General features: G+C 62.4%; 50 protein-coding genes (2 of these 50 cut by a window edge). 25 read left to right on the forward strand and 25 right to left on the reverse strand.

The window, feature by feature from the left end:
* Together CCE89_RS10840 and CCE89_RS10845 are read right to left on the reverse strand one after the other, a co-directional pair.
* On the reverse strand, positions 1-2573 hold the 5' portion of the coding sequence (locus CCE89_RS10840) for an MSCRAMM family protein (RefSeq protein ID WP_159456647.1). Its footprint begins 1141 nt before the window's first position; only the first 2573 of its 3714 coding nucleotides appear in the window; its start codon is at positions 2571-2573; the stop codon falls past the left edge of the window.
* Positions 2574-3298: 725 nt separating this feature from the next.
* Complete coding sequence (locus tag CCE89_RS10845; RefSeq protein WP_086438119.1) at positions 3299-4747, reverse strand: NAD-dependent succinate-semialdehyde dehydrogenase; 1449 nt, start codon at positions 4745-4747, stop codon at positions 3299-3301.
* Positions 4748-4901: 154 nt separating this feature from the next.
* Between CCE89_RS10845 and ald the strand changes: the two genes are divergently transcribed.
* The 4 genes from ald to fghA all read left to right on the forward strand — a co-directional run bounded on the left by ald (position 4902) and on the right by fghA (position 8373).
* Positions 4902-5984 (forward strand): alanine dehydrogenase, encoded by a 1083-nt coding sequence (ald, locus tag CCE89_RS10850; protein ID WP_086438120.1) that lies wholly within the window; start codon positions 4902-4904, stop codon positions 5982-5984.
* 70 nt (positions 5985-6054) lie between these two features.
* The gene (locus CCE89_RS10855; RefSeq protein ID WP_086438121.1) at positions 6055-7161 is read left to right on the forward strand and encodes an S-(hydroxymethyl)glutathione dehydrogenase/class III alcohol dehydrogenase; all 1107 of its coding nucleotides are present in this window, start codon (positions 6055-6057) and stop codon (positions 7159-7161) included.
* Positions 7161-7529 (forward strand): cupin domain-containing protein, encoded by a 369-nt coding sequence (locus CCE89_RS10860; protein WP_086438122.1) that lies wholly within the window; start codon positions 7161-7163, stop codon positions 7527-7529. The genes CCE89_RS10855 and CCE89_RS10860 overlap by 1 nt, the downstream gene beginning before the upstream one ends.
* A 7-nt stretch (positions 7530-7536) precedes the next feature.
* Complete coding sequence (fghA, locus tag CCE89_RS10865; protein WP_086438123.1) at positions 7537-8373, forward strand: S-formylglutathione hydrolase; 837 nt, start codon at positions 7537-7539, stop codon at positions 8371-8373.
* Here the strand turns inward: fghA and CCE89_RS10870 are convergent.
* The 11 genes from CCE89_RS10870 to tsaD all read right to left on the reverse strand — a co-directional run bounded on the left by CCE89_RS10870 (position 8370) and on the right by tsaD (position 19264).
* A complete protein-coding gene (locus tag CCE89_RS10870) occupies positions 8370-9380 on the reverse strand; it encodes a fumarylacetoacetate hydrolase family protein (RefSeq protein WP_086438124.1) in 1011 nt (336 codons plus the stop codon). The genes fghA and CCE89_RS10870 overlap by 4 nt on opposite strands.
* Positions 9377-10021, reverse strand: coding sequence for a maleylacetoacetate isomerase (gene maiA, locus CCE89_RS10875; RefSeq protein WP_086438772.1), 645 nt, complete (start codon positions 10019-10021; stop codon positions 9377-9379). The genes CCE89_RS10870 and maiA overlap by 4 nt, the downstream gene beginning before the upstream one ends.
* A gap of 115 nt (positions 10022-10136) precedes the next feature.
* On the reverse strand, positions 10137-11312 hold the full coding sequence (locus tag CCE89_RS10880; RefSeq protein WP_086438125.1) for an acyl-CoA dehydrogenase: 1176 nt from the start codon (positions 11310-11312) through the stop codon (positions 10137-10139).
* 74 nt (positions 11313-11386) lie between these two features.
* A complete protein-coding gene (locus tag CCE89_RS10885) occupies positions 11387-11728 on the reverse strand; it encodes a phage tail protein (RefSeq protein WP_234990049.1) in 342 nt (113 codons plus the stop codon).
* Positions 11729-11739: 11 nt separating this feature from the next.
* Complete coding sequence (gene acs, locus CCE89_RS10890; protein ID WP_086438126.1) at positions 11740-13680, reverse strand: acetate--CoA ligase; 1941 nt, start codon at positions 13678-13680, stop codon at positions 11740-11742.
* Between the two features lie 119 nt (positions 13681-13799).
* Positions 13800-14159: a response regulator gene (locus CCE89_RS10895; protein ID WP_086438127.1), complete on the reverse strand. Its 360-nt coding sequence runs from the start codon at positions 14157-14159 to the stop codon at positions 13800-13802.
* 69 nt (positions 14160-14228) lie between these two features.
* On the reverse strand, positions 14229-14798 hold the full coding sequence (locus CCE89_RS10900; protein WP_086438128.1) for a hypothetical protein: 570 nt from the start codon (positions 14796-14798) through the stop codon (positions 14229-14231).
* Positions 14799-14913: 115 nt separating this feature from the next.
* On the reverse strand, positions 14914-15654 hold the full coding sequence (locus CCE89_RS10905) for an OmpA family protein (RefSeq protein ID WP_086438774.1): 741 nt from the start codon (positions 15652-15654) through the stop codon (positions 14914-14916).
* Between the two features lie 48 nt (positions 15655-15702).
* Complete coding sequence (locus CCE89_RS10910; protein ID WP_086438129.1) at positions 15703-17232, reverse strand: lipopolysaccharide biosynthesis protein; 1530 nt, start codon at positions 17230-17232, stop codon at positions 15703-15705.
* The gene (locus CCE89_RS10915; protein ID WP_086438130.1) at positions 17229-18233 is read right to left on the reverse strand and encodes an NAD(P)H-dependent glycerol-3-phosphate dehydrogenase; all 1005 of its coding nucleotides are present in this window, start codon (positions 18231-18233) and stop codon (positions 17229-17231) included. Before CCE89_RS10915 ends, CCE89_RS10910 begins: the two co-directional genes overlap by 4 nt.
* Positions 18230-19264, reverse strand: coding sequence for a tRNA (adenosine(37)-N6)-threonylcarbamoyltransferase complex transferase subunit TsaD (gene tsaD / locus CCE89_RS10920; RefSeq protein WP_086438131.1), 1035 nt, complete (start codon positions 19262-19264; stop codon positions 18230-18232). The genes CCE89_RS10915 and tsaD overlap by 4 nt, the downstream gene beginning before the upstream one ends.
* A 44-nt stretch (positions 19265-19308) precedes the next feature.
* Between tsaD and hemC the strand changes: the two genes are divergently transcribed.
* From hemC to CCE89_RS10935, 3 genes are all read left to right on the forward strand, one after another.
* Positions 19309-20253: a hydroxymethylbilane synthase gene (gene hemC, locus CCE89_RS10925; RefSeq protein WP_086438132.1), complete on the forward strand. Its 945-nt coding sequence runs from the start codon at positions 19309-19311 to the stop codon at positions 20251-20253.
* Positions 20250-20939, forward strand: coding sequence for a uroporphyrinogen-III synthase (locus CCE89_RS10930; RefSeq protein WP_234990050.1), 690 nt, complete (start codon positions 20250-20252; stop codon positions 20937-20939). Before hemC ends, CCE89_RS10930 begins: the two co-directional genes overlap by 4 nt.
* Before the next feature lie 94 nt (positions 20940-21033).
* Positions 21034-21915, forward strand: a complete 882-nt coding sequence (locus CCE89_RS10935; RefSeq protein ID WP_234990051.1) for an MICOS complex subunit MIC60 — start codon at positions 21034-21036, stop codon at positions 21913-21915.
* Between the two features lie 12 nt (positions 21916-21927).
* On the opposite strand, the gene CCE89_RS10940 is transcribed toward CCE89_RS10935, so the two are convergent.
* Positions 21928-23142 (reverse strand): UbiH/UbiF/VisC/COQ6 family ubiquinone biosynthesis hydroxylase, encoded by a 1215-nt coding sequence (locus CCE89_RS10940; protein ID WP_086438776.1) that lies wholly within the window; start codon positions 23140-23142, stop codon positions 21928-21930.
* 28 nt (positions 23143-23170) lie between these two features.
* Here CCE89_RS10940 and CCE89_RS10945 point away from each other — a divergent pair, with 28 nt between their 5' ends.
* Positions 23171-25231 carry a protein-disulfide reductase DsbD family protein gene (locus tag CCE89_RS10945; RefSeq protein ID WP_086438134.1) on the forward strand — a complete coding sequence of 687 codons (2061 nt, stop codon included), beginning with the start codon at positions 23171-23173 and terminating at the stop codon, positions 25229-25231.
* On the opposite strand, the gene CCE89_RS10950 is transcribed toward CCE89_RS10945, so the two are convergent.
* The 3 genes from CCE89_RS10950 to uvrB are packed head-to-tail and all read right to left on the reverse strand — an operon-like array spanning position 25194 to position 29525.
* Entirely contained in the window at positions 25194-25784 is a 591-nt protein-coding gene (locus CCE89_RS10950) for a hypothetical protein (RefSeq protein WP_143256027.1), read from the reverse strand. The genes CCE89_RS10945 and CCE89_RS10950 overlap by 38 nt on opposite strands.
* A gap of 20 nt (positions 25785-25804) precedes the next feature.
* Positions 25805-27304 (reverse strand): S10 family peptidase, encoded by a 1500-nt coding sequence (locus CCE89_RS10955; protein ID WP_086438136.1) that lies wholly within the window; start codon positions 27302-27304, stop codon positions 25805-25807.
* Between the two features lie 37 nt (positions 27305-27341).
* A complete protein-coding gene (gene uvrB / locus CCE89_RS10960; RefSeq protein ID WP_086438137.1) occupies positions 27342-29525 on the reverse strand; it encodes an excinuclease ABC subunit UvrB in 2184 nt (727 codons plus the stop codon).
* A 93-nt stretch (positions 29526-29618) separates the two neighbouring features.
* Between uvrB and CCE89_RS10965 the strand changes: the two genes are divergently transcribed.
* The 8 genes from CCE89_RS10965 (at position 29619) to CCE89_RS11000 (ending at position 36390) form a co-directional block, all read left to right on the forward strand.
* Positions 29619-30122 (forward strand): DUF3617 domain-containing protein, encoded by a 504-nt coding sequence (locus tag CCE89_RS10965; protein ID WP_159456648.1) that lies wholly within the window; start codon positions 29619-29621, stop codon positions 30120-30122.
* Positions 30123-30193: 71 nt separating this feature from the next.
* Positions 30194-30736, forward strand: a complete 543-nt coding sequence (locus CCE89_RS10970; protein ID WP_086438139.1) for a DUF3617 domain-containing protein — start codon at positions 30194-30196, stop codon at positions 30734-30736.
* 90 nt (positions 30737-30826) lie between these two features.
* On the forward strand, positions 30827-31600 hold the full coding sequence (locus CCE89_RS10975) for an esterase/lipase family protein (protein ID WP_086438140.1): 774 nt from the start codon (positions 30827-30829) through the stop codon (positions 31598-31600).
* A 64-nt stretch (positions 31601-31664) separates the two neighbouring features.
* Positions 31665-33092, forward strand: coding sequence for a circularly permuted type 2 ATP-grasp protein (locus CCE89_RS10980; protein ID WP_086438141.1), 1428 nt, complete (start codon positions 31665-31667; stop codon positions 33090-33092).
* Positions 33092-34036 (forward strand): alpha-E domain-containing protein, encoded by a 945-nt coding sequence (locus CCE89_RS10985; RefSeq protein ID WP_086438142.1) that lies wholly within the window; start codon positions 33092-33094, stop codon positions 34034-34036. The genes CCE89_RS10980 and CCE89_RS10985 overlap by 1 nt, the downstream gene beginning before the upstream one ends.
* Complete coding sequence (locus tag CCE89_RS10990; protein ID WP_086438143.1) at positions 34033-34848, forward strand: transglutaminase family protein; 816 nt, start codon at positions 34033-34035, stop codon at positions 34846-34848. The genes CCE89_RS10985 and CCE89_RS10990 overlap by 4 nt, the downstream gene beginning before the upstream one ends.
* A 2-nt stretch (positions 34849-34850) precedes the next feature.
* Positions 34851-35594, forward strand: coding sequence for a proteasome-type protease (locus tag CCE89_RS10995; RefSeq protein ID WP_086438144.1), 744 nt, complete (start codon positions 34851-34853; stop codon positions 35592-35594).
* A gap of 178 nt (positions 35595-35772) precedes the next feature.
* Positions 35773-36390, forward strand: coding sequence for a response regulator transcription factor (locus CCE89_RS11000; protein ID WP_086438145.1), 618 nt, complete (start codon positions 35773-35775; stop codon positions 36388-36390).
* 26 nt (positions 36391-36416) lie between these two features.
* On the opposite strand, the gene CCE89_RS11005 is transcribed toward CCE89_RS11000, so the two are convergent.
* The 3 genes from CCE89_RS11005 to putP all read right to left on the reverse strand — a co-directional run bounded on the left by CCE89_RS11005 (position 36417) and on the right by putP (position 39103).
* Positions 36417-36947 (reverse strand): extensin family protein, encoded by a 531-nt coding sequence (locus CCE89_RS11005; RefSeq protein WP_327078645.1) that lies wholly within the window; start codon positions 36945-36947, stop codon positions 36417-36419.
* A 291-nt stretch (positions 36948-37238) separates the two neighbouring features.
* Positions 37239-37616 (reverse strand): VOC family protein, encoded by a 378-nt coding sequence (locus CCE89_RS11010; protein WP_086438146.1) that lies wholly within the window; start codon positions 37614-37616, stop codon positions 37239-37241.
* 11 nt (positions 37617-37627) lie between these two features.
* On the reverse strand, positions 37628-39103 hold the full coding sequence (putP, locus tag CCE89_RS11015; RefSeq protein ID WP_086438147.1) for a sodium/proline symporter PutP: 1476 nt from the start codon (positions 39101-39103) through the stop codon (positions 37628-37630).
* Between the two features lie 103 nt (positions 39104-39206).
* Between putP and otsB the strand changes: the two genes are divergently transcribed.
* The 3 genes from otsB to CCE89_RS11030 are packed head-to-tail and all read left to right on the forward strand — an operon-like array spanning position 39207 to position 43162.
* A complete protein-coding gene (otsB, locus tag CCE89_RS11020) occupies positions 39207-39965 on the forward strand; it encodes a trehalose-phosphatase (protein ID WP_234990052.1) in 759 nt (252 codons plus the stop codon).
* Positions 39950-41767 carry a glycoside hydrolase family 15 protein gene (locus CCE89_RS11025; RefSeq protein ID WP_234990053.1) on the forward strand — a complete coding sequence of 606 codons (1818 nt, stop codon included), beginning with the start codon at positions 39950-39952 and terminating at the stop codon, positions 41765-41767. Before otsB ends, CCE89_RS11025 begins: the two co-directional genes overlap by 16 nt.
* A 12-nt stretch (positions 41768-41779) precedes the next feature.
* Positions 41780-43162 carry an alpha,alpha-trehalose-phosphate synthase (UDP-forming) gene (locus CCE89_RS11030; RefSeq protein WP_086438150.1) on the forward strand — a complete coding sequence of 461 codons (1383 nt, stop codon included), beginning with the start codon at positions 41780-41782 and terminating at the stop codon, positions 43160-43162.
* 25 nt (positions 43163-43187) lie between these two features.
* Here the strand turns inward: CCE89_RS11030 and typA are convergent, their stop codons facing one another.
* On the reverse strand, positions 43188-45011 hold the full coding sequence (gene typA / locus CCE89_RS11035) for a translational GTPase TypA (RefSeq protein WP_086438151.1): 1824 nt from the start codon (positions 45009-45011) through the stop codon (positions 43188-43190).
* Positions 45012-45299: 288 nt separating this feature from the next.
* Between typA and CCE89_RS11040 the strand changes: the two genes are divergently transcribed.
* A complete protein-coding gene (locus tag CCE89_RS11040; protein WP_086438152.1) occupies positions 45300-47960 on the forward strand; it encodes a TonB-dependent receptor in 2661 nt (886 codons plus the stop codon).
* Positions 47961-48073: 113 nt separating this feature from the next.
* Here the strand turns inward: CCE89_RS11040 and astD are convergent, their stop codons facing one another.
* Positions 48074-49483, reverse strand: a complete 1410-nt coding sequence (gene astD / locus CCE89_RS11045) for a succinylglutamate-semialdehyde dehydrogenase (RefSeq protein ID WP_407640409.1) — start codon at positions 49481-49483, stop codon at positions 48074-48076.
* 82 nt (positions 49484-49565) lie between these two features.
* Positions 49566-50966 (reverse strand): protein adenylyltransferase SelO family protein, encoded by a 1401-nt coding sequence (locus tag CCE89_RS11050; RefSeq protein ID WP_086438154.1) that lies wholly within the window; start codon positions 50964-50966, stop codon positions 49566-49568.
* An 89-nt stretch (positions 50967-51055) separates the two neighbouring features.
* Here CCE89_RS11050 and CCE89_RS11055 point away from each other — a divergent pair, with 89 nt between their 5' ends.
* From CCE89_RS11055 to CCE89_RS11075, 5 genes are all read left to right on the forward strand, one after another.
* Complete coding sequence (locus tag CCE89_RS11055) at positions 51056-51934, forward strand: alpha/beta fold hydrolase (RefSeq protein ID WP_086438155.1); 879 nt, start codon at positions 51056-51058, stop codon at positions 51932-51934.
* Entirely contained in the window at positions 51931-53076 is a 1146-nt protein-coding gene (locus CCE89_RS11060) for a glycosyltransferase family 4 protein (protein WP_086438156.1), read from the forward strand. Before CCE89_RS11055 ends, CCE89_RS11060 begins: the two co-directional genes overlap by 4 nt.
* Before the next feature lie 134 nt (positions 53077-53210).
* Entirely contained in the window at positions 53211-54011 is an 801-nt protein-coding gene (locus CCE89_RS11065; protein ID WP_234990054.1) for a tetratricopeptide repeat protein, read from the forward strand.
* A 19-nt stretch (positions 54012-54030) separates the two neighbouring features.
* Positions 54031-55374, forward strand: coding sequence for an outer membrane protein assembly factor BamB family protein (locus CCE89_RS11070; RefSeq protein ID WP_234990055.1), 1344 nt, complete (start codon positions 54031-54033; stop codon positions 55372-55374).
* A 58-nt stretch (positions 55375-55432) separates the two neighbouring features.
* Positions 55433-56794 (forward strand): methyltransferase family protein, encoded by a 1362-nt coding sequence (locus CCE89_RS11075; RefSeq protein WP_086438157.1) that lies wholly within the window; start codon positions 55433-55435, stop codon positions 56792-56794.
* A 9-nt stretch (positions 56795-56803) separates the two neighbouring features.
* Here CCE89_RS11075 and CCE89_RS11080 read toward each other — a convergent pair whose 3' ends face one another.
* Positions 56804-57103 carry a putative quinol monooxygenase gene (locus tag CCE89_RS11080; protein ID WP_086438158.1) on the reverse strand — a complete coding sequence of 100 codons (300 nt, stop codon included), beginning with the start codon at positions 57101-57103 and terminating at the stop codon, positions 56804-56806.
* Between the two features lie 16 nt (positions 57104-57119).
* A protein-coding gene (locus CCE89_RS11085) for a glutamate--cysteine ligase (protein WP_086438159.1) crosses the window boundary here: on the reverse strand, positions 57120-57671 show its end. Its footprint extends 819 nt past the window's final position; only the last 552 of its 1371 coding nucleotides appear in the window; its start codon lies beyond the right edge, outside the window — the gene reads right to left on this strand; it ends in the stop codon at positions 57120-57122.

Here is a 57671-nt window from a genome sequence, read left to right on the forward strand (position 1 = left end):
TCCTGTCCGGTGATATCGAAGCCGGAGGTGCCGGTACCGGTGACTGCGATCTGGACAGGGGTGGTGTTGACCCATCCCTCGCGGGTCTCCTCGACCAGCCAGTAGGTGCCGAGCGCAAGCCCGTCGAAGCTGTAGTCGCCGTTCTCGTCCGTGGTGGTCTGGTCGATCAGCGTGCCGCCATTGTCGGGATCGCCGTCGTAGAGGGAGATGGTCCACTCCGGGATACCGCTGTCGCCATCGGCAGGATCGCCGTCGCCGTCGGCATCCTCGAACTTGGTGCCTGCGATCGAGCCGTACTCGACATTGCCGAAGTCGAGCCCCGTGACATCCTCGCCCGAGGTGGTGGAGATCACCAGCCCGCCATTGCCGACGGTCTGGTAGTAGGTCGCATCGAGGCCGCCCTGGGTAAGATCCTCGTAGACCGACTTGCCGATGTCGTCGGGACCAAGCCCGGTGAACGACCAGTTGCCGTTCTCGTCGGTGACGGTGGTCCGGTCGCCTTCGGACAGATCGCCGCTGTCATCGTCGTCGATGAAGATGGTGACGCCTGCGAGCGTCGTGGTCTCGGTGCCCGAGATCGTCCCGTCGCCATTGCTGTCGATGTACTTGGTGCCCGATATGTCGAACAGCTCGAAGTTGTAGAAGTCCTGTCCGGTGATATCGAAGCCGGAGGTGCCGGTACCGGTGACTGCGATCTGGACAGGGGTGGTGTTGACCCATCCTTCGCGGGTCTCCTCGACCAGCCAGTAGGTGCCGAGCGCAAGCCCGTCGAAGCTGTAGTCGCCGTTCTCGTCCGTGGTGGTCTGGTCGATCAGCGTGCCGCCATTGTCGGGATCGCCGTCGTAGAGGGAGATGGTCCACTCCGGGATACCGCTGTCGCCATCGGCAGGATCGCCGTCGCCGTCGGCATCCTCGAACTTGGTGCCTGCGATCGAGCCGTACTCGACATTGCCGAAGTCGAGCCCCGTGACATCCTCGCCCGAGGTGGTGGAGATCACCAGCCCGCCATTGCCGACGGTCTGGTAGTAGGTCGCATCGAGGCCGCCCTGGGTAAGATCCTCGTAGACCGACTTGCCGATGTCGTCGGGACCAAGCCCGGTGAACGACCAGTTGCCGTTCTCGTCGGTGACGGTGGTCCGGTCGCCTTCGGACAGATTGCCGCTGTCATCGTCGTCGATGAAGATGGTGACGCCTGCCAGCGTCGTGGTCTCGGTGCCCGAGATCGTCCCGTCGCCATTGCTGTCGATGTACTTGGTGCCCGATATGTCGAACAGCTCGAAGTTGCCAAAATTGAACTGAACCGCCTCGCCGAAAACTCCGGAGATTGCTTCCGGATTATCTTCGAGAGTGTTCTCGCTGAACTGGAAAGTGGTGGTGCGATCGGCTGTCGCGTCACCATCATAGGTGTTCACCCAGTCTTCGCGCGCACGTTCGGTCAGGGTGATGGTGTAGGTAGTGTTGTTGGCTGCGCCGAGCGGCACCGGGATGATGTAATAACCTGCGGGGTCGACCTCGCCATCGCCGTCGACGTCAATAGTGCCATCGGAAGTCGTGGTCGATCCTGCGACGGTTACGATCGGAGCCTTGGCCCCGTTGCCGTCCTTGTAGGTGATCTCGTAGTCGATGACGAAACCGCCTTCGCCAGCTTCACCTACATCCCAGACGCCATCCCCGTCGAGGTCGTTCCACTTGTAACCCCACAGGAAATTGTCATCGAGGACCTTGGAAACCGACCATTCCTCGAACCCGTCATTGGTCGTGTAAACACCGTAGATCGACGTGGCGTCTTCCGTAACACCGTCGTCTGCTGCGGTTGGATCGTCGATTGCGACCAAATTGTCGCTTGCATCGAGCGTATTGGTCGCACCGAACTCGGAATAGAGCGTTACAAGCGTCGTCTCGGGATTGGCTCCTCCGAAATTTGAAACCGGTACGTAGAAAAACATATCCGACTTGCCGCTGCCGGCCTGGAGCGAATAATTAAGCAGAATGCTGGCATCGCCGGCACCATCCAGATCGTAGACCAGCGTTGTGTTGTCATCGAATGAAGTACCGGTCTCGTCGACCGGTGCCCCTCCATTCCAGGAAACGCCCGGAACAGGCCCCAGAACGTCCCCATCCGCAACATCACTGGTGTAAAGCTGCAACGCGTCGAGCGAAAGCAGAGGGCTGGAATTGAGCTGGTTAATGTCGAGGCGAAATTCGTAATATTGTACACCGTCGATCTCGACGATCGGCACCGCACTCAAAAACAGATTGGTGGTGAAACTGGGGCTTGTGTTCTCTTCGTGGTACACCGGCCGGGCATCGGTATTGTAGCCATTTTCGAATCCGGGAGTGTCGTCGTTGCCGCCGTCCTGCAACCGGACGAAGGCCTGAATTACACCCGTGCCAGAAGAGGAATCGGGTTGGTCTGTAAAAAACAGCGCGCCGTTGATCTGGGCCTCGCTGCCCGTCGTGGGATCATCGTCCTTGTTGTTTGTGAGATCGTAATAGACGGTTTCGTCGGCGTCCTGTGCACCGTCTTCATCATCGTCCGCGAAAAACGACGACTGGTCCGTAAGGTCTACCATTGCAGTCTCCAACACACTTGGCAGCAGCGATAGCTGCCTTCCCAGATCGTATTGCTGACCCATCCGGAGCTTTGGTCGCTCCGTTATTGTGTGAGTTCGACCGAATGGGCCATGCGATCGCATTGAGATCTGCATGGCTCTGCCTGGACTGCGGTAATCCGCTTAGGTCCGGTTATTCGATCGTGCGGCCCGACCGAGCAGCACCGCTGATTGACGCAGTCGCCACGCGACACGGCAGATAAGCGGTTTTGATGTGCGGGGGATTGGTACGACCAAGCCGAGGCGAGTCAATAGTGGGGCAATGGACTGAAAAGTTTGATCAATTTGTAACACATGCAAAAGGCGAAAGAACGAAAATCGCTTTACCAAGTGGCTCAAAAACAGAGAAAAACCGTCAGATCTGTCGACTAAACGGCAAGCATGGACGCAGTCCCGTTTATCTCATGGATTCATTTCGTTAAGGCGGGACAGCGACAGTGCGCATGTACGCGGGCCTACGGCGATCTCGTCTTCCGCTACCCCTAAATAAACTGCTCTGCGAGCCTGACAATGAGGCATCCGCCGGACAATTCGGGCTTTTCCCAATCCATCGGCAGCCCGAGTCGCGATGCAAGGTTTCAGGTTTTCAATCGCTTGACGACTCGTCTGAAGACGCTTTCCACAACGGCGAAACTACAAACCGCAGGTTTGCCGTGTTACCGATACTCTCGCGAGCCCGATCACCGTCAACCCGATGCCGCCACGGTGACGAATTTGGTGTCCGTATAGCCGAGATAGCCCTCGACGCCGCCCTCGGAGCCGAAGCCGCTATCGCCAATCCCGCCGAAGGGGGTTTCCGGCGAAGCGACGAGCAGGTGGTTGATCGCCACCATCCCGGCGCGCAGCGCTGACCCGAGGTAGTAGCTTTCATCCTGGCTGCCGGTGAAAGCATAGGCGGCCAGGCCGTAGCGCAGCGAATTGGCCGTAGCGACAGCTTCCTCCAGCTCGTCGAAGGGCACGATCCCTGCGATGGGACCGAACGGCTCCTCGTTCATCAGGCGAGAGTCCGCTGCGGGCGCAGCCACCACGGTCGGTTCAAAGAAGAAACCTCTACCGCCAATCGCCTTGCCGCCGGTCAGAACCTCGCCGCGATTGCCGCCGAGGTCCTCGACCATGTATTCCATTGCCGGGATGCGGCGACCGTGGGCGAGGGGGCCCATCTCGACGGTCTCGTCCGCACCCGCATCGCCGACCTTCACCTTGCTGGCGCGGTCGGCAAACTCGGCGACGAACTTGTCGTAGATGCTGCGCGCCACGAGAAAGCGCGTCGGAGACACGCAAACCTGCCCGGCATTGCGGAACTTGACGGTTGCACAGGCCGCGACCGCGCTCTCAAAGTTGGCATTCTCAGACACGATGACCGGCGCATGACCGCCGAGCTCAGGAGTGAAGCGCTTCATGCCCTGCGCAGCCAAGGCGCCGAGATGTTTGCCGACCGCGGTAGAGCCGGTGAAGGATACCTTGCGGGTTACGTCTGAAGCGATCAGGTGCTCGGACACGGGGCCGGGGTCACCATAGACGAGGTTGATCACCCCATCGGGGACGCCTGCATCGACGAAGGCTTCGACCAGCAACTGCGCGGATGCTGGCGTATCCTCGGCAGGCTTGAGGATGACAGAGCAACCGGCTGCCAGCGCGCCGCCCAGCTTGCGGCACGGTAGGTTCACCGGGAAGTTCCAGGGGGTCAACAGGATCGAGGGCCCCACGGGCACATGGCGTACCTGCTGCGAGAGAATATTGGCGCTGCGCGAGGGCACGAGCCGTCCCCCGGCGCGCTTGGCTTCCTCGGCCTGGAAGTCGATCACGTCGGCCGCGCCCATAACCTCGGGCTTCGACTGGCTCATCGGCTTGCCCATTTCGGCCGTCACGACGCGAGCGATGGTTTCAGCGCGTTCGCGGATGAGATCGGTCGCACGGCGCAATACCTTGTAGCGCTCAATGGCGGGTGTGGCGCTCCACTTGGCAAAACCTGCGTCGGCTGCGGCGAGGGCCGCATCGAGCTGCTCGGTCGAAGCCTTGGGCATCTGGCCCAGAATCTCTTCATTGGCGGGGTTGATCACCGGCATGGAGCCCTCCGCGCCATCGGCGATCCATTCGCCATTGATGAGCATCTTGAGCTGGGGGTAGCTTGCCATGTGGTTCTCCGTGGCACTTTCCGGTGCGATTGGGGTTAGAACTATAGAGACGTCGCAGTGCCGAACCGGCTGATACGATGCAAGTGAATAGTTACCGTTGTAACTTGTTGCCCGATGACTTAGGGGCGCGGCGATATCCCCCAGGAGAATACACATGCTTGTCGGCGTTCCGAAAGAGATCAAGAACCACGAATACCGGGTCGGCCTGACGCCTGAGGCGGTTCGCGAATATTGTGCTGCCGGACACCAGGTCATTGTCGAGACAAATGCTGGCCAGGGGATCAGCAAGACTGACGATGACTACCGCGCTGGCGGCGCCACGATCGTTGACAGCGCCGAGGAAGTTTTCGCTCGCGCCGACATGATCGTGAAGGTCAAGGAACCGCAGCCGAACGAGTGGGTGCAACTGCGCGAAGGCCAGATTCTTTTTACCTATCTCCACCTTGCGCCCGATCCCGACCAGGCGAAGGGTCTGATGGACGCAGGCGTTTCTGCGGTTGCTTATGAAACGGTCACGGGGCCGGGCGGCGGATTGCCCTTGCTCGCTCCGATGAGCGAAGTCGCAGGACGTCTTTCGATCGAGGCAGGCGCGATGGCCCTGCGCGCCCACAACGGCGGGCGCGGCACCTTGATGGGCGGCGTTCCCGGCGTGCTCCCCGCGAAGGTCGTGGTGCTCGGCGGCGGCGTGGTCGGAACGCAGGCCGCGCGCATGGCCGTGGGGCTGGGCGCCAGCGTCGAGATCTTCGACAAGTCGCTGCCGCGCCTGCGTCAGCTCGACGAGATGTTCCAGGGCCGCGCTGTCACACGCTACTCGACCGCTGGCACGATCGAGCAGGCACTGTCCGGAGCCGATGTCGTAATTGGCGCCGTGCTGATCCCGGGCGCGAGTGCGCCGCACCTCGTCCCGCGCGAAGATCTCAAGTTGATGAAGAACCGCGCGGTGCTCGTCGATGTCGCGATCGACCAGGGGGGCTGTTTCGAAACGTCCAAGCCGACCACGCATGAGGACCCGACTTACGAGGTCGATGGCATCATCCACTATTGCGTCGCCAATATGCCCGGAGCGGTCCCGCTCACCTCCAGCTATGCGCTCAACAATGCGACACTGCCCTATGGCCTCGCACTGGCCGAGCGGGGGATTGCGGCCTGCGAGGAAGACCCGCATCTGCTGCCGGGTCTCAATGTCCATCAAGGCAAGATCGTCAATGCGGCGGTCGCGGAGAGCCTGGGTTTCTGATTCTGACCGGATTCGCCCCTCGACTAGGGCAGGGGCGATAGCTATCGGGTTGGGCAAGGAGAATTGCCCAATGAAAACACGTGCCGCCGTAGCATTCGAAGCCAAACAGCCGCTCGAGATTGTCGAACTCGATCTGGAGGGGCCGAAAGCGGGCGAGGTGCTGGTCGAGATCATGGCGACCGGCATCTGTCACACCGATGCCTATACGCTCGACGGTCTCGACAGCGAGGGTATCTTCCCCTCGGTCCTGGGGCATGAAGGCTGCGGCGTGGTCCGCGAAGTGGGTGCAGGCGTGACCTCTGTCGTGCCGGGCGATCATGTCATTCCGCTCTACACGCCGGAATGTCGCCAGTGCAAAATGTGCCTGTCGGGCAAGACCAATCTGTGCAGCGCGATCCGCGCGACGCAGGGCCAGGGCCTGATGCCCGATGGCACGAGCCGCTTCAGCTACAAGGGCGAAACGATCTACCACTACATGGGCTGTTCGACATTCTCGAACTTCACCGTGCTGCCCGAAATCGCCCTCGCCAAGATCCGCGAAGACGCGCCGTTCGACACCACCTGCTACATCGGTTGCGGCGTGACGACGGGCGTCGGCGCGGTGACCAATACGGCCAAGGTTCAGCCGGGCGACAATGTCGTCGTCTTCGGTCTCGGCGGGATCGGTCTCAACGTGATCCAGGGCGCGAAGCTCGCAGGGGCAGACCGCATCGTGGGCGTCGACATCAACAATTCCAAGAAGGAATGGGGCGAGAAGTTCGGCATGACCGATTTCGTCAACCCGAAGGAAGTCGGCAATGTCGTCGAGACGCTTGTCGAGATGCTCGATGGCGGGGCGGACTACAGCTTCGATTGCACCGGCAATACCGATGTGATGCGCGACGCACTCGAATGCTGCCACAAGGGGTGGGGTACCTCGATCATCATCGGCGTGGCCGAAGCGGGCAAGGAAATCAGCACGCGTCCGTTCCAGCTGGTCACAGGGCGCAACTGGCGCGGCACCGCATTTGGCGGCGCCAAGGGCCGGACCGACGTTCCGAAGATCGTCGACTGGTATATGAACGGCAAGATCGCGATCGACCCGATGATCACGCACCGCCTCAGCCTCGAGGAAATCAACAAGGGCTTCGACCTGATGCACGCCGGAGAAAGCATCCGCGCAGTGGTGGTCTATTGATGGCTGGCGAGGCGCCAAAGAAGATCAGTCTCGCGGAGAAATTTGCCCTTTTTTCAGACTATTGGGCGCCGCGGCTCGCAGCCCGTTATAATGGCAATGAGGTCCGTCTCGCGAAGGTCGCGGGCGAATATCATTGGCACCATCATGGCGAGACCGATGAGCTGTTCCTCGTCATCGAGGGCGAACTCGATATGGAGTTCCGCGATCGAACAGAGCATCTTGCGACGGGCGATCTCATCGTCGTGCCGCGCGGAGTCGAGCATCGCCCATGTGCCCGATCGGGAGAAGTAAAGCTGCTCGTGATGGACGCCGATGGGACTCCAAACACGGGCGACGAAGCCACCGCATTCAAACCGGTGGAGATATAGGATCGAGATGGAGACCGTTTCCGAAAACCGTAGCCATGGCGGCACACAGGGCGTCTATAGCCACTCATCGGGTCAGACGGGCACCGAGATGACCTTCTCCGTGTTCGTGCCCGACCATGCCGAAGGCGCGAAGCTGCCGGTGCTGTGGTATCTCTCCGGCCTCACGTGCACCCATGCGAACGTGACCGAGAAGGGCGAGTATCGCGCGGCCTGCGCAGAGCATGGCGTGATCTTCGTCGCGCCCGATACGTCTCCGCGTGGTGACGATGTGCCCGATGCCGCCGACGAGTATGATTTCGGCAAGGGCGCGGGATTTTATGTCGATGCGACGCAGCAGCCGTGGTCGAAGCATTACAGGATGCGCAGCTATATCGAGAGCGAGCTGTCCGATCTCATCGCTTCCAATTTCCCGGTCGATATGGAGCGGCAGGGTATCACCGGCCATTCGATGGGCGGGCACGGCGCGCTGACCATCGGGCTACGCAATGCAGACCGCTTCACATCGATCAGCGCGTTCTCGCCCATCGTCGCGCCGAGCCAGGTGCCCTGGGGCGAGAAAGCGCTCGGCCGCTATCTTGGAGACGATCGTTCAGCCTGGCGCGAATATGACGCCTGCGCCCTGATCGAGGACAGCGCGCGCCATCCGAACATCCTTGTCGATCAGGGAACCGCCGACAACTTCCTCGAGGAACAGCTCCAGACGCATCGCTTGGCCGAGGCCTGCAACGCAGCCGGCATCGATGCGACGATCCGCATGCAGGAGGGATATGACCACTCCTACTACTTCATCTCGACCTTCATGGCCGAGCATGTCGGCTGGCATGCCGAGCGGCTGAAAGCCTAAGCCTGCACCACCGTCTGCTCGATCGCGCCGAAGATCGAGTGGTTGTCCTTGTCCCGCATTTCGACCCGCACGGTGTCGCCCGGTGCCATGAAGCGCGTCTTGGCTTCACCGTCGTAGATCGTCTCGATCATGCGGATTTCCGCAATGCAGGAATAGCCGCGGCCACCTTCCGACACCGGCTTGCCCGGGCCGCCGTCCTCGCCCTTGTTCGAGATCGTGCCCGAGCCGATGATCGTGCCGGCACCCAGCGGGCGCGTCTTGGCGGCGTGGGCGACGAGCTGCGCCATGTTGAAGGTCGCATCGACGCCGACCTCTGCACGGCCGAAAGGCTCGCCATTGTAGTCGACCATCAGCGGCAGGTGGATGAGGCTGTCATTCCACGCATCGCCCAGCTCGTCGGGCGTGACGCAGACGGGAGAAAACGCGCTCGAAGGCTTGGACTGGAAGAAGCCGAAACCCTTGGCCAGTTCGCCCGGAATCAGGCCGCGCAGCGAGACGTCGTTGACCAGCATGATCAGCTTGATGTGACCGGCGGCGTCCTCGACCGACGCACCCATCGGCACGTCGTCGGTGATGACCGCGACTTCGCCTTCCATGTCGCAGCCCCAGGCCGTGTCGCCCAGCGGGATGTCGTCACGCGGGGCGAGGAAGTTGTCGCTGCCGCCCTGATACATCAGCGGATCGTGATAGAAACTGTCGGGCACTTCGGCATCGCGCGCCTTCCGCACCAGTTCGACGTGGTTGATGTAGGCGCTGCCGTCAGCCCACTGATAGGCGCGGGGGAGGGGCGAGTGCGCTTCCCGCTCGTGGAATCGCTCGCATGGCACCGCCTCGTGTTCGACATCGGTGGCGAGCACTTCGAGTTTCGGCGCGACCTCCGCCCAGTTGTCGAGCGCGGCCTGCAACGTCGGTGCGATATTGTCGGCGGCGCAATAGCGGGTCAGGTCCTTGGAGACGACGACGAGCTTCCCGTCGCGGGTTCCGTCGTTAAGCGTTGCGAGTTTCATGTGGACCTCTCGGGGTTGTCTGGTTGGTTATCGGGGTGAGCGCGCTGGAATCTGTCCAACGCAAGGCAGGCAGCTTCGATCCGTTCGATATGGGGTTTGTCGCTGAAATCGAATGCGAAGCGCCGCGCGTTGTAGACCTGCGGCAGCAGGCAGACTTCGAAGAAACCGGGCGCATCGAACAGGAAGTCGCCGGTGCCAAGCTGGGCGAGCCGTGCCTCCAGCGGTTCGAGGGTGCGGGCGAGCCAGTGACGATACCAGGTGCCAATCTCGTCCTCCGACTTGCCGTATTCATTGGAGAGATATTTCAGCACCGGAAGGTTGAGCGGCGCGTGCAGTTCGGTTGCGATCGCATAAGCCAGCTCGCGAGCGGTGTAGCGATCTTCGACACCGGCGGGCAGCAGGGGATTGTCGGGATAGGCCTCGTCCAGCCATTCCAGCTGCGCCATCGACTGCACGCGGTCGCGGCCATCGGCTTCGAGCAAGGGCACGCTGCCGAAAGGGTTGCGGCTGGTGAAAGCCTCGAGCTTCTGCTCGGATTCGAGCAGGTTCACCGGCACGTATTCGTAGGCGAGTCCCTTCAGCTCGAGCGCGATCCGCAGGCGATAGGACGTCGAACTGCGATAGTAGCCGTAGAGCTTCATGGTTTGCCTTTTCTCTTGGACCGCGCCACCCGCGCCCTCCACCCTTCCACCCGGGGCCTGCCGGGACACAATCCGGGCGGGAGGGTGGAGGGCGCGGGAGGTTTGGCCATCAGGACTAAAACGCCGCGAGGCCGGTGATGCCACGACCCAGGATCAGCGCATGGACATCATGCGTGCCCTCGTAGGTGTTGACCGTCTCGAGGTTCACCATGTGGCGGATCACCTGGTATTCCTCGGAAATGCCGTTGCCGCCATGCATGTCGCGGGCCTGACGCGCGATATCGAGCGCCTTGCCGACATTGTTGCGCTTGACCACGCTGATCATGTCGGGAGCGAAGCGGCCTTCATCCATCAGGCGGCCGACGCGCAGCGATGCCTGCAGGCCGAGCGCGATATCGGTCAGCATGTCGGCGAGCTTCTTCTGGTAAAGCTGCGTTCCGGCGAGCGGGCGACCGAACTGCTTGCGGTCGAGGCCGTACTGGCGCGCGGCATGCATGCAGTACTCGGCTGCGCCCATCGCGCCCCAGCTGATGCCGTAGCGGGCACGGTTGAGACAACCGAACGGACCCTTGAGCCCTTGGACGCCGGGCAGCAGCGCGTCGGCGGGGACCTTCACATCGTCCATCACGATCATGCCGGTGGTGCTGGCGCGCAGCGAGATCTTGCCTTCGATCTTGGGCGCGGAAAGCCCCTTCATCCCCTTTTCGAGAACGAAGCCGCGAATGCCGCCGCCATGCTCTTCGCTCTTCGCCCAGACCACGAAGACATCGGCGAAGGGCGCGTTGGAAATCCAGGTCTTGGACCCGTTGAGGATGTATCCGTCGCCATCCTTCTTGGCATGGGTCTTCATGCCGCCCGGATCGGATCCGGCATCGGGCTCGGTCAGGCCGAAACAGCCGATCAGTTCGCCCGAGGCGAGTCCGGGAAGATACTTTTTGCGCTGTTCTTCCGAGCCATAAGCGTGGATCGGATACATCACGAGGCTGGACTGGACCGAGGCCATCGAACGATAGCCGCTGTCGACCCGCTCGATCTCGCGCGCGATCAGGCCATAGGCGACATAGCTTGCGCCGGCGCCGCCATATTCTTCGGGAACGGTCGCGCCGAGCAGGCCCGCTTGCCCGAACAGGGGGAAGAGTTCGGGCGCGTCGACCTCCTCGCGGAAAGCGTCAATCACGCGCGGCTGCAGTTCGCTCTGGGCAAAGCCGTGCGCGGCGTCGCGGATCATCCGCTCGTCCTCGGTCAGCTGGCTTTCGAGATCGAAGGGGTCTTCCCAATTGAACGGCACCATTCCGGCCACGTTGCTACTCCTGTTATGCTGTATGCGAGCCGTCTCTCGCAGGAGAATGGCCGGTTTTCAACCGCTCAACTGCGCATCGGAAAGCGGCCTTCGATCGCTATGCAATGCCTGATGTTGCGGCCGCGCGTATCGGGCAGCGCAAAGGTCGTGCGACCGTCGCCCCCGTATTGCGTTCCCAGCAGCGAAAACAGCGCCGTGTTCTTCGATATTTCCATCAAGCGTCCATCGGCATGCGTCCATCCGCGCGGGCAGAAATTATAGGGAAATTCGCGGATTTCCCCGATCATTGGTTCAGGATCGCGAGGCTTGGCGCGGTCGAAAACCGATTGCGCGAGCGTTGCGGTGGACATCGTCAGCGCCCCCGTAACGAGCGCAAGGCGGGCCGCGTCGGACAAGGTCGATTTCATAACAAGGCCTTTCACGTCTGCGGGCGGTTTGCGACGAGATCATCGACCACCCCCGGGTCGGCAAGGGTCGATGTATCGCCGAGGTTCGACATGTCGTTTTCGGCGATCTTCCGGAGGATGCGGCGCATGATCTTGCCGCTGCGCGTCTTGGGCAGGCCTGGAGCGAATTGGAGCACATCGGGCGTGGCGATGGGGCCGATTTCCTTACGGACCCACTGGACCAGCTCCATGCGCAGTTCCTCGCTGTCCTCGGTGCCGGCGTTGGTGGTGACATAGGCATAGATGCCCTGTCCCTTGATGTCGTGCGGCATGCCGACCACCGCGGCTTCTGCGACGAGGTGATGCTCCACCAGCGCGCTTTCGACCTCGGCGGTGCCCATGCGGTGGCCGGAAACGTTGATCACATCGTCGATCCGGCCGGTGATCCAGTAGTATCCGTCCTCGTCGCGGCGGCATCCGTCGCCGGTGAAGTAGTAGCCGGGGTACTGGCTGAAATAGGTGTCGAAGAAGCGCTGGTGATCGCCATAGACGGTGCGCATCTGGCCGGGCCAGCTATCGGTGATGACGAGTGCGCCCGAGGTCGCACCTTCCAGCACCGTGCCTTTCTCCGGATCGAGCACGGCAGGCTTGACGCCGAACATCGGCTTGGAAGCGCTGCCGGGTTTGAGGTCGGTCGCGCCAGGCAGCGGGGTGATCATCGCGCCGCCAGTTTCGGTTTGCCACCAGGTGTCGACAATCGGGCAGCGCCGCTCTCCCACGACGCGGTGATACCAGTCCCATGCCTCCGGGTTGATCGGCTCTCCGACCGAACCGAGCAATCGCAAGGACTTGCGTGAGGTTTGTGTGACGTATTCATCGCCTTCGCGCATCAGGGCGCGCAGGGCTGTCGGCGCGGCGTAGAAAATCTCGACGGCATACTTGTCGACCACCTGCCAGAAGCGCGAATGGTCGGGAAAGTTAGGAACGCCCTCGAACATGACTTGCGTCGCGCCGTTCATGAAGGGCGCGTAGACGACGTAAGAGTGTCCGGTGACCCAGCCAACGTCGGCGGCGCACCAGTAGACCTGGCCGGGCCGGTAATCGAAGACGTATTCGTGCGTCATGCTCGTCCACACGGCATAGCCGCCAGTGGTGTGGAGCACGCCCTTGGGCTTGCCGGTAGAGCCGGAGGTGTAGAGGATGAACAGCGGGTCTTCCGCGTCCATGACCTCGGGCTCGCAGTCGGCGCTCTGACCGGCAACGGTATCGGCCCAGCTGACATCGCGGCCATCGACCATGGGAACGTTAGCGCCGGTGTGCTCGAGCACGATGACGGTATCGACATGCGCTTTCTCGCAGGCCGCATCGACATTTGCTTTCAGGGGGATGGTCTTGCCGCCGCGCAGACCTTCGTCGGCGGTAACGACGATGGTCGATTGGCAATCCTCTATCCGCCCGGCGAGCGCGTCGGGGGAGAAGCCTGCAAAGACCACCGAGTGCACGGCGCCGATACGCGCACAGGCGAGCATCGCAATCGCCGCTTCGGGCACCATCGGCAGGTAAATCGTGACGCGATCGCCCTTGCTTACCCCGTTCGCCTTGAGCGCATTGGCGAAGCGGCAGACCTCGGCGTGAAGTTCGCGGTAGGTCAGCTTCCGGTCGGGGGAAGACGGGTCGTCAGGCTCCCACAGGATCGCGACCTGATCGCCGCGCGTGTCGAGATGACGGTCGAGCGCATTGGCGCAGATGTTCAACTTGCCGCCGGTAAACCAGCTGATGTGAAAATCGTCCCTGTCGAAGGACGTGTCCTTCACGGTGTCGAAAGGCGCGATCCAGTCGATGCGCTGCGCTTCTTCGCGCCAGAATCCCTCGGGGTCCTCGATGGAGCGGCGATATTTCTGCTCGTAGGTTTCGCGGTCGATCTTGGCGGATCCGGCCCAGTCTTCCGGGACCGGAAAAAGCGCGTCGCTCATTCAACTCTCTCCTCTCGTTGAGAGAAGCGATAGGCGATGGAAGCGGTGGAGTGAAGCGGTAAGGGGTGGTTAAATCCGCCACCGTCTACGAGAAGCGCGATTTAAGCCCGCAGCTTCTGTCAGGCGGCAGCGAGCACCGAATTGACGGTTTCGATCATCCGCGCCGGCGGACATGGCTTGGTGAGCGTCTTCGCACCGGGAAAACGTGCGCTCACCTCTTCGCTCGAATACCGACCGGAGTGAAAAATGATCGGAATGTCCTCGTCGGCTAGCCTTTGCGCGAGCGGAAAGACAATTCCGTCATCGAGCTCGATATCGAGGATCGCAATGTCAGGCTTGTCTTTCTGGAAGGCAAGCATTGCGGAGGAATTGTCCGCGTGCGGACCTTCGACTGTGTAGCCGGCTTCCTCGACCGTGTCGCAAAGATCGAAGGCGATGATGAACTCGTCTTCGGCTACCAATACTCGTGCTTGCGTCATGCTGGGTCTCCCGGAATCGGCTTCGCGACACCGAAAATAACACAGAATGCTGCGGAAATGTTCCCAACTCTATCCGTTTTGGCCGTAGCGTTCGGCGAAAGCGTTCTCGTCACCCGCCGCCAGCAGCTTGGCCTGGGTCACCCAGTCGTCGCGCCGAATGCGTCCCTGGAAGCGGCCAAGCTTCGAATCCACTCGGTCGATTTCGGTGTCGTCCCATGCCGCGATCTGGTCAAATCGGGTGATGCCTATAGTGCCGAGCATGGCGGCCAGTTTCGGTCCAAGCCCCTTGATCCGGGTCAGGTCGTCTGCGTCGCCGACATCGGTTGAAGAAGACGCGCTTGCCTCCGCCACATTGGGCTTGGAGGGCGTGATCGCGGGACCCGCCTCGGCATCCGCCGTCGCTCCTGCGTGGGCAACCTCCTGCGTGTTCGCCACATTCGAGAGTTCGTCTGCACCTGGTGGCGGATCGATCAGGGCTTGGTTGCGCTTGGCCTTCTCTGCGCCCTCGTCAAGCACGTCCTTGCGTTCACTGACGACCGACGTCTTGCGATTGGCAACAAGAACGAACCAGGCGACCGCGAGGCCGATGACGAAAGCGATGAGGATATAAGGCCAGTAAGCCTCGATCAGTTCGGGCATGGGCGATTCTACTCCTTGGGCGGGCCTCCGCGGCCCCAGATTAACAAGCCAAGCGCGAGGCCCATTGCATAGGCCACGAGCGAGAGAGCGAGGACTTCCGACCAGATTGGCATGATTACCTCGGTCCCGGGGTGTCAACGGGCGTGGGCTGCAAAGGTTGCGTCGCGATCACGGAGAACTCGATCCTGCGGTTCGCCGGATCCTGCGGAGAGAGGCCGTCGATCGGTGTGGAAGACCCGACGCCTTCCGCGCGCAAGCCCTCCGCCGGGATGCCACGCTGGACCAGGGCGCGACGGATCGCCGTGGCGCGCGCTCGAGAAAGGTCCAGATTGGCTTCTTCCGAGCCCGAGGCATCGGTATGACCGGTGATCGCGATCTTCGCGCCGAGGCACGGATTGAGCGCGGCGGCAACCTCGTCGAGCAGCGGCTGGCTGGCCGCATCGACCACGCTCGAACTTTCTTCGAACCGGATCGTTCGGGCTTCGAGCAGGGCGTTCACATCGTCCTGGCAATGCATCGGGGACACGGGCACCAGCCCGCCTTGCGCCTGTATGGTCCCGTCAGACCAGTCGACGCCGCCAACGCCGGGGAGGGCGGCCACCGCTTTCGCCACGCGATCACGCCTGGTCTCATCGAGATTTTCGCCACCAGAGAGCGTGGGGTGACGCGTAGGCCAGCCGAGCCCGGTACTGAACCGCGCCGTGACCGGAGCTCCGTCAGCCTCCGCTATCGCTGCTTCGGTGGCATCCGATAACCTGGCAACAAACTCCTCGTCGCTTGCGGCCCCGCCGAAAAGGCCGGTCGCTCCGGCAACGAGCGCTCCTGCAATGATCGGTAACTGCGGACGAACTGACATGACCATGCCCTTAGCCAGCACGTCCGCAGGATTAAAGGCGTAATTGGATCAGTCTGCTTCGGAGCCGACCTGCTTGCCGCCCATGTTGCGGCGGAAGAGGACGCGATCTTCCGGGCCGAAGCCCTTGTGCCAGATGACCCAGCCATAGGTCAGGAGGATTGCGGGAATCCCGAAAATGAGCTCGGCCCATTCCGGGAGAAGGGTGGCGGCGAACCCGACTACGACGGCAGGCGCGGTCGCCCAGACCAGCGCCCAGCGCCAGTTGTTTACCGATGCCTTGAGGATGCGCGAAAGCAGCCAGGCCTTGACGAGGCTGGCTGCGCCCAGCGAGAGCATCAGCGCGATCGCCGCACCCGCCGCCTTGAACGGCTCGGCCAGATTGAAATGCTGGACAAGCAGCATCGCGCCGACCGTCAGCAATGCCTGCAGCGCTATGGTGCCAAGCGAGATCATCAGATTCCGCTTGCGCGCGACATAGACCAGCGCCGCCTCCGAAACGACGGCGGTCGCGGCGACCACTTCGGCCAACAGCAAGAAGGCGAGCGCGCCGGTGCCGCCGACATAATTGGGCCCGCCAAGGCCCATCATCGCTTCGCCCGGCACGCCCAGCGCTAGCGCGATGCCCGCCTGTGCGGCTATGATCCAGAAGCCGACCTGGCGCACCTGCTTGGCAATCGCGCCGTAGTTTTTTTCCTTGAGGTTGCGCGTGATTACCGGACCCAGGATCGGCTCGAAACTCGTCTTGAGCTTCTGCGGCAGGCTCGCGATCTGCTGGGCAAAATAGTAGATCCCGACGATCGCCGGGCTCGCGACGAAGAAGCCGAGAATGAAGATGTCGAAACGGCGCGTGCCCCATTCGACCGCGTCCGCCACAGCCAACGGAAAGGCGCGCGTGCTCATCCGCCACATCTTTACAGGGTGTGGACGCCAGCCCTTGGGAAGGCCGTAGCTGCGCATGAAAGGCCAGGCAGCCGCTAGCAGGCCCGCGAAGATCGAGACGATATAGGCGAGCGCTAGGCCGGAATCGCGAAATCCGGTGTAAAAGAACACGCCGGCCATGATCGAGATCGTCCAGGGCTCGACGATGGCGCGGGCGCGGACTGTCGTCGCGATGTCATAGCGATAAGCCTGCGCGGCGAGCAGGATCTCGGTCAGCGCATAGCCCGGGATCGCGATCACAAGCCACATGTCGAGCGGCCCGTTCATCCCGTTGGGGAACATCGGTGCCGGGACAGCCCAGAGGAAAGCCGCCGCGATGCACGACAGGATCAGCGCGAGCAGCAGCCCGTCCAATACGAGATTGACCTGTTCGTCATCGCCCTCGGTCAAACGCTGTGCCAGCCCGCGCTTTTCGCCCATCGAGCATACCAGCGCGACAAGCTCGATCACGACCAGTGCCGAGGCAAATCGGCCCATCGCTTCTGCGCCATAGAGACGCGCGGCGATGAACAGGAACGGCAGGCGCGCGGCGAGCCTCAGAAGGAAGCCGAGGAAATTGGTCTGGCCGCCCTTGGCGAGCGCGGAGATATCGTCCTGCTCGCTAGGGGCAGGAGGGGTGACGGGCGGAGTGGTGCTCACCCGCGCTCGCCGAGTTCTGCGCGCAGCGGACGAGCGAGCAAGTCGGCCACGACCTTGGCGGCATCGGTGCCACCCAGGATGGCGTTGACCGCATCGGTGATGGGCATCGCGATATCATGCTTGCGGGCGAGTTCCTGCAGTACGGGCGCGGTGTGCGCGCCCTCTGCCACGGTCCGCCGATCCGCCATCAGCGCCTCGGCCGAACCGCCTTCGCCCAGCGCCTTGCCGAGCGAGAAGTTGCGGCTCGAGGTCGAAGTGCAGGTGAGGACCAGGTCACCGAGACCGCATAGCCCCGCCAGCGTTTCTGCCTGCGCGCCGAGAGCTTCGCCGAAGCGCAGCATTTCTGCATAACCGCGCGCGATCAGCGCCGCGCGGGCGTTTTGCCCGAGCGCCAAGCCCTCGACTACGCCGCAGGCGATCGCGAGCACGTTCTTGATCGAGCCGCCGACTTCAGCGCCTGCGACATCGTCGGAATAATAGGGTCGGAATGCCGGGCGAGCGATGGCGGGTTTGAGCCTCTCCCACTGTGCCTCGCCGCCGCCGCAGGCGAGCGTGACAGCGGTGGGCAGGCCTGCCGCGACTTCATGCGCGAAGGTGGGGCCTGACAGGACTGCGATATCGCTGTCGGGAGACGCGGCAGCGGCGACTTCGTGCATCATCCGCCCGCTGCTCGCCTCGATCCCCTTGCTGCACAGCACGAGGTCGCGCGGTGCCTTCTCAAGCTGGCCCAGAACGCTACCGAGATGCTGTGCGGGCGTAACCGCGAGGATGGTCTCGCAATCGGCCAGATCAGCCATCCGGCTTGTGGCGCGGATCGTTTCAGCGAGTGTTGCCGAGGGCAGATAGACGCTGTTGCTATGCCTGGCGTTGATCTCTTCGACCAGTTCGGGTTCGAGCGCCCAGAGCAGTACGTCGCGCCCGTCGCTCGCCAGCATCTGTGCCAGCGCCGTGCCCCATGCTCCCGCGCCAAGCACGCCGACGGTCGCTCGTTTATCGCTCATGCCTTTACTCCTGCGCCGCGCACCGGCTCTGCATCCGGGTCGAGCGGCCAGCGCGGCCGCGCGGCGATATCGAGCGGATCGAATTGCCCGAGGGCGAGCCGTTCGCAGCCGGCCCAAGCGATCATCGCGGCGTTGTCGGTGCACAGCGCCAAGGGCGGTGCGACAAAACGCATGCCGCGCGATCCGGCGAGATTTTCGAGTGCGGCGCGAACCTGCTGGTTGGCGGCAACACCGCCAGCCACGACCAGCGCAGGCTTGTCGGGAGCGCGCTTCATCGCGTGTTCGAGCCGATCGATCAGGCAATCTATCGCAGCCTGCTGAAAACTCGCCGCAATGTCCGCATCATTGTGCTCGCCGCTTTCATGCGCGCGAAGCACCGCGCTCTTCAGTCCGGCGAAGGAGAAATGCGGTTCCTTCGAACCCATCAGCGGGCGGGGCAGGGGGACGGCTTGCGGATCGCCCTCTTTGGCAAGGCGCTCGACCGCCGGACCTCCAGGATAGCCCAGGCCGAGGATCTTGGCCGATTTGTCGAAGGCTTCTCCCAGCGCATCGTCGATCGTGGTCGCGAGACGGCGGTATTCGCCAACGCCTTCGACGCTGAGGATCTGGCAATGCCCGCCCGAAACCAGCAGCAACATATAGGGAAAGTCGAGTTCCGGATCGGCGAGGCGCGGGCTCAATGCGTGCCCTTCAAGGTGGTTGATCGCCAGCAAGGGCACGTCGGAGGCCATCGCCAGCGCCTTTGCGCTTACGAGACCGACCATGACCCCGCCGATCAGTCCCGGTCCGGCAGTCGCCGCTATCGCGTCGCAATCGGCAAGCTTGGTGCCGTTCTCTGCAAGCACCGCCTCGATCATCGGGGCGAGACGCTCGGCATGGGCGCGTGCTGCGATCTCCGGAACGACGCCTCCATAGGGAGCGTGTTTGTCATCCTGCGAGGCGATGCGCTGCGCATGGATAACCCTGTCCGTATCGACGAGCGCAACGGCGGTTTCGTCGCAACTGGATTCTATGCCCAAAACGAGGCCCATGGCGCTTCCCCTTAAGCCTTTGCGGGGCTAGGGCAAGCGCTGCGATGACAGACCGTAATCCCGACACACCGATCCTGCGTCTCGGCACCCGCCGCTCTCCGCTTGCGATGGCTCAGGCGGAGGAGACCCGCGCGCGGCTTTGCTCTGCACATGGCTGGGAAGTGAGTGCCGTCGAATTGGTCCCGGTGCTGGCGAGCGGCGACAAGATCAAGGATCGCCCGCTGGCCGACATCGGCGGCAAGGCCTTGTGGACCAAGGAACTCGACGCCTGGCTCGCCGAAGGGCGCATCGATGCCGCAGTGCATTCGATGAAGGATGTCGAGACATTTCGCCCCGCCGAACTGTGCATTGCAGCTATCCTGCCGCGCGCAGACATTGCCGATGTGCTGGTCGGTGCCTCGAGCATTCGATCGCTCCCGCAAGGCGCGGTAGTGGGTACGAGCGCGCCGCGGCGGGCGGCTCAGCTTCTCAACGCGCGGCCCGATTGCAAGGCGGTGCCGATCCGCGGCAATGTCGCGACCCGGCTCGCCAAACTTCAGGCGGGGGAGGCCGACGCGACCTTCCTCGCACGCGCCGGACTGGAACGGCTGGGCGAGACGAGCGTCGGCACACCGCTCGATCCCGAAGAGTGGCTTCCCGCGCCAGCGCAGGCGGCGATCGGTATCGAGTGCCGCGTCGATGACGAAGAAACGCGCGAATTGCTCGCCGCGATCGACCATCGTGAGAGCCATGAGGCGGTGCTGGCCGAGCGCGCGCTTCTGGCAAGGCTTTCGGGCGATTGCCACAGTCCGATCGCGATGCTGACGTCGCGCGACGGTGACAGGCTCACTATTCGCTGCGCGCTCTACAGTCCCGATGGAACCCAGCGTATCGAACGATCCGGGCACGGCACTGCGGACGATCACGGTTGGATCGAAGACTTGGCGCGCGAGCTTTTCGCCAATCTCAAACCCGGAATGACACCCTATTTCGGCCTGGAGCGCGCGTGACTTCGGCGACGGGTAAAATCATCGCGATCCGACCGGAGCCGGGCCTTTCGAACACGGTCGCGGCAGGACGCGAGCTTGGCCTCGATATTGCGCCACATCCGCTTTCCCGCGTCGAACCGCTCGCTTGGGACGTACCGCCGGGCGACGCCTTCGACGGGCTGCTGATCGGCAGCGCAAATGCCGTCCGTCATGCAGGCGAAGGTTTGGCCGCGTTGAAGGCCCTGCCGGTGTTCGCCGTGGGCAAGACGACAGCCGACGCCGCGCAAGCGGCGGGATTCACGGTCGAGAAAACCGGGGAGGGCGGCTTGCAATCGCTGCTCGACGGGCTCGAGAGTAAGTCGCTGAAGCTTCTGCGCCTTGCTGGCGAGGACCGAATTGTGCTGACCCCGCCAGAGGGCGTGACCATCGCGTCGCGGACCGTGTATCGCGTGGTGCACCTGCCGATCAGTTCGCAACTGGCCTCACAATTATCCGGCAACCCACTGGTTTTGCTGCATTCGGCGAAATCTGCCGAGCATTTTGCCAGCGAATGCAACCGGCTGGGGATCGATCGCGCCGGGATCGCTCTGGCGGCCATCGGCCCTCGCGTTCTCGCGGCGGCAGGACCGGGCTGGAGGGATGCCCGGTCAGCTGACGACCCTAACGATCCCAGCCTATTGGCTTTGGCGCGTTACATGTGGCATTAAGTTGCTACATCAGCACGTCGGGGGAGCGGCGTGCGGGGTCGCAGAACGGATGAGAATGGAATCGAGATTCGGTAGCAGGCGCAAGAGCGCCTCGATGACGCCCATTATCGGGGCGGCGGTCGCATCGTTCCTTCTGGGCGCGAGCCTCGTGGGCTATTTCGTATGGCGTTCGGACAATGATGCGACGGAAGAAGTCTCTGTCGCGGCGCCGCAACTGTCTTCGACCAATGAAGATACGACGGCAACGGCCACGCCTTCGCCGAGCCCTTCGGCAGAAGCGAGCGAGGCGAGTGACGCTGCTGCGGGCGCGGTCGAGGCGGTCGAGCGGGTTGCAGAGCAGCAGGGCGGGATCGATCAGCGACTGGCGGCGGCCGAACAGCGCCTCGCGCGGCTCGACCTGCAAGCGCAGGCTGCGGCGGGCAATGCCGCGCGCGCCGAAGGCCTGCTGATCGCCTTTGCCTCGCGCCGGGCGATCGAGCGCGGCGCTGAACTAGGCTATCTCGCCGATCAGTTGCGCCTGCGGTTCGGCGATGCGCTGCCCAATGCGGTGCGCACCATCATCAGCTTTTCGCGTGATCCTTTGACCCAGGACCAGCTGCTCGCGCGGCTGGAGGGACTTGGCCCTACCTTGACGGAAGGCCAGCGCCAGGCAAGCTGGGAGGAGCTTCGACGCGAGCTGAGCGAGCTTTTCACCTTCCGCCGTGAAAGCACGCCGTCGCCCGCCCCCGAGCGCCGGCTCGAACGGGCGCGCCAATTCCTCGAAAGCGGCCGCACCGATGCTGCAATTGCCGAGATCGAGAACATGCCGGGTGCCGAGAGCGCACAAAGCTGGCTTGCCGATGCGCGCCGTTACCGCGATGCGATGGATGCGCTCGAGCGGATCGAAACCGCGGCGGTGCTTGAACCGCGCCTGCTGCGCGACGGAGCGGGCAATTCGATCGATCAGCTCAGCCCGGCAGACGGCGGCAGCGAATAGCGAAAGTGCGGATCAGGCCTTGAGCAGTTCGGGCATGTCACCCGAGACGCCGCGCGCCTCGTTCATGAAGAACTGCTTGAGGATTGGAGTGCGCTGGACGCCGGACATGCCAAGCCGCCTGATCGCCGATGCTGCCTTGCCCGGTACGCCGAACAGCCGTGTGAGCCCGTCCGTCGCGGCCATGACCATCAGCGAATCGAGCGCGCGCCACTTTTCATAGCGCTTGAGCACCTCGGCATCGCCAAGATCGAGGCCGAGCCTGCGGCCTTCTTCGAGCACTTCCACCAGTGCACCGACATCGCGCAGACCGAGGTTGAGGCCCTGGCCCGCGATGGGGTGCATGCCGTGGGCGGAATCGCCAACCAGCACGAGCCGATCGCCGATGATCTTCGCCGTATGCTGGAAGCTGAGCGGATAAGACGAGCGCGTGCTGTTGAGGCTCAGCTTGCCGAGCAGATCGCCCATCCGCTTTTCGATTTCCGCGAGGAACGCGCGATCCGACAGTTTGAGAACGCCGGGCGCGTCTTTCTCGCTGACCGTCCAGACCAGCGCGCTGCGATGCTGCCCTTCGGGGCCATCGAGCATCGGAAGGAGCGCAAAAGGCCCGTCGGGATAGAAGATCTCCCAGGCGACATTCTCATGCGGTTTGGTGTGATCGATGCCGACGATCAGCGCGCGGTGGTGATAGTCCCACTGCGCCATCTTGAGGCCCTCTTCCTCGCGCGTCGGAGACCCGCGACCTTCCGCGCCGACCATCAGGGAGGCTTCGAGCACCGTGCCGTCACCGAGGGTCGCCGAAACGCTGAACTCGCCGCGATGGCGAGAGGCGACATCGACCGGTGCGTGCCAGTTGATCAGCGGTTCGTTCTTCGCCGCTTCGAAGAGAGCGGTGCGTAGCTGGCGGTTGGCGAACATGCGGCCGAGCGAGCCCTCATGCGGCTCGGGCGTGAAGTCGAGCCGGCCGGGCTTCATCTGGTCGAGCACGGCGATCGAGGCGATCGGGCAGGCGTAGGGCTCAAGCCCTTCGGCGATGCCGATATTCTTGAAGAGGTTCCAGCTCGCCGTCGAGATCGCCGAGGCTCGCCCGTCGAAGCCATCGGCTGTGAGATCGGCGGGGTCGGCCCGGTCGACGACATGGCTGGAAAAGCCCTTGCGCGCAGCGGCGAGTGCCAGCGCCATTCCGACGAGGCCGCCGCCAATGATCAGTAGGTCTTGCTTGTCGCTCATCGCCAACAGCCCTAGAGCGTGCGCCACCATGCGCGCAAGCATCATACGCACCCTCGCTTCGTTCCTGCTTCTTTTCAGCATGACGCTGAGCGTTCCGGCGCATACGCAACCGTCCGGTCTGCCCGAGAGCAAGATGGATCGCGGCACGGCGCAGCTGGCAGTAGAGGGCAGCGCCGTGCCGGGCGGCACCGTCATGGTCGCGCTCGACTTCGAGCCGGTCGAAGGCTGGCACGGTTATTGGTCGAACCCGGGCGATGCCGGGCAGGGCATCAGGCTGGATTGGCAATTGCCCCAAGGCTGGTCCGCGGGCGAGCCGCAATTTCCGGTGCCGCACACGCTCCTGATTTCCGGATTGATGAATCATGTGTTCGAAGGTGAGCACGCGGTGCTGGTGCCGATTGATGTACCGGAAGACGCCGTGGCCGGGCGCAGCTATCCGATCGCGGTGCGCGGCGAGTGGCTGACCTGCTCGGACACACTTTGCGTCCCGCAATGGGGGACGCTACGCGGCGAGGTCCGCGTGTCGGAGCAACCGCAGACGAGCGACCCACGCTTTGCCGGGTGGCGCGCATCGATACCGCCGGAGCTGGATAGCCCCGCGACTTTCGAACTGACCGAGAAGGCGCTGCGGCTGGCGATCCCGATCCCGGCTTCGATGTCCCTCGACACGCCCCATGTCTTCATCGAGAACACCGGCCTTGTTGCCTATGCCGAACCGCAGGTGTTCCGCCGGAATGGTGACCTGCTGACCGTCGATATCCCGCGAAAAGGGGATGCTAACCCCGAAGAAATGACCGGGATTCTTGCTCTTGGCGGCGACAACGGAGTGCGCTTCGAAGCGGAGCGGGGCGATGTGCCCACAGGTGGCACGCTGATCGCGGGCGCGGAAGCTCCTGCGGGAACCCCGCCGATCTGGACACTTCTGCTGGGCGCGCTTGCAGGCGGGCTAATCCTCAACATCATGCCCTGCGTTTTTCCCATTCTCAGCCTCAAAGCGATCAGCCTGGCGCGCGCAGGCGAAAGTGAGGCGCAGGCGCGGCGCGAAGGCATCGCCTATACGGCAGGCGTCGTGCTGGCCTGTGTGGCGCTCGGCGCCGTTATGCTGGCGCTGAGGGCAGCGGGCGAGCAGGTCGGTTGGGCCTTCCAGTTACAGAACCCCGCCGTCGTCGTGGTCCTGCTGTTCCTAGCGGTCGCCATTACCGCCAATTTCGCAGGGCTTTTCGAGCTCCCTTCGATCTCGATCACCCGGAGCGGAGAACCCGCGAGCGCTTTTGCGACCGGTTTGCTCGCTGCCTTTGCCGCAACGCCCTGCACGGGTCCCTTCATGGCGGCGGCCCTGGGCGCTGCGCTGCTTCTTCCCCCGGCGCCCGCGCTGCTGTTGTTCGCGGCGCTCGGTCTCGGACTTGCTCTGCCGTTCCTCTTGATCGGTTTCATACCGCGCCTGCGCGCCATGCTGCCCAGGCCCGGCGCGTGGATGGAAAGATTCCGCCGCATCATGGCGATCCCGATGGGGCTGACCGCGCTCGCGCTCGTCTGGCTTGTCGCGCGGCTCGGCGGGCAGGGCTTTGCGCTGATGGCGATGGTCGTGATCATCGGTCTGGTGCTCGCATTCGCTGTCACAGGCCGCCTGCAGCGCGCGGGCAAGATGGCGTGGCCCGCCTTCGCCCTGGTCCTCGCGCCTTTTGCGCTGTTCGGCGCCTTCGCGCTTCCTTCAGCCTATGCCGAGCGCGCAACCGAAGCCGCGCAATCGATCCTCGATCCGCGTCCCTTCAGCGAAGCCGCGCTGGCGGATGCGCGAGCGAGCGGCCAGCCGGTTTTCCTGTGGTTCACCGCCGACTGGTGCGTCACCTGCAAGGTCAACGAGAGTGTCGCGATCGAACGCGAGACAACGAAAGCTGCGTTCGAGGAGGCAGGTGTGATTGCCATGGTCGGCGACTGGACGCGGCCCGATCCGGAGATCACCACCTTCCTCAATGCGCAGGGCGCAGCGGGCGTGCCGCTCTATCTGTGGTACGAACCCGGCGAGGCACCGGAGCAATTGCCGCAGGTTCTCACTCCGCAGATGCTGGAAGATCGGGCGCGCCGCTAAGCTCTTCGGCGCCATTGTCAGCCGCAACGCCATCTTCATCGAACTGACCGCGACACTGCGCGATCAGGCTGCGCGACTGATCGTCCGGTTCGATGGTCAGCATGCCGGCACCCGGGATCGTCAGAGTGAACGGGCGGCGGCCCGTCAGCGCCTCGAGATCGGGATCATCGGCGGCAATTTCGCCTTGCCAGACGAAGGACTGCCCCACCTCCACCGCGTCGACCGGCATGCGGATGATGTGAAAATTACCCACGATCGCCATGAAGGCGCCCGCACCTTCGTCAGCTTGTGCCATGCGCGTGAAGCGGATCGAGCCGGGGGTGTTGGCGCCCCCTTCGAGGCACCCCAATGCCAGCAAGGGCCGCTCGCCGGGGTTCCCGTAAAGCAGGCGTCCGGGGGTCGAACTCGGCGCCCAGAAGGCGGCGGTCGTGTCCGGGGAATCGATCGGTTCGGAAGGCGCATCGGGCGCTTCGGCCAGAGCGCCGCGCGCGCCGGCCTCATCGGTCGGAGGTGGCTTGCAGGACGCGAGCACCGCTGCTCCTGCGACCGCCAATAGAAGAGCGCTCCGCATGATTAGCGCGCGCGAATGAAGCGGCGGATGTCGCCCGAAAGCTTCTGCCGATCCTCGTCACGGATATACATCATGTGACCGGCATCGTAATATTCCAGCGTCACGCGGTCCTGCGGGATACCGATGCGGTTCAATGAATATTCCGCGCCGAAGAACGGCGTTGCAAAATCGTACCAGCCTTGCGCGTTGAACAGCCGAAGCTGCGAGTTCTGGCGCATCGCCTGCCCGATATACGGCGCGACGTTGAGATAGGCATTGCGGCCCCAGCCACTGCCGATTTTCCAGTTCCAGTGCTGGCCGACGCTGCCGATCGACTGGTATTCGCGGTCTGTCTCGAAGCCCAGGGTGTCGCGCGCCCATGAATTGATCGCGGCCGTATAGCCCGCATCGATACCGTAGAAGCTCGGGTCGGCGTCAGGCGTTTCGCCCGCGCTGTCATAATCCTTGCCGGTATAACGCGCATCGAGCCGCCCGATGGTCAGCCCGCGGTCGCGCAACAATTCCTTGTAGAAACGCTGGCTGGTCACGCGCAGCTCGGCATTGTCGAGATAGGTTTCGGACAGGCCGGTCAGGCGTGACAGCTCCGCGCGAACCGCTGCGCGTTCGGCGGCTGGCAGATCCTGTCCTTTGAGCAGCGCGCTCGCATAGGGACCGATAGCGAACTGGCGGGCTTCCTCGGCAATCGCTTCGACGGACGGAGCTTGCACCTTGCCATGATAATAGGCGGCGGCTGCCATGTTCGGCAGCGTCGCGACATAGGCCATCTCGTTACCCGGTGTGGGCTCGCGCATGGCGAAATCGAGGATGGTCGAAATCAGGATCAGGCCGTTGAGGCCGACGTCGTTATAGGTGCCGCCTTCCAGCTCGCGCACCACCATCGCGGTGCGGGTTGTGCCGTAGCTTTCCCCGCCGAGATATTTCGGGCTGTTCCAGCGACCGTTGTCGTTGATCCAGCGTCGGATGACTTCGGCGACGGCCTTTCCATCTTCCTCGAGCCCGAAATACTTTGTCTTGTCCGTGCCTTCGGTGAGATAGCTGAAGCCTGTCCCGGGCGGATCGATGAATACCAGGTCGGCAACGTCGAGCAGGCTGTCGGGATTGTCGACGATCGGATAGGGCGGCGCGCCATCGTCACGTGCGTCGGAGGGAATCGCGACCCGCTTCGGCCCGAAGGCTCCCATTTGCAGCCAGACCGAGCCTGAACCGGGTCCGCCGTTGTAAATGAAGAAAACGGGGCGCGAGGCATCGCGCGGCGTTTTCACATAGCTGGTGGTGACGACGACCGCTTCCTGCTTGCCGTCATTCGCGGTGAGGATCGTCTCGCCAATCGTTGCGCGATAATTGACGCGCTGCCCACCGAAAGTGCCTGAAAGATCGCGGGTGCGGACCTGCGGTTCGATAGTCTGGGCAGAGGCAGACAGCTTGTCCGAATGGTCGTCGGCATGGGCGGGCAATGCGGCGGTGAGGGCGGCGAGCGCTACGGCGCTGAGAAGAGCTTTCATGTTGCATGCCTATGCCAGCGCGCGCGCGCCCGCGCAATCAGCGCATCTTCCTCTGCGTCTTGCCGTAGCGCAGCTTGCGCGTGCCGGGGCGGCCTTCGGTCGACTTGCCCTTGATCGGGGCGAGTTTGACGCCTTCGTTGAGGCCTAGCTCGTCATTCTCCAGCCTGCGGATTTCATCGCGCAGGCGACCTGCTTCCTCGAACTCGAGATCGGCGGCGGCATTGCGCATCCGCTTTTCGAGATCCTCGATATAAGCGCGCAGATTGTGCCCGACGAGGTTGTTGACCTCCTCGTCACCCGTATCGACGGTGACGCCGTCCTTCGATGCCGCGTGGGCGACGATATCGGCGATTTCGCGCTTGATGGTCTGCGGCGTGATGCCGTGTTCTTCGTTGTATTCGCGCTGTTTCTCGCGGCGGCGCTCGGTTTCCGCCATGGCGCGTTCCATGCTGCCGGTGATGCGATCGGCATAGAGGATCACGCGGCCATCGACGTTACGCGCGGCGCGGCCGATCGTCTGGATCAGCGAGGTCTCCGAACGCAGGAAGCCTTCCTTGTCGGCATCGAGGATGCAGACGAGTCCGCATTCGGGGATGTCGAGTCCTTCGCGCAGCAGATTGATGCCGACCAGCACGTCATAGACGCCGAGGCGCAGGTCGCGGATCAACTCGATACGCTCCAGCGTCTCGACGTCGGAGTGCATGTAGCGCACCTTTACTCCCGCCTCGTGCATGAACTCGGTCAGGTCTTCGGCCATGCGCTTAGTCAGCGTGGTCACGAGGGTGCGATAGCCCTTCGCGGCTGTCTTCTTGCACTCCTCGATGCAGTCTTGGACCTGATCCTCGACCGGACGGATATCGACTGGCGGATCGATCAGGCCGGTGGGGCGAATGACCTGTTCGGCGAACACGCCGCCGGTTTGCTCCAGTTCCCAGCCGCCGGGTGTCGCGGAAACGCAGAAGGTCTGCGGGCGCATCGCGTCCCATTCGTTGAAACGCAGCGGCCGGTTGTCGATACAGCTCGGCAGGCGGAAGCCATATTCGGCGAGTGTCAGCTTGCGGCGGTGGTCACCTCGCGCCATCGCACCGATTTGCGGCACAGTCTGGTGGCTTTCGTCCACGAACAGCAGGGCGTTTTCGGGCAGGTATTCGAACAGCGTCGGCGGCGGTTCGCCGGGCAGGCGGCCCGTCAGGAAGCGGCTGTAGTTCTCAATTCCGGCACAAGAGCCTGTCGCTGCGATCATCTCGAGATCGAAATTGGTGCGCTGTTCGAGACGCTGCGCTTCGAGCAGGCGACCTTCCTCGTGCAGTTCCTTCAACCGCTCCTGCAACTCGAACTTGATCGCTTCGGTCGCCTGTTTCATCGTCGGGCCGGGCGTGACGTAGTGCGAGTTTGCATAGACCCGTACCTTGTCGAGGCTGGCGCCTTTCTTGCCGGTCAGCGGGTCAAACTCGCTGATCTCCTCGATCTCGTCGCCGAAGAAGCTGATGCGCCAGGCCATGTCCTCGTAGTGCGAGGGGAACAGCTCGAGATTGTCGCCACGCACGCGGAAACTGCCGCGTGCAAAGGCGGTGTCGTTGCGCTTGTACTGGAGCGCGACCAGCTTGCGGATCAGCTCGCGCTGATCGACGGTCTCGTCCTTCTTGATGTCGAAGACCATTGCCGAATAGGTCTCGACCGAGCCGATACCGTAGAGGCATGAGACAGAGGCGACGATGATCACGTCATCGCGTTCGAGCAGCGCCCGCGTGGCCGAGTGGCGCATGCGGTCGATCGCCTCGTTAACGCTCGATTCCTTCTCGATATAGGTGTCGGAGCGCGGGACGTAGGCTTCGGGCTGGTAGTAGTCGTAATAGCTGACGAAATACTCGACCGCGTTTTCGGGGAAGAAGCTCTTGAACTCGCCATAGAGCTGCGCGGCGAGGATCTTGTTGGGAGCGAGGACGAGTGCTGGGCGCTGCAAAGTCTCGATCACCTTCGCCATGGTGAAGGTCTTGCCGGAGCCGGTGACACCGAGAAGCGTCTGGGTCTGCTCGTTATCCCGCGCGCCTGCGACCAGTTCGGCGATCGCAGTCGGCTGGTCGCCAGCCGGTTCGTAGTCGGAGACGAGCTTGAATGCCTTGCCGCCGTCGCTCTTTTCAGGGCGGGCGGGTTTGTGAGGCGTGAACTCCCCGCTGGTGTCGGGTTCGTCCAGCCCTCTGCGAATTACCAATTCAGACATGCGCGAACATATGGGGCACACATTGTCGCTTCGCAACGGGCACCATCGGCTTACACTTTTCCGTTATTGATCTGCGCCAGGAAGGGGATGGTGATGGCATTGCGACATATCGGAACCTGCGCCGTGGCATTTGTCCTTGCAAGCTGCGCGGGCGACAATCCCGAGAATGTCCCGCTCTATGGCGAGTGGCAGCTCGTGACCAAGGTAGACGAGTTCTCCGTCGATGGCATGTCCTTGCCGGAGAGCAACTGGCCCCGCCAGTTTCACGATTTGGGCAAGACCGAGACAATTTGCGGCGAACCCTATTTCCTCGAACCGAAATGGCAGGAGTTCGACATCTTCCGCAATGCTTCGGTTGAGTGCGAGTTCGACCGCTATGACGTGACCCCTCAGAAAGTCACGGCGCGCGGCGTGTGCCCCGATGCGATCCCCGCAGCGAACTTCAGTCCGAAACTCTCGGTGGACGTGTCCCAGAATCCCGAGCGCTACCGGCTCTTCATCACGATGGCGGGCACGGCCACGCTGCCCAGCGGGAACGGTGATCGCTATCTCGAAGTAACGGCCGTCCAGACAGGAACGCGGTTGGGCGAGTGCTGACTATTCCGGGTGTTTGGCAGCGCCCGGCTCCTGATGTAGGCTTGTGCCGGACAGTTTCAGGAGGACATCTCATGCGTACCATCGCTCTTGCATTGGCATCTTCATCGCTCGCACTCGCGTCATGTGGAGGTGACGACGGCACCCCGGATTCCGGCCCCAGTGAGAACCTCAGCGCAGAAGAATTTGCCGAGCGCACGCGGGACAGCGCGATCAAGCCCGAGCCTGGCCAGTACCGCGTGAATATGGAAGTCCTCGAAGTCAGCATCCCCGGGGCACCGCAAGGCGCTGCAGACATGATGCGCGGCATGATGGGCGGTCAAACTCACCAATATTGCCTGACACAGGACGAAGTCGACGAGGGCTTCGAAAACATGGCGAAGCAATCGCAGGACGGCGACTGCACCTTCGATCGGTGGGACATCGACGGCGGCGATTTCGACGGCAAGATGACCTGCAATGTGCCCGGGCAGGGCAAGATGACGATGACGATGACCGGCACCGGCACGCCCACCCGCTCCGAAGTCAACATGACGATGCAGGGCAATATGGCAGGCATGGGCGATTCAACCATCCGCATGAAGGCAACGCACGAACGCATCGGCGATTGCGGCTAGGTGTCCGGGCTGGTCTGACCGCCATAAGACAAAGCGCGAAACCGATTGCTTCACGGGGCGTTCAGCGCTCGAAGGCAATGTTACGTTTCCATGGCAACGCGCGCACCTCTTTCGTCTCTCGCACCGTCCCGCTGGGCGGATAGCGAGCTTGCGCGCCGGGTGGCTCTGGCACGCGAGGTGGTCGAGGAGGATGCCCGGCGACCACGGATGAAGCGCCTCGCAGGTGAACTCGACTGGGTTGCCGAGCCCTTTCGCCGTCCATTCCGCCGGATACCGGTGGCGAAATGCGCCAATCCGCAGACGGTGATGGTGCTTCCCGGCTTCGCGACGCATCCCGTCCGGATGCGCTATCTCGCGCGTCAGTTGGAACGCGCCGGTCACCGAGCCAAACGCTGGGGGCTGGGTATGAATCTCGGTCCGCAGGAAGACACGCTGGACCGGCTGGAATCCCGACTGCTCGAACTGCGGCGGCGCAGCGGCAAACCGGTGGTCCTGCTCGGATGGAGCCTCGGGGGTATCTTTGCGCGCGAGCTGGCCAAGCGTCAGCCCGACGTGGTTGGCAAGGTCATAACCATGGGCTCGCCTTTCTCCGGTAGCCCTCGGGCCAATAATGTGTGGCGGATCTACCAGTTCGTCACAGGCCACCGTGTCGATGCCCCTCCCATCGAGGCGGTTCTGGCAGAAAAGCCGCCGGTTGAAACGGTCGCTTTCTGGAGCCCGCGCGACGGTATAGTCGACCCGCGCAGCGCATGCGGCAGGCCCGGAGAGCGTGATCGCGCGGTCGCCTTGCGCTGCACCCACATGGGCTTTTCCTATGATCCCGAGGTGGTCGAGGCCGTCCTGCGGGAACTGAATGACGACTAACCCTTTCATTATGTAAAGGTGCGTCTATCCTGACGCAGGAAATCATGTCGTTTTTCGGGGATCAATGAGCGGTCAGCAGGACCATTTCGATGAAATGCGCAAGCCTGATGGCTCTGTGCGTGCTGGCTATGAAGGCTATTGCGAGTGGTTCGACGAACAGGACCCGAAGTTCCTGAAGCGCAAGGACAAGGAAGCTGACGAGAGCTTCCGCCGCACCGGTATTACATTCAACGTCTATGGCGAAGGAGAGGCCGAAGAACGGCTCATTCCCTTCGACATGGTGCCACGCATCATCACCGCACCCGAATGGCGCAAGCTGACGCGCGGGATCGAGCAGCGGGTAAGCGCGCTCAATTCCTTCCTGTTCGATCTCTATCACCGTCAGGAGATCATTCGCGCTGGCCGCGTCCCGCAGCGCTTGTTCCAGAACAACGAGGCCTGGCTGCCCGAAATGGTCGGCTTCACGCCGCCGGGCGGCATCTACACCCACATTGTGGGGATCGACCTGGTCCGGACAGGCCCTGACGATTTCTTCGTGCTCGAAGACAATGCCCGCACGCCCTCCGGCGTCTCATACATGCTGGAAAACCGCGAGACGATGATGGGGATGTTCCCCGAACTCTTCTCGCGCGTTGCCGTCGAAACGGTTTCGAACTATCCGCGCCGGCTTGCTCGCAGCCTCGCTGCTTGCGCGCCAGACAGTACCGAGGGCAAGCCCACGGTCGCCGTGCTGACGCCGGGCATCTACAACTCGGCCTATTTCGAGCATGCGTTTCTCGCCGACCAGATGGGCGCGGAGCTTGTCGAGGCCGGCGACTTGCGAGTCCTTGGCGGCAAGGTGCAGATGCGGACCACTTCCGGGTTCAAGCCTGTCGACGTACTCTATCGCCGCGTCGACGATGAGTATCTCGATCCGCTGACGTTCAATCCCGACAGCATGCTCGGCATTCCGGGGATAATGGACGTCTATCGCGCGGGCGGGATCACCATTGCCAATGCACCCGGCACGGGAGTTGCCGACGACAAGGCTATCTACAGTTTCATGCCGGAAATCGTCGAGTTCTACACGGGGGAGAAGCCGCTTCTGCCCAACGTCGAAACCTGGCGCTGCGCAGATGACGACAGCCTCGGCTATGTGCTCGACAACCTGGCAGACCTCGTCATCAAGGAGGTCCACGGGTCGGGCGGCTATGGGATGCTGATCGGTCCGACGGCTTCGAGCAAGGAGCTCAAGGAGTTCCGGGAGAAGCTCGAGGCCAAACCCGAAAACTACATCGCCCAGCCGACGCTTTCGCTCTCGACCTGCCCGATCTTCACCAAGAAGGGGTTGGCGCCGCGACACGTGGACCTGCGGCCCTTCGTTCTGGTCTCGCCCAATGGCGTCGATATCACTCCCGGAGGCCTTACCCGCGTAGCGCTCAAGAAAGGGTCGCTTGTCGTCAATTCGAGCCAGGGAGGCGGCACCAAAGACACCTGGGTGCTGAAAGACTGATGCTCGGTAAAACAGCCAACGGACTGTTCTGGATGTTCCGCTATCTCGAGCGGGCGGAGAATACTGCCCGTCTGCTGGATGCCGGCTTGCGCATGGCGCTCACCCGCGATGTGGATACGGCCGAAGAAGAATGGCGTTCGGTCGTGGCGACGTCCGGCCAGAAGACGGGATACGAAGCCAAATACGACGATTACATCGGCAGCCAAGTGTGGAATTTCATTCTGCGCGACAAGGACAACCCGGCCAGCATTCGCGAAATGTTCGGTTCGGTCAGGACCAATGCCCGGCTAGCCCGCAACGCCATCAGCGGCGAATTATGGGAAGCGGTCAACGAAAGCTGGATGCGGCTCGAGAAGCTGCTCTCGCGGCCGGTCGGCCAAGGCAGCGTCGGTGAAGTCGTTCGCATGGTCCGTCTCGCCGGAACGCTCGTCCATGGCGCGATGGCTGGATCGATGCTGCGCAACGAAGGCTATCGCTTCGCGCGTGCAGGCACGTTCATCGAACGCGGTGACAGCACGGCGCGTATTCTCGACATCAAGTACTACCTGCTGCTTCCCTCATTGTCTTACGTCGGCACGAGCCTCGATACCGGACAATGGGATCAGGTGCTCAGGTCGGTAGCGGGCGACCGTTCCTTCACCTGGCTCAATGCCGGGCAAATCGATTCGCGCGCCATCGTAGAATTTCTCGTTCTCGACGATCGCTTTCCCCGGTCTCTGGCGTTCTGCCACGGCGCGCTCCGAGAACAACTGGCGGCTCTGGCAAGGATTCACGGCGGGGAGGGGACGTGCAACGAACTCATGCGCCGGGCTGATCTCGCACTGGCCGACATGGATACCGACGCAATTTTCGACGTGGGACTGCACGAGTTCCTTACACGGTTCATGGAGCGCAATGCCGGGATCGCGCATGCCATTGCCGAAGATTACAGGTTTCACGCATGAGGTTATCGATCCGCCACTCGACCCGCTATTCCTTCGGCGATCCGGTCGTCCATGCGCTGCAACGATTGCGGCTCAAGCCCAAGGAAACGCAGGGCCAGAAGATCATCGGCTGGGAGATGGAGTACGAAAACGCCGCGGTGGAGCTCGAATATGAAGACCAGCACTATAATACGGTGACGCTCGTTGCGGTCGAGCCGGGTGCCTGCGAGGTCGGGATAACCTGTCGCGGGATAGTCGATACGGAAGACAATGCAGGAGTCATCGGCAATCACTCGGGACATTTGCCCTTGTGGAGTTTCCTTGGACAGACCGAGCTCACCAGGCCGGGTCCCGCGATCCGCGATGTGATCAAGCGTTTGCCTCCGCCGGGCGACGGCAAGCTGGATTTTCTCCATGAACTTTCGGCGGTCATCCGCGACAAGGTGGATTACGAGGTCGGCAAGACCGGCCCTCGTACGACAGGCGAGGAATCGGCTGCGGCCGGCCATGGAGTCTGTCAGGACCACGCCCATATCTTCATAGGGGCCGCGCGTGCCGCCGATATCCCGGCGAGATACGTCAGCGGCTATCTGATGATGAACGACCGGATCGAGCAGGAAGCGACGCACGCTTGGGCGGAAGCGCATATCGACGGGCTCGGCTGGGTCGGCTTCGATATTTCGAATGGCATTAGCCCCGACCCGCGCTATGTGCGTGTCGCAACGGGGCGGGATTATCGCGACGCTGCTCCGGTGACGGGCATAAGCTTCGGCTCGGGCGAGCAGGTGCTCAATGTCGACGTTGCAGTCGAGCAGCAACAAGTAGAACAATAACAATGACATATTGCGTTGGAATGATGGTTGACCGCGGGCTGGTCCTGATGAGCGACACGCGCACCAATTCGGGTGTCGACAACATCTCGGTCTTCAAGAAGATGTTTCACTGGAACGTTCCGGGGGAGCGGATCATCACGGTGATGACCGCCGGAAACCTGGCGACGACCCAAACGGTCGTGAGCCAGCTGCAGGAGCGGAGCAAGACGCCTGAAGAGCGCGCCAGCTCGGTGTTGAGTGCGCCCACCATGTTCCAGGTCGTCAGCGAAATCGGGGCGCTCTTACGCACGACTATTGCCGAAAGCCAGGAGGCCAACGCCGCAGGCGGAAAAAGCCGCTTCACGGCCTCGATCATCGTAGCCGGGCAGATCAAGGGGATGGAGCCCCGCTTGTTCATGGTCTATCCCGAAGGTAACTTCATCGAAGCAAGCACCGACACGCCTTTCTTCCAGATCGGTGAGACGAAGTATGGCCGCCCGATCATCCTGCGCGGCTATGACCGGGAAATGAGTTTCGAAGACGCGGTCAAGCTTCTGATGGTGTCGTTCGATTCCACCCTCAAGGCGAACCTCTCGGTAGGCCTACCGCTGGACGTGATGGTCATTGCCCGTGACGCCTTCGAACCGACCCACCAGCATCGCGTCACTCTGGAAGATCCCTATTTCCAGGCGATCTCGTCAAGCTGGGGCGACGCGCTCAAAAGCGCCTTTCATTCACTGCCGGATTATAGTTTCTACACCGAGTGAATGGTTAACGCCGCTGCCTGAAGTAGAAACCCCGAGTAGGTTTAACGTAATTTTGCTCCGAAATGGATGATGTTTGGCGGCAGAAATGCTGATGATTGGAGCAAATTGCGTAAAGTTACATCCAATCTGGAATTAGTCTCGCGTGATTCGTGGTTAATGTCGCGTCAGTTTCGCGGTCATGACGAACAAAGCGACACTCCATTTCATCGACAGCTCGAGCCGGACCCGTGCAGAGCTTGCCAGGGCTGCCTTTTCACTTGGCCATCATGCCGAGGTCTATGGCGACATCAGCGAACTTTCGATCCATCCGCCCAGGAGCGGGATCGTCGTCGCTCGCGATAGCGTCGAGGAAGGAGGCGTTGCAGTAACGCTCGAACGCCTCGGCCGGCTCGGTATCTGGCTTCCATTGATCGCCTTCGCAGATCAACCGCGACCGGGCCGGATTGTCGAGGCCATCAAGGCTGGCGCGCTCGATTATCTCTCGCTCCCACTAGACTCGGTGAAGTTCGAACGCTGCCTCGCGCGCATTCAGGGCGAGGCGGAAGTCGTCGGGGAATCGCGCAAGCGCATGATCGACGCGCGCAATCGCATCGCCAACCTTTCGCGGCGCGAGCGCGAAGTCCTCGAATGGCTATCGGAAGGGAGCAGCAACAAGGCCATCGCGCGCGAACTCGACATCAGCCCTCGCACTGTCGAGATCCACAGAGCAAACATGATGTCGAAGCTTGGTGCGCGCCATGCGGCAGAAGCTGTCCGCCTCAAGATAGAGGCGCAGCTGGAGAACCGGGCGGTCTGACCGCGGTCGCTAGCAGCCCTTCGGGTTTAGCGGCAGAACCGCCCGTCTCCTTGCTCGAGATGGAAATGATCGCGGTGAGCGGCATTGTATGCCGGCCCGAGCACGGTGCCGAACCTCTTGCAGGCGCTCTTGTGCACGACGCGCAAGAACTCCTGTTCGGCCGCGCTGCCCTGCGACCAGTCATTGAGCACGCTTATCCGACGACCATCGGCCAGAACGAAAGCAGAGACATCGATCGCGGCGGCTTGCGAGTGGGCGGAGCGCCGATTGGTCCCGGCTACATTGCGGCAGGCATAGCTGCCCATCGTCTCGATACGCTCGACCGGGCTGCCAAGAATCTGACGGGCCGCGCGGTCGACACCGAAACGGGCCCAGGCGGCAAAGGTCTGTGCTGTGGGGCAAGTGACCGGGCCAATGTTGCTGACACCGAAATGTGCGCGATCGCCCTGAACTGCCGAAAGCTGCACCGCATTCACCGCCGAACAGCCGCCCCCGTAATAACGGTCGGGAAGGGGGGAGAAGCGCGAGCCGGTCTGACCCAGGCCCGCAAGACACATCTGCGCGTCTGGTGTACTCGCAACTGGCCGGGGCGCGGATACGGGCGCCTGCGATTGACTGGAGCGTTCAGGCACGGCCCCGCAAGCGGCGAGAGCAATGGCGCAACCAAGCGCTGGGATGGCGCGAAGAGGAAACATGCAGACCATGATCGGCGAACATGGTTAACGAAACCCTAATCACGCGGCAGGTGGTGCTGAGCCCGCCACGGTACGATGGCCATGCGCGCCCGGAGCAGAGAAGCTGACGGAACACGCCAGTCGTCCGGCCAGCGATCGCGCCGCTGTATACGCTCAGGACGGCAGCTCTTCTGCCACCTGCTCCCACAGTTCGATCTTCACGCCATCGGGATCAAGCAGCCAGGCGAACTTGCCATACCCCTCGTCCACACTGTCGATGACGTGGACGTCCTTCTTGTTGAGCTGGGCTATGAAGCCATCGAGGTCATCGACCCTCAGGTTGATCATGAAGGCGCCTTTGCCCGGCTTGATGTAGGTTTCATCCTTGAAGTGGCTGATCAGCGAATAGGGATTGGACTTGGTCTCTTCGGACCACGCAAGCTGCGGCCCATATTCGCCATCGATGCCGAGCACGTCGCGATACCAGGCGCGGGTCGCTTCGGGGTCCTTGACGACATAGAAAACTCCCCCAAGCCCCGTAACCTTTGCCATCATTGCTCTCCTCAGGCGTGTGCTGGTTCCCCGCCAGCGTAGGTCATCCGGCTGACAACGACAATCGCGAGCCATGCGAGGATGAAGCCGGGCACGATTTCATAGAGTCCCTGTCCGCCGATGAAGTCCGAGTTCCAGCCGAGCGCGATCCAGATCGCGACCGTAGCGGCGCCGGTGACGAGGCCGGCCAGCGCGCCCGCGCCGGTCATGCGATCCCAGGTCAGCGACAGGATGATGAGCGGCCCGAATGCCGCGCCGAAACCGGCCCATGCATTGGAGACTAGGCCCAGCACCTCGCTCTCGGGATCGGCTGCGATTCCGATAGCGGCCAGCGCCACCAGAGCGACGCAGATGCGGCCTACGTTGACCGCTTCACGCTCGCTGGCATTCTTGCGCAGGAACAGACGATAGAAATCCTCGGTCAGCGAGCTGGAGGATACCAGCAGCTGCGAACTGATCGTGCTCATGATCGCGGCGAGCAATGCCGCGAACAGGAAGCCTGTGACCAGCGGGTGGAAGAGCAGGTCGGATAGCACGATGAAGATCGTCTCCGGGTCCTCGACCACGATGCCGTTGCGCTCTGCATAGGCGCGTCCGGCGGCCCCGACACCGATGGCACCGATCAGCGCCACACCCATCCAGCCGAGGCCGATATTGCGTGCAGTCGCGACTTCCTTGACGCTGCGCACAGCCATGAAGCGCACGATGATATGCGGCTGGCCGAAATAGCCCAGCCCCCAGGTCACCGCGCTGATAAAGCCGATGGCAGTCAATCCGTACGACAGGCTGAGGAAGCCCTCCTGCGGAATGGCTCCAATGGAATCGCCGCCGCTTCCTCCGGGGCCGAACATGACCACAAGCGGCATGACGACGAGAGCCACAACCATGATGCAGCCCTGCACGAAGTCGGTCAGGCTGACGGCGAGAAAGCCGCCGACCATAGTGTAGGCGAGGACCACTAGCGCGGTGATCCAGATGCCGAGCATGTAATCGCTCATGCCGGTATTGGGGAGGATTCCCGCAAAGGCGGTTTCGAACAGCTTGCCGCCGCCGACGAGGCCGGCCGCGGTGTAGACAGTGAAGAAGGCAACCACCACGATGGCCGAAACAACCCGCAGAGAAACGGCGCGTTCGGGGAAACGATTTGCGAGAAACTCCGGGATGGTGAGCGCATTGCCGTAGCTTTCGGTCTGGGCGCGCAGTCGCGGCGCGACGACGACCCAGTTGACCACGGCGCCCAGGAAGAGGCCGATACCGATCCATGCTTCGACCAGTCCGCCAGCGTAGAGCGCGCCGGGCAGGCCGAGCAGCAGCCAGCCTGACATGTCGGATGCACCGGCGCTCAGTGCGGCGACCGATGGGGGCAGGTTGCGTCCCGCCAGCAAATAGCCCTCACTGGTATCGGTGGATCGTTTCCATGCGAACAAGCCGATCCCGATCATGAGGATGAAATAGAGTGCGAGTGTGATGAGTGTGCCGGTCTGCATGTATGGCCGCGTAACAGGACCGAGGGGAATTGGCCACAGTGTGTCTACACTGCATCATTCTCGGCATTTGACCTCGCGATATGCATCGCTATGCGTTGTTGCAATGCAGCGAAACTTGCTTTCAGGCTCTCAACTTGCGCCGCCGCCAATGCTCTCGACCCTTTTGCGGGAGCGCAGCGTAGCGCTGTTTCTCGATTTCGACGGGACTTTGGTCGACATTGCGCAAGGGCCGGATGCGATCATGGTGCCGGAGGGCCTGCGAGACCATTTGTTGCAATTGGATGCAGCGCTCGAAGGTCGATTGGCCTTGGTGTCGGGTCGCTCGCTTGCCGACCTCGAACGGCACCTTGGACCGGTGCCGATAGCGCGCGCAGGCTCTCACGGCGCCGAATGTGTCCTCGGCGACGGACGGATGATCGGAGAGCCCCCTGCGCCAGTGCCCCAGGCGCTCAAGGCCGAACTGGCCAAGCTGGAAGAAATGCACTCGGGCCTGGAGATCGAGCACAAGAGCTTCGGTATCGGTATGCACTATCGTGCTGCGCCCGATCTCGAAGGCACGATTGTCGAACAGGGGCGTATCCTAGCGAGTAGCTATGGCATGACGATCAAGCAGGGAAAATGCGTGGTGGAATTGATGACGGCCAAAACGGATAAGGGCAGGGCAGTGCGCAGTTTCATGGAAATAGAGCAATTTGCGGGCGCGATGCCGGTATTCGTCGGCGACGACATAACCGACGAGGACGGCTTCGCTGCCAGCGGGGAATTCGACGGCTTCGGCATCGCGGTCGGAGAGCGTGAGCCGAAGCTTGCCCGTTACCACCTTGCGTCAACCGATGCGGTTCGATCATGGATGCAGCTATGAACCAGTCCAATCCACCGGCAAGCCTGGAGCTATGGCCCATCGGCAATTGTCAGATGAGCGCCATGGTCGACGAGCGCGGCGCCATCACCTGGGGCTGCATTCCCCGTGTCGACGGCGATCCCGTGTTTTGCTCGCTTCTCAATGGCGACCGCAAGGACGACGGGGTCTGGCGGTTCGAACTGGTCGGACAGGTTTCGGCGCGGCAGGAGTATATTCGCAATACGCCGAACCTCGTCACGACCCTCGAGGCCGAGGACGGCAGCGCGGTCGAGATCCTCGATTTCTGCCCGCGGTTCGAACGGTCGGGGCGAATGTACCGCCCGGTTGCGGTGGTGCGTATTGTCCGGCCCATCGCCGGAAATCCGCGCATCAAGGTGCGCTTGCGGCCGATGACGAACTATGGCGCCGAACTGGCGAAGACGACCAACGGCACCAATCATATCCGCTATCTGGTCGGTTCGCAGGCCCTGCGTCTCTCGACCGATGCTTCTGTCGGCTATGTGCTGGAAGAGCGCGCCTTTCGCGTCGAAGACGACACGCATTTCTTCCTCGGCCCTGACGAACCCTTTTCGGGTAACCTGCGCGAGGAAGTGCGCCACATGGAGCAGCTCACTCGCAAGTATTGGCAGCACTGGGTGCGCGGGCTGGCGACACCCTTCGAATGGCAGGACGAGGTCATTCGCTGCGCGATCACGCTCAAACTGTGCCAGCATGAAGAGACGGGTGCTATTGTCGCCGCGCTGACCACCTCCATTCCCGAAGCGCCCGGTAGCGAACGCAATTGGGACTACCGGTTCTGCTGGATCCGCGATTCCTATTACACCGTGCAGGCATTGAACCGGCTGGGCGCGCTGGACGTGCTCGAGAAATATCTCGCCTACCTGCGTAACATCATCGATTCCTGCCAGGGCGGACAGATCCAGCCGCTCTATTCGGTGATGGGCGAAAGCGAGCTCGACGAAAGGGTCGCCGAAGACCTCGCCGGCTATCGCGGCATGGGACCGGTGCGCGTGGGCAATGCCGCCTACACACAGGTCCAGCACGATTGTTACGGCCAGATCGTGCTTCCGACGGTTCAGGGATTCTTCGATTTCCGCCTCCTGCGAAGAGCGGACGAGGCAGACTTCGCCAGTCTCGAAGAGGTCGGCGAGATGGCCTGGCGGATGCACGACCAGCCAGATGCGGGACTTTGGGAATTCCGGACGCGGCAGGAGGTCCACACCTACTCGGCGGTGATGAGCTGGGCCGCATGTGACAGGCTGGCGAATGTCGCCGAGTATCTGGGCAAGGCGGATCGCGCGGCGCTGTGGCGCGAAAGGGCCGACGCCATCCGCGAGCGCGTGCTAACGGAAGCATGGAAGGAAAATGGCGGGGAGGGCCACTTCACCGCATCGTTCGAGAGCGACTACCTCGACGCGAGCCTGCTGCAACTGGTCGAACTACGGTTCGTCGATCCGTCGGATGAAAAGTTTCTTTCGACCTTCGATCAACTCGAAAAGGCGTTGCGCCGCGGCGAACACATGCTGCGTTATGCTGCCGAAGATGATTTCGGGCTGCCGGAAACCGCATTCAACATCTGTACGTTCTGGTTGATAGAGGCGCTGGCTCTCGTCGGACGCAAGGACGAGGCGCGAAAGCTTTTCGAGGCGATGCTTTCGCATCGCACCAAGTCGGGCCTCCTGAGCGAAGATCTCGATTTCGAGACGGGCGAACTCTGGGGCAATTTCCCGCAGACCTACTCGCTCGTCGGGATCATCAATTGCGCAGGACTGTTGTCCAAGAGTTGGAACACAGTGAGATGAGCAGACTATGAGATGAGCAGATTAATCGTCATTTCGAACCGTGTCGCAGTGCCAAAGGCGCGCGGTGCGGCGGGTGCACAAGGCGGCCTGGCGGGCGCGCTTCAGGCGGCATTGAAGCGAAACAAGGGTTTGTGGTTCGGTTGGTCGGGCAAGGAGGTCGAAAACCCTTCCGCAGAGCCTGACGTCCAGACATCCGACGGCGTCACCACCGCAACGATCGACCTCAAGCATCAGGATATCGAGGAATATTATAGCGGTTACGCCAACTCCACGCTTTGGCCGCTTTTCCACTATCGCATCGACCTGACGGAGTATGAACGCGAAACCGGGATCGGTTACGAGCGGGTCAACGATCTTTTCGCAAATACCGCCGCCCCGCTGATCGAGCCCGATGACCTCGTCTGGGTGCATGATTATCACTTCGTCCCGCTGGGCGAGCGCCTCCGCCGGCAGGGCATCAAGAACCGTCTCGGCTTCTTCCTGCATACGCCCTGGCCGCCGACACGCCTGCTGGTGTCGCTGCCCTATCACGAGCGCCTGGTGCGCTCCCTGCTCGAATATGACGTGGTCGGTTTCCAGTGCGACGAATGGCTCGAAAGCTTCCTGCATTATTGCCGCAAGGAACTGGGCGCGGATGTAAACGAGGATACGGGCGAGATACGGCTCGATGATCGCAAGGTGCTCGCCCGGTCCTATCCGATCGGTATCGACTATGCCCATTTCACCGGCTCGGGTGACAGCGGCGAAGCGCGCCAGGCCGAGCAGCGCGTCATATCGAGTACGCGGCGACGCATTGCGATGATCGGGGTCGACCGGCTCGATTATTCCAAAGGGCTGCCGGAGAAGATGGACGGCTTCGCCCGTTTTCTCGAGCGTAATCCCGGGCGCAACCAGGACATCGTGTTCATCCAGATCGCCCCGCCGAGCCGCGAAGGTCTCGAATCCTATCAGCAGATCAGGGAAGAGCTCGAACAGAAAACCGGCCAGATCAACGGCGCGCATTCGCGCATCGATCTCGTGCCCATCCGCTACGTGAACGAGGGGCATTCGATGGCGGAGCTCTACGGTATCTACCGGGCGTCCAAGATCGGCTTCGTCACTCCGCTGAGAGACGGGATGAACCTCGTCGCGAAAGAGTATGTCGCAGCGCAGGACCCGGAGGATCCGGGCGTTTTGATCTTGTCACAGTTCGCCGGGGCGGCCCAGCAGCTCGACGAAGCGGTGATGGTCAATCCACACAGCCCGGACGATATCGCACGGGCTATCCGCAAGGCACTCGATATGCCTTTGGACGAGCGCAAGCGGCGCTGGGAAAAACTGCATGCCAGCGTGCGCGACGATGACATCGCGAAGTGGACGCAGAACTTCGTGACCGACCTGGAAAACGCCGGCTAGGCGGCGATCTTACGCGTCGCCGCCCCTACGCCTCGCCGCCTTTACGCTTAGCCTTCTTGCGCTCGTGCGGGCAAAGCAGCGCCTTGCGCAGGCGGATCGACTGCGGCGTCACTTCGACCATTTCGTCATCGTCGATGTAGGCGATCGACTGCTCCAGGCTCATCCGGCGCGGCGGGGTGAGGCGGATCGCATCATCCTTGCCTGAAGAACGGACGTTGGAGAGCTGCTTGGCCTTCATCGGATTGACTTCGAGATCGTCGGGCTTGGCGTTCTCGCCGATCACCATGCCCTCGTAGACCTTCGCCTGCGGGCCGATGAACAGCTCGCCGCGCTCCTCCAGCATGTTGAGCGCATAGGCGACAGCCTCGCCATCGCCATTGGAGATCAGCACGCCGTTGATACGGCCTTCGATCGGACCCTTGTAAGGACCATACTTCTCGAACAGCCGGTTCATGATGCCGGTCCCGCGCGTGTCGGAGAGGAACTCCCCGTGATAGCCGATCAGGCCGCGCGAGGGGGCGGAGAAGGTGATGCGGGTCTTGCCCTGGCCCGACGGGCGCATCTCGACCAGCTCCGCCTTGCGGCGCTGCATCTTCTCGACGACCGTTCCCGAGTGATCGTCATCGACGTCGATCACCACGGTTTCATAAGGCTCCATGCGCTGCCCGTCTTCCTCGCGGAAGAGAACTTTGGGGCGGCTGATGCCAAGTTCGAAACCTTCGCGGCGCATCGTTTCGATCAGCACGCCAAGCTGCAATTCGCCGCGTCCTGCAACCTCGAAACTGTCCTTGTCGTCGCTTTCCGTAATGCGAATGGCGACGTTGGTTTCGGCTTCGCGGAAAAGGCGGTCGCGGATGAGGCGACTGGTTACCTTGTCACCCTCGCGGCCTGCGAGCGGGCTGTCATTGACGGCAAAACGCATGGCAAGCGTCGGCGGATCGATCGGTTGAGCCGCGATCGGTTCGCTGACGGAGGGGTCTGCGATCGTGTTGGCGACGGTTGCTTTCTCGAGGCCGGCGAGCGCGATGATGTCGCCAGCCTTGGCGCTTTCGACCGGCACACGCTCCAGACCATCGAAGCTCATCAGCTTGGTGGCACGGCCGGTCTCGACGACCTTCCCGTCCATGTCGAGCGCGTGGATCGGATCGTTGAGCTTGATCGTGCCGGACTGGACACGGCCGGTCAGCACGCGGCCCATGAAATTGTCACGATCGAGCAGCGTCGCGAGGAAGGTGAACGGGCCACTTTCGTCGAGGCCCGGTTCGGGCACATGCTCGGTGATCAGTTTGAACAGCGGCTCCAGCGTGCCGTCGCGCGCGTTCTCGTCGGCGCTGGCGTAGCCGTCACGCCCGCTGGCGAAGAGCGAGGGGAAGTCGAGCTGTTCGTCGGTCGCGTCGAGCGATGCGAAGAGATCGAAGACTTCGTCGAGTACTTCCTGCGGGCGTCCGTCGGGACGATCGATCTTGTTGACGACGACGATCGGCTTGAGACCGAGCGCCAGTGCCTTGCCGGTCACGAATTTGGTCTGCGGCATCGCACCCTCGGCGCTGTCCACAAGCAGGATCACCCCGTCGACCATGCTCAGGATACGTTCGACTTCGGCACCGAAGTCGGCGTGGCCCGGCGTATCGACGATGTTGATCCGCGTGTCGTTCCACTCGACCGAAGTACACTTGGCGAGAATGGTGATCCCGCGTTCCTTTTCGAGGTCGTTCGAATCCATCGCGCGCTCTTCCACGCGCTGGTTGTCACGGAAGGTGCCCGATTGGCGGAACAGCTGGTCAACAAGCGTGGTCTTGCCGTGGTCGACGTGGGCGATAATCGCCACGTTGCGAAGGGAGGTGGTCATGATTGGCCTTGGGTAGAGGGGTAGGGCGCCTTGTTGCGCCGCACAATTACGGGCGCCGTTAGCGGAAGCAGACACTTACGGCAAGTGGGCTGAGATAAAGAGACCTTCTTCTTCGGGCCGTCACACTGTGTCCCGCTTGCAACATGACATCAGGTAACCCCCGAAGTCATTGGCTTTCCAACTTGTTTAGCTCCCGCTGTCCCTCTAATCGGGCGCAGTTCAGACCGATCAACGCGCACTTGGGGATGTGCGTCGGCCCCTGACCCCCCGAGTGAGAGAGGAGTTTTCATGCGTTCGTTTATTTCCGGTTCTGCCGGTTCCAACCGCTATGCCCTGCTTGCAGGCGCTGCTGCTGTAGCCCTGTCCCTTCCTGGCGCTGCCTTTGCCCAGGATCAGGAACTGGCTGAGCCCGATGCCGACGAGATGCCGCTCGAAACCGAAGAGCAGGACCTCGGCAACGTCATCGTCGTCACCGCGACCAAACGTGAGCAGACGCTTCAGGAAACCCCGATTTCGGTCAGCGTCACCAGCGGCGAAACGCTGCAGCAGGCGCAGATCCGCGACGTGCTCGACCTGCAGACCGTTACCCCGTCGCTGCGCGTCAGCCAGCTGCAGACCTCGTCGGCCTCGACTTTCATCATTCGCGGCTTCGGCAATGGCGATAACAACTTCGGCATCGAACCGTCGGTCGGTGTCTTCATCGACGGCGTATTCCGCTCGCGTTCGGCCGCGGCCCTGTCCGACCTTCCCAACGTCCAGCGCATCGAAGTTCTCAACGGTCCGCAATCGACGCTGTTCGGCAAGAACGCTTCGGCTGGCGTTATCTCGGTCGTGACGCGCGAACCGCAGTTCACTTTCGGCGGAAGCGTCGAAGCGGTTTACGGCAACTACAACACCTTCGTGCTCAAGGGTGACGTAACCGGCCCGATTACCGACACGGTCGCCTTCTCGCTCGACGGCAGCTATCAGCGCCGTGACGGCTACGCCAAGATCGTGAACCTCGACGAGGACATCAACGATCGCAATCGCTGGTCCACGCGCGCCCAGCTGCTGTTCGAACCGAGCCCCGACCTCAAGATCCGCGCGATCGCCGACTATTCGCGCATTGACGAAGTGTGCTGCCAGGTCGGCACGCTGATCGCCGGGCCCGCGGCAGGTGCGATCACCGCGTTGGGCGGTCAGTTCAGCCCGCCGAGCGACTTCTTCGAGTACGAAAGCTATCTCAACCAGGTACCGACCAACGAAGTCGACAATTACGGCGCTTCGATCCAGGCGGACTGGAATATCGGCGCGTTCACGCTGACCTCGATCACGGCCTATCGCGAACTCGAAAACTTCTTCGAATCCGATATCGATTTCGCCAGCGTGGACAACTCGACCGAGTTCCGCGACCAGAAGGTCGAGACCTTCACCCAGGAATTCCGCCTGACGTCGGACTTCGACGGTCCGCTGAACTTCCTGCTCGGCGGCTTCTATTTCGACGAGACGATCTCGCAGGAAAGCGGCCTTCGTAACGGAACGCAGATCCGCGACTTCTTCGAACTCCTTGCCGGAGCCGATCCGGTGGCGGTCCTGACGGGTCAGCCAAGCCTCTTCAACGCGGTTGAAGCAGGTCTCGGCCTGCCGCAGGAAAGCATCTTCGGCACCGCGCTGCTCAGCGATGAGCGCTTTGGCTTCGACAACACCGCATGGTCGGTCTTCGGCACGATCGATTTCGAACCGTTCGACGGTCTCGTTTTCACAGTCGGCGGCAACTATACCGACGACAAGAAGGACTTCGAACTCAGCCAGACGAGCTTCGATCCGCTTGCGAATATCAATCTGGTCGATGCCTTCATCGTCGGGGGTATCGCCCAGGCGCTCGCCATCCCGCCGAGCCAGGTGACGCCGGATGTCATCAACGGATTTGCGACCAATCCGGCAACTGCACCGTTCTTTGCAGGAATCGCGGCCGCGGCGGTTGATCCGGCGCAGAACCAGCTGCTGGCGCTCCAGCCGTTCCAGTTCATCCCGCCCTTCCTCGACGTGCCGAACGCCGTGGAAGACGGGAAGACCCGTGACGACAAGTTCACCTACCTGCTGCGTGCTGCCTATCAGATCTCGAACGAGGTCAATGTGTACGCAAGCTACGCAACCGGCTTCAAGGCGAGCTCGATCAACCTGTCGCGTGACAGCCGTCCGCTGAACACCGACTACATCGCCGGGCCGCGCGGTTCGACGATCCTTGCGCCGTCCTCGCCGATCCGCGACGCAGGTTTGGCAGTTCCTAACCTGTCGACCGGTTCACGCTTTGCCGGACCGGAGGAAACCGAGGTCTACGAAGTCGGCCTCAAGGCACAATGGCCGGGCTTCGGTTTCAACCTCGCCCTGTTCGACCAGACGATCGAAGGCTTCCAGAGCTTTGCCTTCACCGGAACGGGCTTTGCCCTGCGCAACGCGGGTAAGCAGTCGGTCAAGGGCTTCGAGTTTGACGCGACGGCAACGCCGACCGATGGTCTCGTGCTGACCTTCGCGTTGACGCACCTCGATCCGCTGTATGACGACTTCCCGGGCAGCGTGCTCGGCGACCTGACCGGTCAGCGTCCGGGTGGCATTCCGTCGTGGGCTATCGCCACCAGCGCGACCTACACCCACGAGTGGGACAGCGGCACCCGTTTGATCACCCGCGTCGACTACAACCATGAGTCGAACACGGACATCAACAACGGCCTGCCAACCTATAACGCTCAGCTCGGCAACACCGAGATCTTCCGCCGTGAAGTCAACCTGGTGAACGGGTCGATGACGCTGGCCCTGAACAACGGCCTCGAAGTGGGCGGTTACGTGCGTAACCTGTTCAACGATCAGTACATTCTGACGGTCTTCGACGGCGTTGCCCAGGCAGGTACGGTTCTCGGCTATCCCAGCCAGCCGCGCACCTATGGCGGTGTCGTACGCTTCAAGTTCTGATCCTCACGGATCATCGAAAACAGGAAGGGGTCGGTGAAAGCCGGCCCCTTTTTGCGTCTGCCAGCGGGCTGGTGATCGAATGATCTCTTTTCGCAGGGGGTCTGCGCCGGCGGTTAGTCTTCTGCGAGGCCGACGCCGATTGTGGCGCGGGGCTGGTCCATTTCGGTGCTGGCGACCGGATAGGCGCAATAGTCCGCCGCATAATAGGCCGCCGGGCGATGGTTGCCCGACAGGCCCACGCCGCCGAACGGTGCCTTTGAAGAGGCGCCGTTGGTCGGGCGGTTCCAGTTGATGATCCCGGCGCGAACATTGGCCCAGAACCGGTTGTAGTCCTGCGGGCTGCCGCCGATCAGCGAGGCGGAGAGACCGAAGCGCGTATTGTTCGCCTCGCGGATTGCCGCGTCGAAATCGCTCACCCGAATGACCTGGAGGATCGGTCCGAACAGCTCGACGTCGGGCCGATCCTGCATGTTCGTGACGTCGATGATGCCGGGCGTGAGGAAGGGGCGGTGGTTATTCTCGCGCCGCATATGCTTGAGCACCTTGCCGCCATGCGTCAGCAGGTGGACGAAGCTCTCCTGAAGGCGTGTCGCAATTTCATTGTCGATCACCGGGCCCATGAATGGCTGCGGCTCGTCGAACGGCGCGCCGACGATCAGCTTGTCCGTCAGTTTGAGCAGTTCGTCCATCAGCGGGGCGTAGAGATGCTCCAGCACCACCAGACGGCGCGCAGCGGTGCAGCGCTGACCGGCAGAGGTGAAGGCCGATTGCACGATCAGCACTGCTGCCTCGTGCAGTTTCGGCGTGTCGATCACGACGATCGGGTTGTTGCCACCCATTTCCAGCGCGACGATCTTGGCCGGGTTGCCCGATAGCGTCTTGTTGATCGCGATGCCGCCCTGGAGCGATCCTGTGAACAGGACACCGTCGATATTCGCGTTGGAGATCAGGCGTTTGCCTTCCTCGACACCGCCGACCACCATCTGGATGACATCTTCGGGCACTCCGGCCTTGTGGAACAGCTTCACCAGAAACTCGCCGGTCGCGAGTGTCTTCTCGCTCGGCTTGAACAGCACCGTATTGCCGGCGATCAGCGCGGGTACGATGTGGCCGTTGGGAAGGTGCGCCGGGAAGTTGTAGGGGCCCAGCACGACCATCACGCCATGCGGTTTGTGTCTGACGGCGGCTGTGCCTTGAAGTGCGCTGTCGAGCCGCTTCTTGCCCGTGCGTTCTGCATAGGCACCGACCGAGATTTCGACCTTTCCAATCACCGAGTCCACCTCGGTACGGGCTTCCCAGAGCGGTTTGCCCGTTTCGCGCGCGATCAGATTGGCAAACTCGTCGGCTGCGGCGCGCACTTCATTGGCGAAGCGACGGACGATCTCGATACGGTTGGCAAGCGGTTGAGAAGCCCATTCGGGAAACGCCCTTCGCGCGTTCTGGACGCACAACCCGATGTCACTGACATCGCCCTGCCAGAATGCCTGCCCTGTCGCGGGCTCGGTAGAAATGAACTCTTTTATTTCCACTCCGGGCTTCCCGTCCCTGTTGTTTGTTGCGTTAGTCGCCTCGACCCGATTTGAAAAGCTCCATGTCCCTCATATGTCAGGGCAAATGACCTGCCGGTTCGGGCGGCTCGCCATGCGCTGCACCCATTCGGCGCACCAGCGCGATCTTTTCCTCCAGTGCGGACCAGTCGTCCCGCTCTGCGATCGCCGACCAGATTGTTTCCATCTCGTCGATCAGCATCGATTGCGGCGCGCCTTCCTCCCAGTATTCGTGCACGTCTTCTACGGCGCGGTAGTTAGCCAGCGCCTCACCCAACTCACCTGTGGCACGCCGGCCGCCGCGGTGCTCGTAAAAGAATGTATCGGGCTGGACCTTGCTCTCGCGCATCGCCTGTTCGCACAGGGAGACGAGCTTTGCATCATCCTCGGCTCCGCGCGGCTCGATGCCCATCCGCCAGCACCAGCGCCGGGCGATCGCCTCCATGTAGAGGGGGCCGAACCGGTTCATCGCCGCAAGCAGCGGATCGGCTTCGGTTAGCAGGCGAAGGGCAACAGCGAACTGACCGCAATTCCAGTGCAGTGCCTCGGGCTGACGGCCGAAGGAATAGAGACCGCTCTGATCGAAATAGGCGGCAGTGAAGCCCGGGTCCCACTCCGGCAACCAACGCCATGGGCCATAGTCGAAGCTTTCGCCCGAGATGTTCATGTTGTCGGTGTTGAGCACACCGTGAACGAAACCTGCGACCATGTAGCTGGCAGCGAGGTCCGCCATCCTCTCGACCACCTGGTGCATCAGGATGACAGCTGGCTCGTCACGGCCCGGCGCGTCCTCTGGTGGCGGAGGACCGGGAAACTGGGTGAGGCAGTAATCGACCAGCGCCGCCATATGCTCCTGTTCCTGCAGCGCAAGGAGGCGCTGAAAGGTACCTATGCGGATGTGACCGTGGCTGAGGCGAACCATGACGGCCGATCGCGCGGGTGAGGGCTCGTCCCCGCGTTCCAGCTCTTCGCCCGTCTCGACGACGGAGAAAGTCTTGGAGGTGTAGACCCCTTGCGCTTCGAGCATTTCGGTTGCCAGGATTTCGCGCACGGCGCCCTTGAGCGTCAGGCGACCGTCCGCCGTCCGGCTATAGGGCGTGCGACCCGAACCCTTGGTCCCGAGATCCAGCAGGCGATCCGCTCCATCGCGCATCTGGGCGAACAGAAATCCTCGCCCGTCGCCGATATCTGGATTGTACACGCGGAACTGATGCCCGTGGTATTTGAGAGCGAGCGGCTGCGGCAGGTTCGCTTCGAGCGGTTCGAAGCGACCGAAGTGCTGCCGCCATTGGTCGTCGGACAAATCACTCAGCCCGACAGCGGCGGCCCAGCGATCATTGCGAAAGCGCAGCTGTGTTTCGGGAAAATCGGCTGCGGTCACGGGATCTGCAATCCAGTCGGAAAGCTCCAGCAAGGCAGTGTCGGGCCGGTAATCGGCGGCTTGCGGTTCGGCGCGCATGTCGCGATAGTGGGGACTGCAGGGGGCAAGCGCAAGCGGGCAAGCCCCCAGTCGCACATGAACGCAATCCGGGAAGGCCCCCAACAAGCATGGAATTGCCATATAGCGACCGTTTCTGGACTTCTCCGGACGGTCTCAAACTTCATTACCGCGAATATCCGGCAGCGGAGGGCGCCTCCGCTGATCGGCCGCCTGTATTCTGCATGCACGGCCTCACCCGCAACACACGGGACTTCGCCGACCTGGCCGAACATCTCGCAAGCGCCGGCTGGCGCGTGATCGTTCCCGACATGCGCGGACGCGGCGACAGCGACTATGCCAAGGATAGCGCGAGCTACAATCCGCTGACCTATGTTGCCGATATCGAAGCCCTGCTGACAGATCAGGAGATCGAGCGGTTCGTATCAATCGGCACCTCGTTAGGCGGCTTGATGACGATGATGCTCGCGCTGGCGAAGCCCGGCCGGATCGCAGCCGCCGTCCTCAACGATATTGGCCCGGAGGTCGAGGCGGCAGGGATCGAGCGCATTTCGGGATATGTCGGACAAGGCGGGAGTTTCCCCACCTGGATGCATGCCGCACGGCACCTTGCCGATGCCCACGGCGAGGCCTTTCCCGATTTCGCGCTCGAAGACTGGCTCGCCATGGCAAAGCGCACCATGGTGGTCGGCCAGAACGGGCGTATCGCTTTCGATTATGACATGGCGATTGCCGACCCCTTCAAGGAGGGCGGCGACAATGCCGCACCAGCGAACCTTTGGCCTGCGTTCGAGGCTCTCAAAGGCATTCCCTTGCTCTTGCTGCGCGGCGGACTCTCCGATCTCATCACGCCTGCGACTGTGGCGCGGATGGAGCAGCTGCATGGTGATATGAAGACCGTCACGGTGCCGCGTGTCGGTCATGCACCGACACTCGACGAACCCGAGGCGCGCGAAGCCATTGATGCCTTGCTGGAGCGCGTTGAATGAGCGGGGCCGCCGCTGAAACGCCCCGCGTTCTGCATTGCCATTCCAGTTTCAATCCCGGTGGGAAGGAGCTGCGCTGCGTCCAGCTGATCAATGCGTTCGGGCGCGGCCTCCGCCACTCGATCGTGTCGGGGATGGCGAATGCCACCGGGGCCGCAAAAGCGATCAAGCCGGGAATGCTGGTCGATTTTCCGGCGGATTTTCCCGCGCTGCAGGGCAGACCGACCCCGGGTCGTCTCAAGGCAATCGCGCAGGCTCTGAAGCCCTATGACCTTGTCCTCACGTACAATTGGGGCGCGATCGACGTCGTCATGGCGCACACGCTGTTCAAGGATGCGCTTGGCCTTCCGCCGCTGATCCATCACGAAGATGGTTTCAACGAGGATGAGACGTCGAAACGGAAATGGACGCGCAACTGGTACCGGCGCATCGCACTCGGCAAAGCAGCGGGGCTGGTGGTGCCTTCGGAGGTGCTCGAAGGCATTGCGCTCACCGAATGGGAACAGCCCATCGGCAGGATCAAGCATATCCCGAACGGGATCGACACCGCAGCCTTCGCGAAGAAGCCGAAGCCCGACAGCCTGCGCAACCTGATCAAGCGCGATGGCGAGTGCTGGGTCGGGACAATGGCAGGGCTCAGGCCGGTCAAGCGGCTGCCCGCAATGGTTCGCGCAATCGCCGATCTCCCGCCGCAATGGCATCTCGTCATCGCGGGCGAAGGGTCGGAAAAGGATGCCATTCGTGCAGAAGCAGAGCGGCTCGAAATCGATCACCGCGTGCACTTGCCCGGACATGTCGATGAACCGTCAAAGATCGTCGGCCTGTTCGATGTGTTTGCGCTCAGCTCCGCAAGCGAGCAATTCCCGATTTCGGTCGTCGAAGCGATGGCTGCCGGACTGCCGGTGGTCGCACCGGCCGTGGGTGACATCACGCAAATGGTCGCACCGGATAATGCGATCTACATCACACCAGCGGGCGACGAAGCTGCTTTTGCCGATGCGCTTAGGGACTGCGCGCTGGATCCGGAATCGCGCGAAGCGGTCGGCGCGGCAAATCGCGAGAAGGCGAAGGCGGAGTATGACCAGAAGCGGATGATCGATGCCTATCGGCGGCTCTATTCAAGTGCGCTGGGGCGCGAAATCTAAGAGGATGGAATGGCCCGTTCGCTTCACTTGCGGTTCAACTGACGGGGGACAGGGTGCCTGCGCCATTGCGGATATCGGCCGCCGTCCCTAAAAGCGGCGCCCGACACCGGACAAGCCTTAAGGAAAGAGCCCAAGTGGCGTTGAAACCCTCCAACAAGAAAACACCCGAAGAGCAGAAGGCAGACAAGCTGGCCGCGCAGGACGATGTCCTGATGCGCGAGATCGACGATGCCGTGCGCCAGGACGAATTCGCTCGCCTGGCCAAGACCTGGGGAAAGCCGATCCTTGGTCTGCTGGTCGTCGCGCTGGTCGCGTTCGGCGGCTACCTTTTCTGGGATGCGCGGCAGGAAGCGGAGATGGAAAAGTCCTCCGAAAATCTCGTCGCGGCGCTCGACCAATATGGTGCTGGCAATCTCGACAGCGCAGCCGAACAGGCTGCGGCACTGGCCGCTGAAGGCGAGGGCGGGGCTGCCGCCGCAGCGCTGATGCTGCAGGCCGGGATCGCCCTTCAGAACGAGAAGCCGCAGGAGGCCGAGCAATTGTTCGGCCAGGTTGCCACCAGCGACACGGCTCCTCCGGCGCTGCGCGATCTTGCGCTGATCCGTCAGATAGCCGCCACCTACGATCGCCGCGAGCCCGAAGAAGTAATCGCACGACTGGGGCCGCTTGCCGTTCCCGGTAATCCGTTCTTCGGCAGCGCAGGCGAAATGGTCGCAATGGCTTACATGGAGCAAGGCGAACGACAGAAGGCAGGCACCCTGTTTGGCGAGATCGCCAAGAATGAGGACGTGCCCGAAACCCTGCGCTCGCGCGCGCGCCAGATGGCTGGCCTGCTCGGCGTCGATGCTATCGAAGATGTCGACGAATTGCTGGAAGAGCAGGGCGTCGCCCCTGACGACGCAGCCTCCGGCGCCGAAGCCGCACCGACCGAATAATCACTGGATGACGATGCACATGAACAAAGCAATCCGTACCCGTTCGATATTTGCCGCGACACTCGCGGCCATGGTTCTGAGCGGTTGCAGCGGCGGCCTTTTCGGCGGCGGCGACAAGAAGACCACCCCGACGGTGGGGGAGCGTATTCCGGTCCTCTCGCGCATTGAAACGGGGGCCAAGGTCGATCCCGCACTTGCCGGTGTTTCGGTCGTATTGCCGCCCGCTCAGGTCAATTCCGAATGGGCGCAGGTGGGTGGCTCGGCCAGCAAGGCCTCGGGCCATCTGGCGCTCGCCGAAAACCCGACACGCGCCTGGACTGCGTCCATCAGCGGCTCGACCAATCGTCGACGTCTGGCAGCGGCGCCTGTGGTCGGTGGTGGCAAGCTTGTCGCGGTCGATTCGGATGGCGTTGTCCACGCGCTCGACGCGAAAACGGGTGCTCGCCTGTGGACCCATCGGATGGAGCTCGCGGACAATCTCGAGAACTCGGCATTCGGCGGCGGTGCGAGCATTTCGGGCGACCGTGTGTATGCCACCAATGGCGTCGGCGAGGTTCTGGCGCTGGATGCCAGCAACGGCAGTGTGGTGTGGAAAGTCCAGCCCGCAGGGCCGCTTCGCGGCTCGCCGACCATCGCGTTCGGGCAGGTCTACGTGATGACGCAGGACAACCAGATCTTCGCGCTCGATGCCACGGACGGTTCGCAGGTCTGGCAGGAATCGGGTTCGGCCACGCAGGCCGGCGTCTTTGGCGTGGCAGCGCCTGCTGCAGGGCAGGGCACCGTCATCGCCGGCTATTCCTCGGGCGAACTGTCCGCTTATCGCTACGAAAACGGCCGCGTGCTGTGGGCGGACGCTCTGGCACGGACATCGATCTCGACCGAAGTGGGCTCGCTTACCGACATCGATGCCGATCCGATCATCGATTCAGGCCGGGTCTATGCACTCGGTCAGGGCGGACGCATGGCCGCTTACGAACTCGTGACGGGCCAGCGTATCTGGGAATTGAACCTTGCCGGGATTTCGACGCCTGCGATCGCCGGTGAGTGGATCTTCACCTTGACCGACGACGCGCGTCTGCTGGCCATCGCCCGCTCGAGCGGGCGTGTGCGCTGGATCACCCAGCTGCAGCGTTATCGCGACGAGGAGGACAAGGAAGGGCCGATCTTCTGGACCGGCCCGGTCCTCGCCGGCAATCAGCTGTGGGTCGCAAGCTCGCGCGGGCTCGTGTACCGCGTCAGCGTGGAAGAGGGATCGGCACAGCAATATGTCGATCTTGACCAGCCGGTCAGCCTGCCGCCGATCGTCGCCGACAACATGATGTATATCCTCGACGATAGCGGCCGGATCACTGCCTTTCGCTAAGCGGGAGGGCGTGGTCGGTTTACCGGCGCGTTAACCCTTTCGCGCTAAGGCGCGCGGGATGGAAAACCGCGCGCATACTCCCGGCCGTTTGCCGAAAAGCGACGTTTCGGCTGGCGTCGGTCTGGCCGGGCTGCTCGGGTTGTTCGGGTGGATCCTGTTCTGCCGCAACTTTCCGCTGATTGCAGACTGGTTTGCGCTGGATTTGCCGCGTGAGCGGCTTTCGGGGCCCTACGCCGCGCTTGCTGCCATGCTTTTCACCGCTGGTCCGATGGCGATCTGGTCGCTCTTGGTCGATCGCGTGCACCGCCGCCCGTCGACCGGCATCGACTGGAGCCTGAAGCGTCCGGTCTCATCGGTGATCGAAACATCGGTGGTCAAGATCGCCGGCCTGTGGGCTACATGGGCGGGTATTGCCGCGCTCTACATGCTATGCCGCTGGTACTGGAATGGGCAGTATCTCTTCTCGATGGAGGTGCTGAAAACCGCGGCCATCCCGCTTTTCGTGCTGTCTGTTCCCTACGTCATCTGGCTCGACCGCTACATGGTCGATCCGCGAGACCACGCCTGGCATTTCGGCGCCATGCTGATCGGGCGAGAGGCGTGGGAGGCCCACGAGGTCAAGAAGCACTGGCGCGCATGGATCATCAAGGCGTTCTTCGGCGCGTTCATGATCTCGATTCTCCCGCCCGGTTTCCAGACGGTGGTGCAGGCCGACCTGCCTGCGATCATTGCCAATCCGATCGAGCTGGGAATGCTCCTTATCACTCTGCTGTTCGTCATCGACGTGCAGATCGGGACGGTTGGCTATCTGGTCACCATGCGCCCGCTCGATGCGCATATTCGCAGCGGCAATCCCTTGCTTGGTGGGTGGCTGGCAGCGCTGATCTGCTACCCGCCCTTCGTCTGGGGGGTGATCGGAAATGGCGACGTCCTGAGCTATGAGCAGAATGTCGCCAACTGGGGCCATTGGTTCGATGGCAACACGGCGCTGCTTTGGATCTGGGCAGGCTGGCTGGTTTTCCTGACCGCGGTCTATGCCTGGGCAACCGTCGCTTTCGGCATCCGCTTCTCGAACCTGACCTATCGCGGCGTGCTGACCAACGGGCCGTACCGCTACACCCGGCATCCAGCCTATCTTTCGAAGAACTTGTTCTGGTGGTGCTCGGTCATGCCGTTTCTGGTTACGAGCGGTTCGCCGGTGGATGCAATCCGCAACACCTTTTTCCTGCTATGCGTCAACGCGATCTATTTCTGGCGCGCGAAAACGGAAGAGGCGCATCTCCTCGCAGAAGACCCGAAATACCGCGAATATCACGCTTGGATGGGGGAAAACGGCCTCATAACCTCGCGCTTCACCCGGATTGCGCGCGCGATAGGAGCAAAACGCGGACCGGCCGCGCTCGCCGAACCGGCGGAATAATCCGCGCTATCAAATCGGCGTGCCTTCATCCGTGTCGTAGATGCGAAGGTCACGTTCGCTCGCACCGATCGAGGCGATAGCCTTGCCCCATTCCGCCATGTGAGCCGATTTTCCGTGAGCCTTCAGCGCATCCATGTCGCGCCATGCTTCTGATACATGCATAACCTGCGGGTCGAGCACGTCGCGCGCATAGGCGTAGCGGATGCAGCCATCCTCGGCGCGCGTGGCCTTGATATTTTTCTCCATTGCTTCGGCTGCCTTTTCAAAGCCGCCGTCCGCGATGCGAACCGTTCCAACCACCAGAATCATTGCTGCTCTCTCCCAATCAGAAACTGTATTTGTAGACGCGCTTGATATCGCGGCCCCATTCGTTCTCATACATGTCGAGCAGGCGCTGGGCCGGGACCTTGCCGCTGACAACGATTTCGTCGAGCGTTTCGAGAAAGCCCGTTTCGTTATCGCCGCTGGTGTTGAGCCGGGCGCGTGCGGCCAGGCCAGCGCGGCTGATGGCGAGCACTTCCTTTGCGAGATCGTGCAGGGTGCGCCCGCCCGGTATCTCGGCATCGAGCGCCAGCCTGGGCACGTCGTTGCGCAGCTTCTCGCGTTCTTCCATCGTCCAGTCTTTCACCAGATCCCATGCTGCATCGAGCGCGGTGTCGTCATAGAGAATGCCGACCCAGAAGGCGGGAAGAGCGCAGATGCGGCTCCATGGCCCACCATCGGCCCCGCGCATTTCGAGAAAGCTCTTGAGGCGCACTTCGGGGAAAGCGGTCGAGAGGTGGTCCCACCAGTCGCTTTCCGTCGGTTTTTCGCCGGGGAGGATTTCGAGCTTCCCCTCCAGAAAATCTCGGAAGCTCAGGCCGGCGGCATCGAGATA

This window comes from Altererythrobacter xiamenensis (genome assembly GCF_900177715.1).
Taxonomy (GTDB): domain Bacteria; phylum Pseudomonadota; class Alphaproteobacteria; order Sphingomonadales; family Sphingomonadaceae; genus Erythrobacter; species Erythrobacter xiamenensis.

Coding starts and splice junctions, on each gene's coding strand:
- CCE89_RS10845 (WP_086438119.1), bottom strand. CDS start 4,747: ATGGCAAGCTACCCCCAGCTCAAGATGCTCATCAATGGCGAATGGATC.
- ald (WP_086438120.1), top strand. CDS start 4,902: ATGCTTGTCGGCGTTCCGAAAGAGATCAAGAACCACGAATACCGGGTC.
- CCE89_RS10855 (WP_086438121.1), top strand. CDS start 6,055: ATGAAAACACGTGCCGCCGTAGCATTCGAAGCCAAACAGCCGCTCGAG.
- CCE89_RS10860 (WP_086438122.1), top strand. CDS start 7,161: ATGGCTGGCGAGGCGCCAAAGAAGATCAGTCTCGCGGAGAAATTTGCC.
- fghA (WP_086438123.1), top strand. CDS start 7,537: ATGGAGACCGTTTCCGAAAACCGTAGCCATGGCGGCACACAGGGCGTC.
- CCE89_RS10870 (WP_086438124.1), bottom strand. CDS start 9,380: ATGAAACTCGCAACGCTTAACGACGGAACCCGCGACGGGAAGCTCGTC.
- maiA (WP_086438772.1), bottom strand. CDS start 10,021: ATGAAGCTCTACGGCTACTATCGCAGTTCGACGTCCTATCGCCTGCGG.
- CCE89_RS10880 (WP_086438125.1), bottom strand. CDS start 11,312: ATGGTGCCGTTCAATTGGGAAGACCCCTTCGATCTCGAAAGCCAGCTG.
- CCE89_RS10885 (WP_234990049.1), bottom strand. CDS start 11,728: ATGAAATCGACCTTGTCCGACGCGGCCCGCCTTGCGCTCGTTACGGGG.
- acs (WP_086438126.1), bottom strand. CDS start 13,680: ATGAGCGACGCGCTTTTTCCGGTCCCGGAAGACTGGGCCGGATCCGCC.
- CCE89_RS10895 (WP_086438127.1), bottom strand. CDS start 14,159: ATGACGCAAGCACGAGTATTGGTAGCCGAAGACGAGTTCATCATCGCC.
- CCE89_RS10900 (WP_086438128.1), bottom strand. CDS start 14,798: ATGCCCGAACTGATCGAGGCTTACTGGCCTTATATCCTCATCGCTTTC.
- CCE89_RS10905 (WP_086438774.1), bottom strand. CDS start 15,654: ATGTCAGTTCGTCCGCAGTTACCGATCATTGCAGGAGCGCTCGTTGCC.
- CCE89_RS10915 (WP_086438130.1), bottom strand. CDS start 18,233: ATGAGCGATAAACGAGCGACCGTCGGCGTGCTTGGCGCGGGAGCATGG.
- tsaD (WP_086438131.1), bottom strand. CDS start 19,264: ATGGGCCTCGTTTTGGGCATAGAATCCAGTTGCGACGAAACCGCCGTT.
- hemC (WP_086438132.1), top strand. CDS start 19,309: ATGACAGACCGTAATCCCGACACACCGATCCTGCGTCTCGGCACCCGC.
- CCE89_RS10935 (WP_234990051.1), top strand. CDS start 21,034: ATGACGCCCATTATCGGGGCGGCGGTCGCATCGTTCCTTCTGGGCGCG.
- CCE89_RS10940 (WP_086438776.1), bottom strand. CDS start 23,142: ATGAGCGACAAGCAAGACCTACTGATCATTGGCGGCGGCCTCGTCGGA.
- CCE89_RS10945 (WP_086438134.1), top strand. CDS start 23,171: ATGCGCGCAAGCATCATACGCACCCTCGCTTCGTTCCTGCTTCTTTTC.
- CCE89_RS10955 (WP_086438136.1), bottom strand. CDS start 27,304: ATGAAAGCTCTTCTCAGCGCCGTAGCGCTCGCCGCCCTCACCGCCGCA.
- uvrB (WP_086438137.1), bottom strand. CDS start 29,525: ATGTCTGAATTGGTAATTCGCAGAGGGCTGGACGAACCCGACACCAGC.
- CCE89_RS10965 (WP_159456648.1), top strand. CDS start 29,619: ATGGCATTGCGACATATCGGAACCTGCGCCGTGGCATTTGTCCTTGCA.
- CCE89_RS10970 (WP_086438139.1), top strand. CDS start 30,194: ATGCGTACCATCGCTCTTGCATTGGCATCTTCATCGCTCGCACTCGCG.
- CCE89_RS10975 (WP_086438140.1), top strand. CDS start 30,827: ATGGCAACGCGCGCACCTCTTTCGTCTCTCGCACCGTCCCGCTGGGCG.
- CCE89_RS10980 (WP_086438141.1), top strand. CDS start 31,665: ATGAGCGGTCAGCAGGACCATTTCGATGAAATGCGCAAGCCTGATGGC.
- CCE89_RS10985 (WP_086438142.1), top strand. CDS start 33,092: ATGCTCGGTAAAACAGCCAACGGACTGTTCTGGATGTTCCGCTATCTC.
- CCE89_RS10990 (WP_086438143.1), top strand. CDS start 34,033: ATGAGGTTATCGATCCGCCACTCGACCCGCTATTCCTTCGGCGATCCG.
- CCE89_RS10995 (WP_086438144.1), top strand. CDS start 34,851: ATGACATATTGCGTTGGAATGATGGTTGACCGCGGGCTGGTCCTGATG.
- CCE89_RS11000 (WP_086438145.1), top strand. CDS start 35,773: ATGACGAACAAAGCGACACTCCATTTCATCGACAGCTCGAGCCGGACC.
- CCE89_RS11005 (WP_327078645.1), bottom strand. CDS start 36,947: ATGTGTCTTGCGGGCCTGGGTCAGACCGGCTCGCGCTTCTCCCCCCTT.
- CCE89_RS11010 (WP_086438146.1), bottom strand. CDS start 37,616: ATGGCAAAGGTTACGGGGCTTGGGGGAGTTTTCTATGTCGTCAAGGAC.
- putP (WP_086438147.1), bottom strand. CDS start 39,103: ATGCAGACCGGCACACTCATCACACTCGCACTCTATTTCATCCTCATG.
- otsB (WP_234990052.1), top strand. CDS start 39,207: ATGCAGCGAAACTTGCTTTCAGGCTCTCAACTTGCGCCGCCGCCAATG.
- CCE89_RS11025 (WP_234990053.1), top strand. CDS start 39,950: ATGGATGCAGCTATGAACCAGTCCAATCCACCGGCAAGCCTGGAGCTA.
- CCE89_RS11030 (WP_086438150.1), top strand. CDS start 41,780: ATGAGCAGATTAATCGTCATTTCGAACCGTGTCGCAGTGCCAAAGGCG.
- typA (WP_086438151.1), bottom strand. CDS start 45,011: ATGACCACCTCCCTTCGCAACGTGGCGATTATCGCCCACGTCGACCAC.
- CCE89_RS11040 (WP_086438152.1), top strand. CDS start 45,300: ATGCGTTCGTTTATTTCCGGTTCTGCCGGTTCCAACCGCTATGCCCTG.
- CCE89_RS11050 (WP_086438154.1), bottom strand. CDS start 50,966: ATGCGCGCCGAACCGCAAGCCGCCGATTACCGGCCCGACACTGCCTTG.
- CCE89_RS11055 (WP_086438155.1), top strand. CDS start 51,056: ATGGAATTGCCATATAGCGACCGTTTCTGGACTTCTCCGGACGGTCTC.
- CCE89_RS11060 (WP_086438156.1), top strand. CDS start 51,931: ATGAGCGGGGCCGCCGCTGAAACGCCCCGCGTTCTGCATTGCCATTCC.
- CCE89_RS11070 (WP_234990055.1), top strand. CDS start 54,031: ATGAACAAAGCAATCCGTACCCGTTCGATATTTGCCGCGACACTCGCG.
- CCE89_RS11075 (WP_086438157.1), top strand. CDS start 55,433: ATGGAAAACCGCGCGCATACTCCCGGCCGTTTGCCGAAAAGCGACGTT.
- CCE89_RS11080 (WP_086438158.1), bottom strand. CDS start 57,103: ATGATTCTGGTGGTTGGAACGGTTCGCATCGCGGACGGCGGCTTTGAA.